The sequence below is a fragment of the Flavobacterium azizsancarii genome, from assembly GCF_027980145.1.
GTDB lineage: Bacteria > Bacteroidota > Bacteroidia > Flavobacteriales > Flavobacteriaceae > Flavobacterium > Flavobacterium azizsancarii.
Genome location: NZ_JAMZNK010000007.1, coordinates 1 through 57,671, shown reverse-complemented (window position 1 = coordinate 57,671; position 57,671 = coordinate 1). Strand labels below are relative to the sequence as shown.

Below are 57,671 nucleotides of genomic sequence, written 5' to 3'. Positions count from 1 at the left end.
TAAAAAACAAAGCCACTGCAACGTATATTGAAAGTGCTCCGTTTTCATAATTATTCTTGAAATAATTAATATTAAAATCGATCACAGTATTTTTCTGGAAAAATTGAATTATATCAATATGGAAAATTAAAGAGATCAATAAAAAGATTATTGACACTGCCATTAGCGCTATAAAAGGTAAAATCCAGTTTCTATAATCTCTGGAAACATGAAAAATAATCGATATAAAAACCAATATTAAGAAAAGAATACACCAAAATTGAAATAAAGAAGCTATTAAAATCCAAAAAGAAGCATCGAATATTTTTTCTTTTGAAGCTTTTAGGGATTGTAACGAAATTAATCTTCGAAGTGCCAAAAGCACAAAAAAGTTCGCATATACTACATTCGCATTATTAAAAATCGTGGGGAAAAATAATATGAACAATAAGTAAAAAAATATCGTGTAACCGTTGTCCTTACTGAGTCCGTTTTTTTTTACAATGAAATTAATCAGGAAAAATGAAGCCAAAATAAAGAGTAACAAACTTACTTTTTGGAACGCCAAAAAATAAGAACTCACCCATGATGGATCTTTAATTTGAAAAATAAAAAAGAAAACCAGTATCAAAATTACGACCAATGAATAATTTAATGGCGTAGATTTTTTAAAAACACTTGTTATCATAAGGATATTTTATACTTTTGTGATTGTAAATATAATACTTGTTTAAAAAGGAAAACCAACAAGTTGAAAAAAGATTCTTTATTGAATTTTGTCTTCAATGCGTTAAAAACAATAAATAACATATAATTTTATAAATTATGACAGCTTTTTTTGAAGGAATACAATACTTATTCGTTAACATTTTATTTGCTCCACTTGACTTTTTACGTCGCCTAGAACTTGTTACTTGGTTTGGTGCTAATACTATTAACTGGATTTTTATGATCATCTGCGCAAGCGCAATTGTTTACTGGATTAAACAATTACGCCTTTTTGATGCCGCCGGAACAGAAAATCAAGATACTACAGCTCACTCTTTTTTAAAGTAAGTCGAAGCCAATATCTTTTCTAAAATACATCTTATCAAAATTTAGTTTATCTATATTTTGGTAAGATTTTTTTATGGCCTCTTGAAAATCATCTCCATAAGATGTTACAGTCAATACACGTCCTCCATTACTAACGACATTATTGCCATCTAATTTTGTTCCTGCGTGAAAAACTATAGAATCTGTAATATTTTCTAAACCTGTAATTACTTTTCCTTTTTCAAAATCTTCAGGATATCCTCCGGAAACCACCATAATTGTAGTCGCACTTCTTGGATCAACTTCTAATTCGAAAGTATCTAACTTTTGATCTGCCACAGCTTGAAACAATTCAACCAAATCAGATTTTAATCTTGGTACTACAACTTCAGTTTCAGGATCACCCATTCTTACGTTGTATTCAATAACAATTGGTTCGTTTTTCACATTGATCAAACCAATGAACACAAAACCTTTATATTCGATTCCGTCTTTCTGGAATCCTTCGATTGTTGGTTTTACGATACGTGTTTCGATTTTTTCCATCAAAACAGCATCAACATAAGGAACTGGAGAAACTGCTCCCATTCCGCCTGTATTTAATCCTGTATCACCTTCGCCAATTCGTTTGTAATCTTTTGCCGTTGGAAGAATTTTATAGCTTTTTCCGTCAGTCAAAACAAAACAGCTTAATTCGATTCCGTCCAGAAATTCTTCGATTACCACTTTAGAACTTGCTGCTCCAAATTTTTCATGAACAAGCATGTTTCTTAATTCCGTTTTAGCCTCTTCAAGATCCTGAATAATCAAAACTCCTTTTCCAGCCGCTAATCCGTCTGCTTTTAAAACATATGGAGGTTGTAACGTTTCAAGAAATTCACATCCTTTTTCTACTGTTTCGGCGGTAAAACTGTCATAAGCTGCTGTTGGAATATTGTGTTTCATTAGAAACTCCTTTGCAAACTCTTTACTTCCTTCAAGTTGAGCGCCTAATTTTGATGGTCCGATAACCGGAATATGCTGTAAACTTTCGTCATTTTTAAAAAAATCATAAATCCCTTTTACCAAAGGATCTTCTGGCCCTACGACCACCATTTTTACATTTTCCTGAATTACAAATGCTTTTACAGCATCAAAATCAGTTGGAGACATTGCAACATTTGTAGCAATTGCAGCCGTTCCCGCATTTCCTGGTGCAACAAAAAGTTTTTCGCAAAGCGGACTCTGAATCATTTTCCACGCAAAAGCATGTTCTCTTCCGCCTGATCCCAATAGTAAAATTGTCATGTGTAGTTATATTTAGTTGTGGTGCAAAAATAATTGCTTTTGTACGTAAAAAATAATTAAATCTTAAAAAGTTGTTCATTCTTATCTGTTAGTAATTTGATACTATTTTTTTTGATGAAAATTAGTTCGCAAATGATTTCTATTTTTTATAAGCCGTAAATTAAAACAGTTTAAATGCTGCTTTTAAATATAAATAAAATCTTACATTTTCTTTTTAATTAAAAACTTATGGAGGATCATTCTTTACTTTCTGAAGAAACTATTTCTAATAAAATATATTATATACGCAACCAAAAAGTGATGCTTGCTTTTGATTTAGCTATGCTTTATTGCGTTGAAACTAAGAGAATAAATGAGCAAGTAAAGAGAAATTTAACTCGGTTCCCGGAAGATTTCATGTTTCAACTTACTGAAAATGAGTTTAAAAATTTGAAGTCGCAAATTGCGACTTCAAGTTGGGGCGGAAGCAGAACATTACCTTTTGCTTTCACAGAACACGGAGTTTTGATGCTTTCCAACGTTTTAAAAAGCGACAAAGCAATTCAAACCAATATACAAATCATGCGCATTTTCACCAAAGTGAGACAAATGCTCTTGGATACAACAGAAATTAAAGTTAACATTCTTCAAATTCAAAAGAAATTAGAAAATGACGATAAAAATATTGAATTGTTTTTTTCTTATTTGGATGAATTGACTGAGAAAAAAGAAAATGAAAGTGAACGGGTGAAAATTGGATACAAGAAATAAGTCGCTCTTTGAGTAACTCATTATAATCGGATAGGAGCCTAGGGATTAATTCCCTAGGCGACCTTCCACACCACCCGGCATACGGATCCGTACCAAGGCGGTTCTTAATTTACGATACATTTTAAGATAGATACCTAACCTAAAGTACTTCCGTGAGGTTGTTTTCAGTTATCCCAATAAAGGTCTGCACTCCCTGGTAGCTGTCGGATTCCGTCCTATCCTTTCCAAGGTAGTTATCAAATTACTTGATATTTTCTGCATTCGTGCCTTCATAGGTAACATTCATTTACTACTCACTTAATTAAGTTCAGTCCTTCGGTACTCATTTACAGTACCTACTATGACCTCTGCTGACTTCTTATAGCAATTGTTATCCATAAGTGCTTTTCTTAAAAAAAAAACTCCTCCTATGTCTATAAGACCTCCCCAGGTAAGAACGACAACTTTCCTCTCATATACCTGCTATATTTACCATGATGTTTCCGTACAGTTTTGGACTTCAGTTTGTGTTGCAACCTTATCCAACATCTTTGGCCTTTTATATAGTTTCTGTTCGTCAGGTCAAGAGTTTGCCTACTGCTTCCTTCAGATTCCACCTCGCGATGGACACCCTTGCATTCAGCTAACACTTCCCACTGTAAAGGCGTGTTCGGGACTTACACCCTAGAGTTATCGCCCATGCTGGGCACACAACAAAAAAACCTCGTTTAAAATAAATTAAACGAGGTTTTATTTTGAATAAAAAATATTATTTTTTTGATTCTTCGATAGAAACTTTTCTAAACTCTTTTAAAAGTTTTTCAATTTCTAAAGTAGATTTACGAGCTCTTGCTCCAGCAGCTTTAACACCTTTTTCTGTCAAAGATTCAGCTTCTGCTTTAAATGTTTCAATTTCGGCGTGGATTTTTTCTAATAGATCTTTCATGCTTATAAGTATTAAATTAAGGCGCAAAAATAAAAGTTTGTATGATAGATACAACATATTTCACGTTAAAATTATCATCGTTTTTCAGACTTTAATTTAACATTAAATTTACTCCACTTTTTTCTCTTTCGCCCAGAAGAACCAATGCCCTACTAATCAATTACTTATTAACAAAATTACAAAACAATATGCTTTAGCAAGCTCTAAAGGGCGACTGAAAAAAAGTTTATTTTTTTCTCTAAATCACAAAAAATGGTCTTAATTTTTAACCTTTGAACGCTAAAAGGGCAGAATTAAATTGAGAATATGGGTAACAATCACTCTACTAACTGCTGATTTACGTAAACATTTTTAAAATTGACACCGTTTATTATGCTTTTATCAATATCTGTTTTAACAGATTCAATTTTTAAATTTTCAAATGTAAAATTTGATAAACGAACATTTGGATCATTTTCTACACCATAAAAAGTATCACATTTAAGGTCGATATTTTTTAAGGTAATATGATCTCCGTAAGATAATGGAACATCCGGACGGCCTTTTAAATCAAAAAATTGTTTCCAGGCAAAAACAGCAAGACATGTTTTTGCTTCTCCTTTTATATCTTCTACTCTGATATACTCATATCGCTGTGGCGTATCCGGTCTCATTTTTAGCCATAACAATCTTGAAGCTCCATTAATTTTACAATTACGCATAATCACATTCCTGTTATGAATCGACTCACTTCCGTTTGTTAAGGCTGAATGACAAAATCCGAAAGTACAATCTTCGATAATAATATTGGAATTGGGTCCATTGTTTTTATCCTGATCTGCATAAGGTCCTTTTCCTCCTTTTAATGCAATTGCATCATCATTTACAGACATAAAACATCCTTTTACTAAAAAATTGGTACAAATATCAATATCTATTGCGTCTGTACTTGGTGCTTTTACACCAATATCTGGCGAAAAGATATAAAGATCGAGCAGTTTTACATTGTTACATTTATAAAAATGATTGGTCCAGAAACCTGAATTAATCAGCTTTACATCCTGAAGCTGTACATTATTCGAATTCCAGACAAAAATTAATCTTGGTCTTGATACTTCGAGATTGGTACATTTTGGATTTTCTTTACGACGTTCCCAAAAGGCTTCCCAATATTTTTTCCCGTTTCCGTTAATGGTTCCTTTTCCTGAAATCGAAAAATTATCAACTCCGTAAGCGTTGACCAAAGCCGGAAAATAATCCAGATTCTGACCTTCCATTCTGGATGGCATAATTGGAAAATCAGCAATATTATCAGAACCTTTTAATACGGCGCCTTCAGATACATGCAAAGTAGTTTTTGGTTTAAAAAACAAAGCACCGCTAAGGTAAACGCCTTTGGGAATCACAATAACTCCTCCGCCGTTTGCAGCAGCTTTATCAATTACTTTCTGAATGGCAATGGTTTGAATTTTAGTACTGTCCTTCCCTACTCCAAAATCTGTAATGGTGTATTTTTTACCTAAATCTTTTAATTGAATTTTAGAGTAATCCTTAAACCAATTTGTAATTGCGGTTCCATCAGGAAATTTATCATTTGCATAATTCTGTGAGAATGATACTTGCGTGAAAGCAATGAAGCAGAGTAAAATTTTAAAAATATTTTTCATTGTGATTTGTTTTAGTGTATGTTATCTTTTTTTATCATATTGTTGGTTATTTACCTTTGTTAAAGTTTAAAGCTTCGCCAAAGGTTTGCGTAATCTTATCATCCTGATGAAGAAAAAAAACTCTTTTTACGGAATCACTACTTCTGAATAATTTACATTTTTTATATTATTTTAAAAATAAACCCTGAAGCAGTTTCATATTTCCCACCTTGTGAAGCGCTAAACATATAAGTTGCTTTTCCGTTTTGAAACAATAATTGCGGACGCTCTAATCTACCATATCTATTTAAATGTTTTGGTGCTTCGGGTTGATCGATGTATTTATTTATGGGCTGATAGGCAATTTGAGGATCGCTCCAATTTTTTCCGTCATCAGAATCCATATACAAACCGTAATCGATACCAAAAACGCCCATATCTCTTGCTAGCATTTTGAATTTCTTATTTTCGTACCATACAAAAGCATCCTCACATTGTTTATTATCTCCAAGTTTCGAAAAATCAATTACCGGATTGTATTCGTATTTTTCATAAGGTCCATGAAGTGATTTCGATATTGCCAATCCATATTTTCTATTGCCTTTTACAGGAAATTTTGGATGTTCGTAATTTTCTGTGTCCAATGATTTATAATACAGCCAGTATTCACCGTTTGGATGTTTCAAAAAAGACGGATTTGTTGTTAAAAGATCATCCCAGCAACCTTCTTTCCCAGGCAATAACAAAGGTTGATCTGGTCTTTTCCAAGGTCCGTAAAGAGAATCGGCGGTCGCTAAGCCGATAAGTTTCGTATTCATTTTTCCGTTAGAATTTCCCATAAAAAAAAGGGCATATTTTCCCTCTACGAAATGAATACTGGGATTATGGCAAGTCGTTGCGTCCCAAAAACCCTCACCTCTGGGTACTAAAACTGTACCTACATATTCGTAAGGTCCTTCAGGAGTATTGGCAACAGCATGAGCAATCTCTGAACTGTTGATCCAACCGCTCATACCTTTTGCCTTTGGCCATCTTGAAAAAAACACATGAATCTTACCATCAGGCCCTTCTATGGGGCTGTTGCACCAAACGTAATAATCTTCAAATTCTAAAGCGCGTCCGACTGGTCGAAGTCGTTTCTGGAAATCAGACAGCTTTGGATTATTCATAAAATTTCCGGCTTCTACTGAAAATGGAAGGCACAAACCAACTACAGCCAGGGAATTTCCGATGATAAATTGTCTTCTATTCATTTTGGTTTTATTCAATTATAATTTAGTGAACTTATTACGATTTTTAAACACCGAGAAAATATAAATGCCCATTAAAATAATCGCAACTTACTTTTTCTCTGTTTTTATTTCCCAATTATCTGTTCTAAAAGGCGAAGCAGGCAAGTTTTCGTTATTAAATAAATTAGGCTCGGGAATTGCTTTCCAGGCGAAACGAACCGCAACAGGTTCTTTTACTTTTGAGGAAGAAACTACTATCGTTTTTCCTTCTATTTTCGCGTCAGCCGGATAAAAAACCTGGTCGTTTCCTGCTACTTCAAATTCTTTTAGAGTTTCTTCCTTTTTCTTCAGACCAGACTCGGCGTAATCAAAAAACAATTGTGCCTTTTGTTTTTTAATTTTCATACGATTAAAAATCGGTCCTGAATACACCAGATTATTTTCTCCATAGGTTTTAGCACGCGCAATTAAAGAGAGTCTGTATCCCACGGTCTGTTTGTCTATTGGGTGAATATTGTTTGCGTCTCCAACATCTGTTGTAACAACCATTGCGCTATTTGGGATTATTTTTAAGGATATTAATTGCGCTTCCCGTATTTCTGCATTCTGTCCTTTATGAGGCGTAATCTGAACATAATAAAACGGAAAATCTCCTTGATTCCATTCTGCTCTCCAGCTTTTTACCATGGCAGGAAATAAAGTTCTGTATAAATACGCTTTTCCAGAATTGCTTTCGCCCTGATACCAGATCGTTCCTTTTATAGTATAATTTACTATGGGGTGAAGCATGGCATTGTACAAAACATAAGAGGTTTTGTTGGGTTCTTTTTTAGGCTTTTTGAATTGATCCTTTGGCGCATTTTCTGCACTTGCAATTCGTTCATTTATTAAATTCAAATAATACGTTTCGAGCTTTTCCTGATATACTTTTTCGCTTTTTGCATCTTCCTGAAGAATGGGCAAAAAGGTAACTTCTTTTTCTAAAACACTTTGAGCCGTCCATGCTTCGGCTTTTGTACCTCCCCATGAAGTTGAAATTAAGCCTATTGGTACTTTTAATTTTTGATATAAATCTCTGCCAAAGAAATAGGCTACGGCAGAGAATGTTGTGATACTTTCTGGCGAACATTCTTTCCAGCTTCCTTTAAGGTCATCAAGTGGTGTTGGCGAGGCATTCAGTGCAACGGTAAATAATCTTATAGACGGATATGTTGCGTTTTTAATTTCTTCCTGATAGTTTTTAACTCCGGTTTTCCAGGTTTTATCTTCTCTTCCAACAGGAAAAAACATATTGGACTGACCCGAACAAAGCCATACTTCGCCAATTAAAACATTTTTTAGCACAATGGTGTTAGCTGCATTGATTGTGATATCATATGGTTTTTGGCTGCCTGCAGGAGTGTCTACTGCAATTTTCCAATTTCCATCAGCATCAGCAATCGTTTCTATCGGAAGATTATTCCATCCTAAACGAATCGATATTTTCTCGTTTGCAGATGCCCACCCCCATAAATTTACTTTGGCTTTTTGCTGTAAAACCATATTATCCCCTACCAGAGCTGGAAGTTTAACTTGTGCTGATAGTGATGAAATTGCGCTTAGAACAAATAAAAATAAAAGAAATCTTTTTAAATAAATCATTGCTATATTTTTAAATACTAAAACTTTAAATTTAAATAATTAAACATAAAAAGCATCCTGTGCTTCTCTGTTTGATCTAATCTTGTTAATGAAAAGAAGCTGCCTTTAAAAGACAGCTTCTTTCAAAAAAAAACTTGAGTAATATCAATTAATCGTAACCTGGATTCTGATCGTAAAGTCCTGGAACTGCTAAGATTTCAGACAACGGAATTGGATATAACAATGAATTATTTTCAATTGTTCTGATTTTCCCTTCAGTATCTTCTGCCGCTTTCCAGGCGTTCATAATTGCCACTGCTTTACCGGATCTGATCAGATCAAACCATCTGGTTCCTTCTGAGAAGAATTCTTTTCTTCTTTCTGTAAAGAGTTGATCCAGAGTAATATTTACAGCATCTGCCGGAACACCCGCTCTTGTTCTTACCTGATTTACAATTGCATCAACATCAGCCTGGGATCCGCCTCCGCCGTGAAGTGTACATTCGGCCATTAACATTAAAACATCTGTATAACGCGTTACCATGAAATCTACACCCCAGTCTTCACGCCCGTTTCCGTATCTTGCAGGATCAATGTACTTTTTGAAAACAGGAAGTGTATAACTCCCTTTATATGTACCTGTTTCGACTGTATAACTCGTTGCTATGCCAAATATTTTTCTTTTATCAGTGGCTGCGAACAAATTTAAAAAACCAGCCGAAATTTGCTTGGACTCTAAAGCTCCTTGTGCTGATAAATTTACTGATGCAAAATAAGGCTCGTAACCCAACTCTACCATAAAATTCCCTCCAACTGCAAGGGGAAGACTTTGTGTATATGGAATCGTTAATACATTCTCCAGATTAGCATTTCCTTCTACTTTAAAAATAGCCTCGTAATCTTCGCCAACCTTATATAATCCGCTGTTTTTAATATCGCTTAATTGTTGGTAGGCTTTATCCCATTCGTTTAAACCAAGTGTAGCACCGTCAATTCCGTTGGTTGGGCTGGAACGTGTCATGTATACAAGACCCAATAATGATTTTGCTCCATATTTTGTAACTCTTCCAAAATTGGCTGCATCATACGCCGGAAGTAAATCAGGAATGGCCAGTTCAAGATCTGAGATGATTAGTTTATAAACATCTGCAACCGGGGTTCTTTTTATCTTAGCTGCTTCTGTTGCTGTCATTGTTCTTTCCATCAAAGGAACTTTCCCAAACCATCTAATGAGATCAAAATAACAAAACGCTCTTAAAAAACGAGCTTCAGCAGTCATGGCAGCTTTATCAGCTGGATTTGTAAAAATCTGATCTCCTTTTTCGGTTATTTTCTCCAATAACTGATTGGCTTTGTTGATCGCATTATAATTACTTATATAGGCTTCTTTTACATAAGCATTAGAACTTATAGAAGTGTAAAAGCTATTAATACCTTCCCAATCTCTTGAAGCTAGTGTGGTTGCCAGCAAATTATCAGATCTTACTTCGCTTAAATTCAAAACTCTGTTGGCATAACCATAAGTTCCCATTCCGTGAAAAGCTACTGAATAAGTGGCATTTCTGGCCTGAACAAAATCACCGGGAGTAGCATAAAAATTCTCAATTGTTCCCTGAGATAACGGTAATTGATTTAATTCATCATTGCAGGATGTAAAGGCAAAGAATACCAAAGCACTTGCAGCTAAATAAATATATTTTTTCATTTTATTTTAATTAAAATTAATGTTAAGTCCTATTACTAAAGATTTTGCCAAAGGCGCTCCTCCATAATCTACCGGCACAGAAAAATCACTGTTTGAACTTGCCGATGTATTGACGGCTTCCGGATTAAAACCAACTTTATACTTGTTCCAGTAGAACCAATTTTCTCCTGTTACATACAATCTCATATTATCAATCCTACTCAATCCTTTAATTGCTTGCTTTAAGTTATATCCAATTGTAATGTTTCTTATACTCACGTAATCTGATTTATACAACCAATCTGAATTGGCCTGATAGCCAAAAGAAGTTCTCCAGTTTCCTCTTACTGAAGGATCTACATTTAGTGAATTCTCTACAGATCCCATTCCGGTTCTGTCAATAGCACGTCCTGTTAATCCGTAAACTGTTCCTCCGTTTTGTCCCTGAACCAAAATATTCAGATCAATATCTTTATACTTGAAAGTATTGGTGATTCCCCAGGTATATTTAGGCGTTGGATTTCCTAAATCTACACGGTCATCTGAATTGATTTTTTTATCGCCATTCTGGTCAATGTATCTTGGATCTCCTAAAACCAATTTATTACCTCCAATTGTGGTTCCTCCTGTATCAATATCAGCCTGGGTAACTACACCGTTTTGTTTGAGTCCGAAGATGGTGTACATTGGTTTTCCAACTTCTAATTTTATAAAAGGAACTCCTCCGTCGTAAGCATTACTAATTTCAATTTTAGATTGATCTGGACCCAAGGCCAAAACTTTATTTTCGTTGTGGCTGATATTGGCTGATGTTCTCCATTCAAAACTTGGAGTCTTTACATTTAAAGAGCTCAATTCAAATTCCCACCCTTGGTTTTGTACCTCACCTACATTGGTCAGATAACTTGTAAATCCGGTAGCCCCCACAATAGGCACTCTTAAAAGTAATTCGCTGTTCGTTTTTCTATAAACCTCAAATGTTCCTGAGAGTCTGTTTTTAATCACACCAAAATCCAATCCTAAATCAACACTTCGTGATTCTTCCCAGTGCAAGGAAGGATTTGGTATTGATCCTGCTCCCTGTCCTATTGCTGCTGCACCACCAATCGAATAATTGTAAGTTGCCAGGGTTGCAAAAGAAGCATAACTGCCAATATTGTTACTTCCGTTAATACCTGTACTCGCCCTAAGTTTTAAATCGCTAAGCCAGTCTACATTTTGCATAAACTCTTCTTGCTTTATTCTCCATCCCAGGGAAAGAGAAGGAAAAACTCCCCATTGTCTGTCTGATCCAAATTTTGAAGAACCATCACGTCTAACACTTGCAGATACTATGTATTTTTCTTTGTAGTTGTATTGCAATCTTGCAAAATAAGAAAGTAGTGTACTTTTTTCAGCATTAGTAGAACCTAATGATCCTGTTGGCAATGTTTCAACAGTCGAGCTGTTATAAAGTGCTCCGGAAGACAACGTTGACCTCATAATTTCATAGGAACTAAAGGATTGTCCTAAAAGCAAATTAATATTATGGTTTCCTATTGATTTATCGTAATTTAAAGTGTTTTCATTTACTAAATTTTGTCTTCTATAGGTGTTATACCCTCCTCTGATACTAGCCTGAACATCATTTGGGGTATAACTTTCGGTTGTATTATCTGAGTTATCAAAGTTTAGTGTACTCTTCCAGGTAAATCCTTTAGCAAACCCATAAGTGGCATAAGTCGAAATCAAAGTTCTGTACATCGAGTTTTTTCCCGTTTTTGCTAGTGCATTGAGCATATTGGTTGTGCTGCTTCCCCACATATATCTGGTGGTATATTTTTCTCCTGCCGCGTTAGAGGCACTTTCAAAAACTGGTGTAGCGGTAAGTGCTTTAAAAAGTGTATTGTCTTTTCCTTCTACTCCCGGATCATTCTTTATAGAATAAGATGGCGCAATATTGATTCCCATTTTAAAGCTTTCTGATAATTTTACATCAACATTTGCTCTGGCAGAAAACAGGGTATAATCAGTCCCAATAATGTATCCTGTATTTTTCTGATAATTGGCAGAAACATAGTAATTGACAACATCTGTAGCTCCTGAAGCTGATAATTGATAATTATTGAATTCTCCTGTACGGAAAACTTTATCCTGCCAGTCGATATAATCCAAGCCCGGATGTCCAGGAATATCCCATCTGTCATCGTACAAATACGTATAATATCTGCTATTGGCCGTGTTAAGTGGCGCTGTTGGATTTTTTGCATTATAAGCCGCAATTCGCTCTTGAGTATTCTGGCTTGCCGAAGCGCCCGCTATCCCTGATCCTACCCATTGTGAATCAATCATGGTTTTAGCCCTGTCGATCCACCCTTGAGAAGATAACATATCGACTCTGTTGGCTTCCTTGTTTACACCACCATAAGTATTAAAAGTAAATTTTGGTTTTCCCTTTTTTCCTTTTTTTGTTGTAATTAAAACTACTCCGTTTGATGCTCTGGATCCGTAGATAGACGCTGCCGCCGCATCTTTTAAGACTTCTATAGATTCTACATCATTTGGGTTCATATTATCAAGTGGACTACCGCTGGAGAATCCGCCATTACTGTTTGAACCTTCTGTATAAATAGGGAATCCATCTACTACGTATAAAGGCTCATTTCCGGCAGTAATAGATCCTGCTCCCCTTATTTCGATACTAAAGGGCTGGCCCGGTAAACCTGAAGTTTGTTTTACACGAACACCGGCAACCTGCCCAATTAATCCCTGGTCAATTCTTGAGATTGGTCTTTCTGTAAAATTTTCTGTTTTAATTCCTGAAATAGCTCCTGTCGTTAGTTTTTTCTTTTGAGTTCCGTATCCAATTACAACAACTTCATTCAGGTTTGAACTCTCTGCATCTAAAGAAATACTATAAGTGTTTGTGGCACCTATTTTTACTTCTTTTTTAATAAATCCTATGAAAGAAAAAATTAAAGTTTCTCCCTCAGAAGCCTTGATACTAAATTTTCCGTCAAAATCAGTACTCGTTCCGCGATTTGTTCCTTTAACAATGACATTGACTCCCGGTATTGAGAGTTTAGACGGATCAGTTACTGTTCCTGTAACTGTTTTTTCTTGCGCATAACCCGATGCATGTAGTAATGCAAAGAAGGCCATAATCAGCAAAAGATTCAGCTTGTTTTTCATAAAAGTTAAAATTTGGTTAGTTTAATAGTTATTCCAAATTTATCCAGAAGTAGTTCCCGCAGTATCCTGTAGTATCCTGTTATATTTCAGCAGATTATATTTATTTTTATGTTTATTTTAACACGAAAACAGTTCAACTGCCTGATTTACAATCTTTAATTAATTGCGAAATACAAAAATATCATATCCAAAATTTTATTAAAATATTTTTCAGTATTTCTTATTTATTTAAAACAATAAATAAGAATTCACAAAGGAATACCCGTATTTTATAAATAATTAATTTTTTAATATAATTAATAAAAACAGGATGCTACAGGATAGCATTTTGATACACTACAGCTACTTTTACTTTGTTGCAACAAATAAAAACTAACAATGTTTCCGTTTTTTTTATCTGTACAATTATATTAACTAAACCTTTGAATAAATAATGAAACCAACCAGATTAAACCTCTTTATTACATTATTGTTTTGCTGCGTGTTTAGTTCTTTTGCGCAGCAAACCGTTTCTCCATGGCCGGAATTGGAAAGCATCAATAAGCCCTGGACTCGTTGGTGGTGGATGGGAAGCGCGGTTGACAAACCTAACCTGAAGAAAAGCCTGATCGATTTTGATAAGGCGGGAATTGGCGGTGTGGAGATAACGCCCATATATGGCGTAAAAGGCGAAGAGAATAATTTTATAGATTATCTGTCTCCAAAATGGATGGAAATGCTGGATTATACAATTCATGTTGCGGACAGTCTTCACATGCAGGTCGATATGGTTTTAGGAACAGGATGGCCATACGGAGGTTCTCAGGTGACTTTGCCTTATGCAGCAACCAAATTAATTGTACAAAAATATGTACTTAAGAAAAATGAAACTTTCAATAAAAACATTACAATTGACAGCAGTAAAGAAAAAATACCGGCGCAGCTTTTGTATGTTGTAGCGTACGGAAGCGATGGCAAATATATTGACCTAACAGATCAGCTAAAAAAGAACAAAACTAATTCGAAAGATAAAGGACTTGAAGGTACTCCTGTTGCCTTACCCAATCTGTCAGAACCCGATAAACTGAACTGGAAAGCTACTAAAACAGATTACACAATATACGCCGTATTTAGCGGTAAAACCGGACAACAGGTAAAAAGAGCTGCTCCGGGAGGAAAAGGATATACTTTAGATCATTATTCAAAGGAAGCTTTCAATGCTTATGTGGTTCCGTTCAATACCGTTTTTAAAGGACGTGAAGGAAAAATTCGTGCTATTTTTAATGATAGTTTTGAAGTATACGGAACTGATTTTACGCCTAATTTTTTTGAAGAATTTAAAACATTAAGGGGCTATGATTTAAAAAAGCAATTGCCTGTTTTACTCAATGAAACAGACAATGAGATTGGCAACCGCATAAGAAGTGATTACAGGCAAACTATTGGGGATTTATTACTGCATAAATTTGATGAGTCATGGACAAAGTGGGCGCATTCTAAAAACTTTAAGACTAAACTTCAGGCGCATGGCTCTCCTGGAAATCTAATCGATTTATATGCATCTGCAGATATTCCGGAGTGTGAAACTTTTGGTTCAATGCCATTTGATATTCCGGGTTTCAGACGAGAGAAACAAGATATTCGAGAAGGCGATGCTGATCCTGTAATGCTCAAATTCTCATCCTCTGCCGCTCATATCGCGGGAAAAAATCTGGTTTCATCGGAGACTTTTACCTGGCTTAGGGAACATTTTAAAACCGCTTTATCGCAATGTAAACCAGAAGTCGAAGATTTGATGCTCAATGGTGTAAATCATGTTTTTCTGCATGGTTCTACTTACTCGCCAACGCGCGCGGCATGGCCGGGATGGCAATTTTATGCTTCTGTAAATTTTAATGCAAATAATAGTATTTGGGAAGATGCCCCTGCTCTTTTTTCATACATAGCCAACTGTCAGTCGTTATTGCAACAAGGAAAATCTGATAATGAAATCTTGCTTTACTGGCCCATTTTTGATACCTGGGATAAATATCAAAAAGGAGATTTATTCTTTCAGTTCAAAATACATTCTTTATCTGAGTGGTTGTACGAGACTTCCTTTTACGACACTACTAAAAGTTTAATCAAAAAAGGATATGGTGTTGATTTTATATCTGACAATTTTATATCGGAGGCCAAAGTCATAAACGGAAAAATCATTTTACCCGGAGGAAGTTTTAAATCGCTCATTGTTCCTTCCTGCAAAAAGATGCCACTTGGAACTTTGCAAAAGCTAATCGAACTCAAAAAAGCAGGTGCTTCGATTGTTTTTGAGGGTTTGCCGGAATCGGTTCCGGGATTTAATGATTATAAAAAACAAGAAGAACAGCTACAGAATCTCTTGTCAGCAAATAAAGAACAGTTAAAACCAACTTCAGATCTCTTTAAAACCTTAGAAAATGCTCAGATATATCCCGAAGCACTTGTTGATACGGGGCTAAAATATATCAGAAGAACGATCGATGGTGAGAAGATTTATTACCTAGTGAACCATACTCCAAAAACAATCGATACTTTTATTCCACTTCAGATTGGCAATAAAGAAGTTGTTATTTTCGATCCGTTGACCAGGGCATACGGGAATGCTATTGTCAATAAAAAAGCTAATACTACAGAGGTTAAACTCAAAATTGAACCGGGGCAATCTTATTTTCTAAAAACAGAAAATACAATATCTCAAAAAAAATGGATTTATTACGAGTCAACCGGCAATGCAATTACTTTAAAAGGAAACTGGAAAATAACTTTTGACAAAGGCGGACCACAATTACCGGCAAGCACTACGGTATCCTATTTAGAATCCTGGACAAAATTGAGTCCTGAGGCAGAAGCTTTTTCGGGAACAGCTACTTATACTTTAGATTTTGAGAATCCAAATCACAAAGCAGCCTTTTGGAACCTGAATCTGGGAGATGTTCGTGAGAGTGCAAAAGTCTGGATAAATGACCAATATATTGGTACTGCCTGGTCTGTTCCTTATCAATTGAATCTTAAAAAATTGAAAACAGGAAAAAACACTTTAAAAGTTCAGGTGACTAATCTTTCTGCTAACAGGATCAGGGATATGGAACGAAAAGGTCAGGAATGGAAAATTTTCTACGAAATAAATATGGTTGATAAAGATTATAAAAAATTTGATGCCACAAAATGGAATCCTACTCCTTCGGGATTGTTAGGTCCTGTTACCATTACGCCATTAAAAGAACAAAACTAATTATTAAATAACGAGTATTAAAATGAGTAAATTACTTTTATTTTTCGCTATATGCCTTTCTTATACTAACATAACAAATGCACAAGAGCCTTTTGACAAAAAATTGGTCCTGAAACAAATGGTGCTTGCCAATGATTATTTTATGCAAAAATGGCCTGAGACGGGCAAAACAATCATCACAAATAAAGAGCGTCCGAGCAATATCTGGACTCGTGGTGTTTATTATGAAGGACTCATGTCATTGCACGAAATTTTTCCTAAAGAAGCTTATTATAATTATGCATATGGGTGGTCAGAATTTCATAAATGGGGTTTTAATGGCGGCAATACGACCCGGAATGCCGACAATTATTGCGCGGCCCAAACCTATATCGATTTATACAATTTAGAACCGGACCCTAAAAAGTTAAAAAATACAAAAGCGAATATCAATATGCTTTTAAGTACGCCTCAGCTCGATGATTGGTCCTGGATTGATGCTATACAAATGGGTATGCCTGTTTTTGCAAAATTGGGCGTTCTGGAAAAAGACAATCGCTATTTCGAGAAAATGTATGAAATGTATCTGTACTCGAGAAATAAACATGGGGATCACGGGCTTTTTAATCCTAAAGATGGCCTTTGGTGGCGTGATGCTGATTTTGATCCTCCGTATAAAGAACCAAATGGAGAAGATTGCTACTGGAGCCGGGGCAATGGCTGGGTAATTGCCGCACTGGCAAAAGTGCTTACTATTATTCCGGAGAATGCGCCACACAGGGCGCAATATGTAAAAGATTTAAAAGCGATGGCAGCAGCTTTGCTTCCCATTCAAAGAGCCGATGGTTTTTGGAATGTGAGTCTACATGATCCTACAAATTACGGAGAGAAAGAAACTTCAGGAACGGCTTTATTTGTTTACGGAATGGCCTATGGAATAAACAGTGGAATTTTGAAAAAAGAAACTTATTTGCCTGTAATACAAAAGGCGTGGAATGCAATGACTACGGAGAGTCTGCATACAAATGGTTTTTTAGGTTATTTGCAATCCACAGGAAAAGAACCGAAAGATGGTCAGCCTTTATCGTATGATAAAATTCCTGACTTTGAAGATTATGGATTAGGCTGCTTTTTACTGGCAGGTTCAGAAATCTATAAGATGAAATAGTTATAGATTAAGCTATATTTTATTATGGTGAAGAAAAAAAATTAGAATATGGCAGTGGGGTCATATTCTAATTTAACGAATTATACTTTAATGACAGGCGTTACATTGTTTTGAAGAAAAACAACTAATTCATCTATTTTTCTGTTTTTATATTTATTTGAAATTGAAACGATATATCCATTTTTGTCCTTAAAATAGAGAAAGAAAAAGTCTTTTGTTAAAATTGCCTTTTCTATATAGCACCATTTATAAGTAAAGGCTCCAAGAGGGGAATCAATACAGATAAAAGAACTGGTAAATCTGAATTTATACCTATTTACAAAGCCTTCAAATTCTAGCAATTTGTTGACAAAATAAAATATCAAGCTGCAAGCTGCATTTACAATCAAATACTGAAAAAATAAAAAACACGCAACAACAAAAAAAGTCCTAATAATCCAGTGGGTTAAATCGTTGTCTGAATTAAAAAAATCAAAAAAAACACCTCCTAGCAATAAAGCGCTCAAAACAAACAGAATTCTCTTATGGTATAAACCTTTAAAATACATCTTATTAAGCTTTCGTATTTCTGATAAGTTCAATTCAAACTCTAAGAAAAAATTAGTGTTAGTCATACAATTAGCATTGTGGTATTTTGAAACATTCGCTTTAAGAATTCGCTCTTATTTTACTAAATAAAAACGCCTAGAAAACATCAATCAAAATTACTCCTATCACCCAATATCCATATGCACATTAAGCCATTAAAACAGTAGAATAAGACTTAAATCCGTAGTAAAACCTTAAGGTTGAAAGCTGCATTTTACTACGGATTATTTTCAAGCCAGTAGCTGAGCTCTTTTTTAATGGGTTATAAAATAAATACGGCTGGGTTTATTGTTCTTAAAGGAAGGCTCGTATTTTATATACCCATATTGGCTAAGCTCGCGAATGTGTTTGTGATAGGTCCCGGAGGCAGATATCTTCGCCAGTGGCATAATTTGATAGCTAAAAGCCCTAATTGGATTGGCAAACCCTTGCAAGATGCTATAGCGTAAAAGCGCTGAGAATATTCCTAAATGAGTACTACTGATACGGTAATCTTTCTCTATTGCTGAGAAAAAAAAAGAAAACGATTTTAAAATTGTCTCCTTATCAAAGAGAATTGGAGCGTTTTTGTCTTCTATTACTGGTTTGCTTGGGTAATTCATTTTGATTGTTCTCATGATGCTCAATTTTTTTTTTAGTCTCACCGACCTGTTCATAAACAACCTCGATTTGTTTGACATCCTTATAATTTCGATTGTCCATTTTTTTCATGTTATCATCATAAATACCTATGGTCTTGAATTGCGGGTTAGCCTCTATAAATAATTTAATGTGTTTGTCTTCTTTTAAAAAAGTAACCTCTTGCAGGTTCCCTCTTTGAAGTGAGCGGATAAGATCCTTCTGAAAAGTCTCGTTTTCGAGTTCCTTTATAGGATATTTACCTAGGGTTTCAAGAAGATCATAACCATAATTTTGATGGTATTGCTTTAATTTAAAACCATTCTCATCCCCTTGTTTGAAGTCTATCAAGACCCAGGCATTATAAGACGCACCTTCTTTATTTGTAAGGTCTTTATTGACTGCTCTTCCCATTAAAAGGTTGTAGGATTCTTTCATGGTAATATTACTTCCCTTACCCATATAAAAGGTATGTTCCAAGGCATCTGTAATATTCTCTTTTTGAAGTTCAACCCTATAGGAATTAAAAAAATACATATCGCTATCCTTTGCCTTGTTAAAAGTAAGAGTAGCTCTGGCCACACGATCCTCATGATAGGTTTCATGATATAATATGAAGGAGGGCTCTTGTTGTTTCATTTTCTCTTTTAACTCTATTTGCAAAGCTTCTCCAAATCCGGTGTATTTAAGCTGATCGCTTAAGTACTCAAAATTTTTCTCGTTCATGATATTAGATTTTAAAATTAGTATGTGATTATAAATTTTATAATATTTCCAAATTCATCAGATCAGTGTTTTTGATATTTAATTCAAGATGTCTGCCTGCGTTTTTCTCGGTTAGCTCCACGCTGAGGAGTTTTCTCTCTGCAATAGTGAACTTGGGTATTGCAAAAACTAAAGTTATTTCTGAATGATCTTTGATTGTAGAGAGCACAGAAGAGCAAAAAACCGGCACTATTTCCAGTTCCTGCACAGCGGTTCGTTTTGATTTATTTTGATCTCTGATAAAAAAGCGCAACTGGTCCAGATCATAATTGATTCTTGAATTGTTTGCAAGCCGCACTCTGAAGTACATCATATCATGGTGTATGAATATACCGTTTACCCTAAGGTCTACAGAAAACTTATTTGAATGGAGTCCAGACACTTTTTTTATTTTGGATAAAGCCAGCTCGGCGTAATGCCTTATCTGTTTCTGGTTTTCATTCTCTGAAGAAAAAAGCGCCTCTGTATTAAAATTCGAAACAAGTTCAGCCTTTAAGTGCAAAGTGGGGCACAGCTGATCAAAATTTAAAATAAAACCGTAGACTTTACCATCTGCGGTAACAACAGTCAGGTTAGTCTGGGCAAAATTCTGCCTGCCTGCTTTTAAAAATAGAATATTCTCTACTCCTTTTGCCTTTTGAACCAGAATCTCAGCACTTCCTTTGTCTACACTTTTAATGGCGTAGGGAAATACAATACTTGTAGTCTTAGAATAACTCAAATTGATATTATTCACCTCACTATTAAAATCTTGTTGAGCAGATACTGAAATTGCAACTATAGAAATCCCAATACTCAACCATAATTTACTATTTTTCATCTTCGAATATTTAAGTGTTATTTGGCATTTTTTTCTTTCTGATCATAAAGCAGAACCTGATAGCCTGCTTTTAGAACCACCTTAATTAGTTTTACCTTTTTACTCATCAGACTCCTAGCAGCCTGAACACCAAGCGTTGCCGCTTGTCCTGTCCACGAATCATTCAATCCCTCAATGCCCAGACCCTGCAGGGATCTGTCTGCGGACGCTTTTGCAACATTCCTATTTATGGCTCCGGGAATAAAAATTCCATCAATTCCATCCATATCATAAACAGAGAGTTCCACAGGAAATATCGAGGTATTAAATTTTATTGTCTTTATCTTAACCTCGAGTCTCTCCCCTTTTAAAGAAGCAATTCCAAAAACAAAACTATTTCTGGGAATAAGGATTCCATTAATAAAAACATCTGTGGTTAATCTGAGTTTTACTACCGAACCATTTACAACAGACTGCGTCTGATGCACCACCGCCTCGAGTGTGTTTTGCGCCTGGTTATCTAAAGGGTCCTGGTCTAAAGAGTAAAAAGAATTAGAATTTGGGATCCCTGGTCCACTTGTGTTTGTTTGCACGAGTGAGTAAACTGGCTCTTCTTGTGTTTTTTTACTCACTGCAAACACTTTCCCTTTTTGGCTTTTTGAAATCTGTCTTAGTTTTTCCTGCACACGCTCAGGGTGCTGAATGTCCAGAATATTCTCCAGCATTGCTCCTAGTTGGCGCAGTTCGGGATCTGGCTCAGAGGGCGCATTTATAGAAGATATCATCTCTTGCACCCCTTTTATCTGCTCTAAGGCATCTCGTGAAGAATTACTGTATTCAAATTCTCTCATATCCTTCTGATTGTCTATTTTTTTTACCGGCGCTTGAATTACTTTTTGAAGCGCTTCTAATTTTTGATACATCCTTTGTTCGCTCTCCCCTTTAAGAGAACCTGTATTTAAAGCCGTTCTTGTTTTTGGAAAAATTCTCGGATCAGTTTCTAATTCCCCTGAAACTGACCCGGGATCCTCAGAGAATACTGGCCTTGAATAATTGGGATCTTTTTTAATCTGTTCCTCAAGCTTTAAAGAGTCAATTGTAGCCTTCTCATAATAACTCATCTTATCCAGCTCAGCGTCTTGCTTAAATCTCGCATTAGGAAGCGTTACATTAAATCCTCTTTTTTGCTCTGTGGCAATCTCACTTGCGCTGCCTTTTCCCCCACCTAATATCCAGAATATCATCGTTAGAAATGGAAGTGTTATAATTGGCAACACCAGTAGCATTTTGCGGTGTTTAGATTCTTTGGAACTAATTGTTTTGTTTTCCATGGATTTATTTTTTAAAATTCTTTTTTTTTATATTTCTCAGCACCTAGAAAATGTCTTAATGGCCCGCTCTTTTCTCATGCAGGCTCTCAAAGCTTTTTTCTTGTTCCCTGGATTTTTTAATACTGTCCAGATAAATACTAAACCGCACTGCGTTTTCAAATTCAGTTTTAGATAACACGGGTTGATTACTTGTACACAGTGAAGCTTTTATCTCAGTTAAATGATCAGGAGCAATTCTCGCCCTTCGCCCCTTAGGCTCTTTATTCCACAAAGCATCATATACAGTATAAAGACTTATACCTGCGTAAACCAGGACAAAGAGAATCAGATAAAATACAAGGACCTTTTTTGATAAATTCAAAGTTAATGCGCTCATTTTTTTTGCCCATTTATCCCTTACCAGCAGATAATACCTCGGACTTATTGGGATCTGCTTGTTTTTAAATAAAGCGCGCATCATTTTCTGTTTTCCACTCCTAAATCCTTATTTTCAATAGTATTCCATCTTTCAATTAAAAACCCATGCGGGTTATTATCACTTCTTGATACATTTCTAAGGGTGCCCTCAGTGATCAGGTTTCTATTTAAAATACTGGTAGTTCTTATAATATTTTGCTTTGCATAACATTTAAAATCATAGGGATATTGATTGGTATCAATAGTGATGCTGTCAATTGAAATTCTCTGGCTGATATTCCCCGATATAATACCCGAGTAATACCCATTCTCTTTTAAATTATCATACACCCTTTTGGCCGTATCATCGGCCAGATAAAGCGCTTTGGTTATATTGGTTTTAATTACTTTATCATCAGGGTCCAGGGTAAAGAAAAACCCATGAAAAGTTTTTACATGATCCCTGGCCTCCACAGGTACATTATCTTTTCTATCCGAGGAGTACGCCTCCAGCGCTTTGCCATTTACCAAAATATAAACCTTGTCCTGCATAAGGGTAATTGATGTAAAACTTTTATAAAGCGTATAACAGCAGATAATGGTGCTGACCAGAATCACCAGCATGGTAAAACTCCTTACATGGCCAAAGGCTGTGTCTATATTTCTCATTTTGCTAAACATATTGGCTCTTTATTTAAATTATTTTAAATTTCCCTTGAGCATCTCGCCCATATAACTTTGCTTATCCTGAAAATAGTCAGAGGTACCCGAAGAGCTGGCCATGCTCTGAGACATTTTCCCCGAAGGATTTCCCATGGCATCCATTATCATTCCAGCTCCAGCGGCTGTTCTTGTTATCACCGAAGAGCTCGAGTTTGTAAAGATGCTCGTCACCCTTTGTCCCAGTGCATCTCCCCCGGCTGCATGCACAATATAGTTGGCCACAGAGGGTACTGTAAAATACCCCACTATACCGATGATCATAAAAATTAAATATCCCATATCGGTCCGGCTAAAAAAGGTATCTCCTGATGTGTTGATTTGCACTACGTCTAGTTTTAGCATCTGCTCCTGGATTTTACCGATGATACTTCCAAAAATATTGGCAACAGGCAGCCATAAATAAACATTGAGATACCGCGCGAGCCATACCGTGAGGGTATGCTGGAATCCATCAAAAACAGAGATTCCAAAAACCAAAGGTCCCAGTATGGAAAGCACAACCAATTGAAAGGTTCTCAGCGTATCGATACAAAGTGAAGAGGCCTCAAAGAGAATTCTCAGCACCTCGCTCACCCATTCTTTTACAGAATTTCTAAAACTATACGAGGCTTTCTCCATTGCAAATTTCACATCATTGCCGATACTGGAAAGTATATTCTCTTTTTCCAGATCAGAATCACCATGAGTATACTTATACCACTCTTTTCGATCACCAGCCCCTGTAACCCCTACATACATTTTCCAAGGGTCACTTTCTTTTACCGCTTTTTCTTTCTCTTTCAAAAGAACTTCAATTGCTTTGTTGGATCCTTGCACCATAGCCCCTGTGGCCATAACAGTGGGTTTCATAACTCCATTAATTAAATAAAGTACAGAAGGGAAAATCATGATGCAAAAACCAATTACAAAGGGCCGGAAAAGCGGGTAAAAATCAATAGGCTCCGCGTTGGCAATATGGCGCCAAACTCGAAGGGCTATATACCAAAGGGTTGCAAATCCGGCTATACCCTGCCCTACTGCAATAAGATTGCTGCAAAGGGGCATCATCTCATCATAGAGTTGTTCCAGTACCCCGTGAAGACTTTGAATCTCCCCTGCAGCCCCTTGCCCCATAGTTGAAATAGGTGCAAAGAGCAATACCACTGCAGCGCCCATTGTTTTATCTAGATTTAGCATATGTACAAGAATTAATTTTTAATTTGATAATTGTAACGCGCTATCCTTACATCATTTTGCTCCTTTACACGCTGCAATAAAAGGACCCCAGAAGAGGCGTTAAAATCCCGGAGAAATAGCACTTTTTGCTGCATATCCAAATATATTTTATCAATGGCCTCTAATCTTTCATCATCGGACATTCGCAGTGTCTCAGGCGTCAAAATCATCGTGAGCTCATCGAGATTTCTAAGACTTTCCCTGGTGAGATTAAAATATACTTTTTCAAAATAATTAATTTCCTCACGGGTAAAACTCCCGCTTTTATTAAAACGATTAACAGCCGTTTTACTCTCCTTTATAAGCAGTATCTGATAGTTTATAATATCCCCCACCCTCTTATAACTCTTAACTAGGGGACTTACCTGCAAAAGGGCATCAAGGAAAGTTTTATGAAGCGAAAAATTTCCCTTCGATAAGTCTTTAACCACTTTATAGCCACCATTTAAAATATCATAGCCTTTTTTCATATCACTTAAAATCTTTTTGAACTGTGAGAGTTTCTCAATATTTAAAACCAGCTGCTGGATTTCCTCGGACTGCCCGTAAGTTTTAAAAGGCGCGCATACGAGCCAGAACATTACAAAAATGAATACTACCTTTTTCATGATTCTATTTTTTTACAAGCCAAGTAAAATCCGGCTTTGGTTCCTATCATTTTTCTCTCTAGATCTTGAAAGGGACATAAGGGAGATCTCTTGTGTGAAATTCTCGCAGAACAAATAATCCTCCAGCATCGTTTTATAAAGCCCTTGGATCCGCTCTATTCGTCTACTATCTCTCATTTCAAGTTTATTATCAGTTGAAATAACCAAAACCTCCTGCAGGGTATCATTGCAGTTGTCTATTAAATGTCCAAAAGTTTTCTCTATGTAATCCAGCTCATCTCCATGAAACAAATCATCCTTAGCAATATTCTCAAGAGTCTTTTTATGAATCTTTATAATTTTAAGCTGCAGGGAAATAATACTGGCCACTTTTAGATAGTGTCCCACTTTTGGATTCACTTTTTTAAGAGAGCTAAAATAATCTTCATGAAAATTGAGTTCCCCTTTCTTTACATCCCCTATAAAATTAAGCCCGTTTTTAGCTACAGTATATCCTTTTTTAGCATAACCAATGTAAGTCTGTAGTGCGGCTATTTGCAGTAGTAACGTCTTTCTTTGCTTGGCCTGGCCCTGAATATCGTGTAAAAAAAATACCATAATGCAGAGTACTAATAAGATCTTTTTCATTTTTTTTATACTTTATGTTTACTTATGGAATTCCGTAAAATTGTTTGACTTTTTGCGCGTCACTACTAGTTTTGGCCCTTTGAAGGCTCATAAGAACATTCTGTTTATTAAAGAGCATCAGATCATCATAATTCTCGTCTATCTGATCGGCAGCCTGGTTTATGATCTCAAGTCTTTTCAGATCGCTCATCTGGGTTGTAAAAGATTCGAGAATAAAGAATACCTGGTCGATATTTTTCATGCTCTCCTCTAGAATCCCCTGGTAAACCTTTTGCATGTATTGCAGTTCTGAGGAGCTAAAATGACTATCCTGTCTCAATAAATTCCAGGCTCTTTCATACTGGTTAATCAGTCTGGTTTGTTTGCTGGTAATTTCTTTTATGCGCTGATAGTAGGTAATAATGGATTTTACTTTCTGAAGTTCCTCGTAGTACCCCTTGTAGAGATCCTGTTGTTTTTTGGTCCAATTTGAAATCTCATCAAGTTTTAATTTGGAGAGTGTATTCTCAAGCTGTTTCTGCGCGTTTTGAAGCCATATGGTTTTATTCTGTAATCTCTGGATACCAAGATCAATAGCCTTAATTACTTTTTTGGTAACCGCCTTAACAATCTCAAGTATCGGAATAGCGGCATTACTCTCTAAGGGTCTTGCTGCTGTAGTGATAAAAAACAAGCACAGTGTGCAAATGATCAATTTTATTCTGCTTTTCATTTTCTGTTTTCATTTAAGTTTCGTTTCTCATATCAAATGCCAGAGCGGCAATGCCTTTTTTGATATCGCCACCATATTTTTGGGCGTACGCGTTTACTTTAACTTTCTCGCTTTCTTCTGTTGTATAGGCCAGGTACTCCTCGAGTGATACTTCGGTTCTGTACACCTTTGAAAGCATACCTCCTAGTGATATAAAAACCTCTTTGTACTTCTTATCAGGATCATTGGACTTGTTTACAGAGAGCACCAGCGCCTTTTCTTTTTCAGTGAGCCCGAGGAGTTCCTGAATCTGATCAAATTTATTTTGATACTTACTTTGATCCAGAAGAATCTTGCAGTCACTGTTATTGATAATGGCCTGTTTGACCACCGGTGAGGAGATAATATCTTCCACTTCCTGGGTCACCACAATTGCTTCTCCAAAGAATTTTCTTACAGTTTTAAATAAATACTTAATATATTCGGCCATCCCTTCCCGGGCTATGGCTTTCCAGGCCTCTTCGATCAGGATCATTTTACGAACTCCTTTAAGCTTTCTCATTTTGCTGATAAAAACTTCCATGATTATGATGGTGACCACCGGGAAAAGAATGGGGTGATCTTTTATATTATCGAGTTCAAAAACAATAAACCGCTCTTTTAAAAGATCTAAGTTCTCACTTGCATTCAAAAGGTAATCAAACTCGCCATCTTTATAATAAGGCCGAAGCACGTAGAGAAAATTATTGACATCAAAGTCTTTCTCCTTTACGTTATCTCCTTCAAGTATAGGGACAAAATCCTCTTTTAAAAATTCGTAAAAGGTGTTGAAACAAGGAAAAATATCCGGATTAGTTTCTAGTTTCTCATAATACAATTGCAGAGAATTCGAAAGGGCCACATACTCGCTTCTATTAAATGTCTCATCGTCTTTTTTCCAAAGCGCCAGTAACAGCGTTTTAATACTTTCCTTTTTCTCGGTATCCAGACTATCGCCCTCTCCTATATAAAAAGGATTGAATCTTATGGGGTTCTTCTCATCATAGGTAAAGTAATAACCTCCTACCATCTCGCACAATCCTTTATAACTGTGCCCTACATCCACAAGGACAATATGTGTACCTTGCTCGTAATAACTCCTTACCATGTGGTTGGTAAAAAAAGACTTGCCACTTCCCGAGGGGCCTAGTATAAATTTATTACGATTGGTACATATTCCCGTTCTCACAGGCTCATCGCTGATATCCACATGAACAGGTTTGCCTGTGAGCCTGTCCCCGAGTCTGATTCCCATTGGACTCAGAGAAGACTTGTATCCAGTTTCCATGTTTAAAAAACATACCGCCTGTTCGGTGAAGGTATCAAAAGTGTCATTCATTGGAAAGTCAGCTGCGTTTCCTGGTATGCCTGCCCAATAAATTTGTGGCGCCCCAACGGTTTCCTGCTTCGCGGCCGCGTCCATTTGTGCAAGGGCTGAAGACACCTTGTTTTTGATCTCTTTTAATTCTTGCACATCTGAGCTCCAGGCCAGGACATTAAAATGCGCCTTAACTGGTACTCTTTGCTGGGACATGGCCTCGTTTAAAAAATCGTTTGTGGCATCTCTAGCTATTAAATTACCCCTGCTGTAAGCCGATAAGGATTGCAGGCGCAGTCTCTTGCTTTCTAGTTTTTGAATAGTTTTCTGCCCGTCCTCAATAAAGATATACTGATTGTAGATGTGATTACACGATAATAATTGTCCGAGTGTTGAGGCAAAGCCTACACTGAATTTTGTCCTATCAGTTGAGTAACGGTCATAATTTATCCTGGATCCACAGAGTCCCGGTAAATCGGCCGAGTCCCCCAAAGTAAACAATTGACAATGTTTATCGCCAACTTGTAGTCCTTGGCTGAATTTAATATCCTTGTAGACAAATGAAGTTTCACTCTCTGATAAAAAACAATATTTCTCTATAAGTCCAATGCTGCGGCTTTGGCTTTTAAGCTCGTGGTTTTCTAAACGCGTAAGCTTTACAAATCCACTGTCTTCCATGATTCTTTTAAACTGACCGGTACTGTCTATAAAATCCTGAAGCAGCTCCATTTTTAGCGTTTGCTCAGGAGCCAGCGAACTTCTAATTAAATTAGAGAATAAGGAACTTGAGTTTTTTCTTCCTTGAGGTTTCTTGGTAATCATAATATAACAGGAATGATCCAAAAAGGGTCTTTCATTAAAAAACCGCTCACTGCTTCTTTTTAGAAAACTGCTGTCATCGCTTGTAAAATCTGCCTTATAGTGTTTCTCTAAAAACCAGTCCTGTTTGTGCAATACACAAAACTTTGGAAGTATTTTAATGGCTTTGATCCAGGATTGATGAAACGTCTCATACTCCTGGTCTGAGAGGGTAAAAATCTCTGGAAGGTCTGCTTTAAAAACCACCGTTATATCTCCTTGTTTAGACAAGATACAATCGTGCTGAACATCCATAATCGGTAAAACATCATCTATCACTTTTTGCATCACACTTTGATTTACTTACATTAACGCTCTTTGACTATCACTATTTAAAAATTCTTCTGCTATAGACTTTTATATTCTTTGGAATCTGTTTTTTGGCTATGGCTTTCATCATCCCATACTGTCCATACTTATGGCTCATTTTGTAAATTTTGAAAACCATTACACTTCCCGCGCCCCCAATAAAGACCACACAAAGAATAGAAGGAATTCCAATAAAAAACAGGATTGCAAAAACAATCATAAGTCCCACAACACCACCGCCCAAATACCAGATGTATTGGGCTTTGAGTCCTTTAAATTCTATGGATTGATTAATCCCTTTATTGATTTGATATACACTGCTACTCATTTTTCATTATGTTTATTAGTTTTAAACACCAAAGAAGGATTTTATCACAGTGGCCACGACAACTAAAAACACACAGCTCCCAAACCAAGCTGCGGCTACTTTTCCGGTATCGGGATCACCGGCATTCCACTTTTGGTACACTTTCACCGCGCCAATAAGCCCCAGTAAAGCCCCTACCGCGTACATGAGTTCTGTACCTGCATCAAAATAACTTCTGACTTTTTGATTGGCCTCATTAATACCGGCGACACCATCCTGGGCGTAGCCTTTGAAATGAATAAAAACAACTAGCATTAGCACCTGAATTGATACTTTTTTTGCCTTTGAAAAACACTTTAAATCTCCTTTACATTTTTTCATCACACATCGTTTTAAAGTTTTGATTTCTTATGAATAATAAGCGGAGAAATACTCGACGTTGCAACTCTATTTCCTTGTCACATAAAGCCCTACCACGCCAGAGAGAACAGGGATTATTCCTCCACTATAATATTAAATAGTCTCTTCCCACAAGGCATCAGCCTGAGAAACAGTTAAAAGTAGTTGTGGGTATCTCTGGCAACCCGCGACAATTAAAGTATTCACCTTCTCGCGTAGCGCAGAGATTTTAACAAAGGGATATTCCTTTAACAGCAATTTTAGATAGTTCTGAAACTCTTCCAAAGAGAAGTTTCTCTCTGCGCTCTCAGCAATGGCGCCCTTTATCCGGTCAGATAGTTCCTTCGCATCAGCCAGGGTATCAAAAGGCTCACTGCAAGATGAAAATTCTAGATTCTCAACATTGCTGTCTTTTGGAAAATTAACGGCGGGCATTTCGTTTCTATTGCTTTTAAAGCTTGTGAGATTTAGGGTTTTCTCACCGTTTAGGATTTCTTTTAGCTCAGGATAGTAAAATCTAAATCCTAAAACCAAATACCAGATAAATAAAAGTACACTAACGGCAATTATATAATTGCTCCATGAGATATTTGTAAACATAGCTTTTTCATTTAATCGTTCAACATCTTTCTTTCTCTCTATGTAAATCATAATAAAAGAGTTATGATTTATTCAACAAGTCAAAGAAACAAATACAATACAACTACTACAAGTACAACTTTTTTGTACCCTTTTGTACCCTTTGCAAATAGGCAGAAAATCAAGAAAGATGGCAAAAAAAAACCTTCACTAGGAGGGCTTTTTCTTTGGATATAGCTTTAGTTTAAATTCAAGCAATCTCAAAATCCCGGACATTCACAAAAGCCCATCCATTTTGAGTCAGTAAAAAATAAGCTTTGCGCTCTTTTTGTGTGATTAAAGGATTGTGCATTAAGGAGACGGAACATGTTATTATGCCAAATTGTTATAGCTAACGATTGCTTTTTTACCATCAGAGTCTATTTTTATATCTGGAATCTTATCAAACTCTTCGGTACCAGTTTTCACTTTTTGATTTTTATATTTCCTGTCCTTTTCCGGTGTTGTTAAAAGATAAGTTCTCGCAGCTTTTTTTTTAAATTATCAGTGGCTCTCCCCTGACTTTAAATTCCTCGATAATGGCTCTCTTTCTTAATCAATTCAACTGCTTTTTCAGTATCCAAATTATTGCTTTTGAGCCTATAAGGATAAGGCAAGCCACAAATAAAATGTGATTCAGTTTTTTCATAAATTAAATTTTAAATACATTAATAATAGTTAGAACTCTCTAATATGTTTAATCATTCTCTCGAGAGTCTGAATCGCAATCTGCTTGTCTTTTTCTTCCGCACTATAAGATTTGCTTCTCATTGAATTATAGGACAAATTTTTCTTAAGTGCAGTGGAAAGATGCGGCACAATGGTTCTGAATACTTCATTCAGGGATTTTGCTTTTAGAATTCTTGCCTCATCTCCTGCGCGTAAAATAAGGCCCATTTGATCTGTAGAAAGCGCACACTGAACTTTGTTATTTCCTATCTGCATATTTTGATCTTCTTTATGGATACTTTGGGAGCCTGCATCTAATACTAGTTTTCGCTCCAAATATGTAATTTCTTGCCTGAACCAGTTATCCAGAACATATCTTATATTTTCCCTAGTAGGATCAAAGCTTATTTTTTCATTGAACAATAACTGGCTAAATTCTTTATAGCAAAGAAGTAGCTGATTTGTTTTGTCAACTAAAGATTCCTGTAAATCAAGTTGACTTTGTATGCGGCGTGTAAAATGACCAATATAAGGGTGATAATTAAAATTCATCTCCATTAACAACTGATCAATTCCTGAATAAAAAGTAGATTGATCTTTGGCAGCCGCCAAAACCTCTAAATACTTTAAAAGTTCTTTTTGATACAATATTTCTCTATAAGTGATTTTATGTTGCGGTTTCTCTGCAATTGAACTCGAGATAGCATTAAATACCATTTCAGTGAGGTGACCATCTAAAGCACCTTCTTCTTCTTTATTTTTGAGCGTTTCGAGCCTTAAAAATATTTCTTTTCTGGAAATTACCAGGTATTGAACAGGGACACGTTCATCAAGACTTAGGTAATTGAAATAACGGCTTTGAACAAAAGACAACAAATCATAAAGACAATTAATCACTAACTCCATGATACCTGCTAAAACTCCGGTAAAAACAATATCCTTTTTTTGATATCCAATTACCTTATCCAGCAAATAAACTAAAGAGGAGTGGTACTTTCGAACTAGTAATCGGATTTGCCTCTTTTTCTGTAAAGAAAATATCTCGTTTTTTAGTTGAACTTGAATCAGGTGCAATTCTTTTGAAAGATTGTTACCTATAAAGGCTAAATCACTCTGTGACAGATCGATGACATTTGTTTTCTTTGAATCTAAGGTGTGCAATATCAATGAGTCTATCCATTCTAGGGGATATACAGTAATCATGATAGTATTTTGTTTAGTGAACATTATGCAATGAAGCCTAAAGTTTTTTAAATTTTCCCATTGCATTATTGCGATACTGAGAAGCTGACATAGAAGTATTTCTTTTAAAAAAGTTGTCGAATTTCGAGAGACTACTGAACTCAAAATCCTCTGCTATTAGTTTTATTGATGATTGTGAATTTTCTAGCACATTTTTAATCTCGTTAATGATCGCCTGATCCATGAGGCTTTTTACAGTTTTACCTGTTACCTGCTTTACTACATTATTCAGGTAGCCCCTTGTTACAGATAAAGCGCCCGCGTAAAACTTTACGCTGTGCTGTTTTTTGCAGTGAATGGTCAGTATGGTAAGAAATTGAATCGTGAGACTCTCGGGTCTCTTAATATTAATTGGAGCTTCTTTAATAAACCTTTTAAAAATAAACTTCAGCTCATACAAAAACAGGTTAAAAGCAATACGTCGTAATTCAGAATCCTCGCTACTTTTGTTAGTATCTTTATTTACGAAATAAATCAGTTTGTAAATTAGTGACAATACCTGAAAGTCTTTATCCTCAAGGGGGATTGTGGGTAAAGATTCTCCAAGTAAAAAAGCAAAGGAGTCCACAAGTTCTTTTTTCAGGCAATTTTCAAATGCAAAATCTGATGTAAAGCAAATCAAAAAAAATTGTGGTTTCCCTTTTACTTCTAGAATTGTACAATAAGAATTTTTAGGTAAAACCATCAGATCATGCGCTTTCAGATCACTAATAAGTTCTTGTATCCTAATTTTAAACTCCCCTGATTTTATAAGGATAACACAATAATTGCGAATTAAAAATGACTCATCCTGGGCAGTCTTAATTATATATTTCTTGATGATGCTTATACCAAGACCTTCTATTGGAAGATCCATCAGTTCTATATTGATAAGGTCTTTTAACATATTGTAGTAATTTCAAAAAAAGAATTAAAAAATATGAAACCTGGATTTCAAACTCTTATATATTATCCTTAAAAAAACTTTTCATCAATATAAAAGATAGAAAGTAGAGATTCAGAAGACATGTTACAAACAATAGATAAGCCAGCTCACGTGCATCAATAGTTTTTTTGCCGCCTGTAGTGAGGTAACCAACTATTTCATCATAGCTGAACAGTTCCATGATGAAATAAAGGCTCACAAGGTTAAAAATCACCAGCAGGGTATAAAGAATGATTCGTGGTTTCATTAAAAAAAACATTTATTACTATTTTAAAAGAAGAATCATTTAAATGTAGCCAGGAATAATAGTATCGAAATAACAGCAACCTGGTTCTCGGTAAAAAAGGGTTTGGCGTTTTTGTTAGCCCCTGATTTATCCCAGTCACGATCCTTACGTTGAGTTTCCGAATAAAGTGAATAACGGGATATGGATGTGACTGTTAAAATCGTTTCACTGTCATCCTGATTCAAAGAGTTGCTTGTTATCACTGTATCCTCGTAATCAGTTATGTAATTATAAGTAATGGAGAATTCGAGCTGTCGCTTCTCAATTAAAACTTGTAGAAAGTTAACCAGACTTGTTTTTGCCGAATTGCTGAGTGTACTATTTTGCACTATCATAATCATGCTATTGTCCGGATCGTCCATAATGGACTGTACAATTTCATCTGTAAAGAATATTACACTTCTATTGTTAAAAGAGCCATTTTTAAACTGCGATGCCAAAAAACTGATTTGATCAGTAATCTGCGCAATAGAATTCGGATATTGATTTGCCCCCCAGTAGCTTGTTAGCGCATCGTAGTACTTTTCTCCTTTGAAGTCAAAAGGATTAGCGCTATTGCCCGGATTTGGTAAATTTCTCCCGGATTTGGTTATTGCGCTTTCTTCCAATTCTAATGGATTAAAATCTGAGTCGGCAGAGCACGAAATTAAAAGACATAATAAGGAACCGCATAATGATAAATTTTTCATGATTAAGATTATTTGATGTGAATGAGAATTCCTTCTCAGTTCATTTCATCCGGATTAGCGGAACTCTTATTAGGCTCTATGCCAGATAATTTCGCTTTTGAATTCATGACAAAACTATTGCTTGGAAACATCTCCCGCAACATGACTAGTTTGGATTTATCGAATTTAAAGTATGGATTTATAATAAATCCATACTACTTTAAATTATACAAAACACTAAAAACCAAATGTTTACATTATATTTGAATTAAATTACTGCAAAATTAGTGTGAAGACTATTTTAAAGTGATACTGATGCACTTTACAGCCTAATATAGTCCCCAAACTATCACATTATGAATCAAAATCAAACATTTGCAATCTTCTTATTTCTTTTTCACTTAGTCTCGGCCCAACAAAAAGAGTATAAAATACCTGACTCTTTAAAAAATAAAAGTTACGATTACCTAGATGATAAAGCTTATGGACTAAAAGATAGTTCAAAGGCCGCAATTTATTTATATGCCTTTTTACAAAAAGCAAAGAATGAAAAAAATTGGAAAGAAATAGCTAATGGCTATAGCAATTTATCGAATCAGTCTTCTGATAAATTAAGCATAATATATGCCGATAGCACCATATATGCGGCAAAAAAGACAAATGATAATATGCTAATCGGTTCTGCTTATTTATCAAAAGGTATAGCGTACTATTCACTAAAACATCATAATTACGCATTGGACAATTATATTATTGCCCACGGTTACTTAGCTAAAACAACCGACAAGTATCTTATCTATAAACTAATGTATAATATTGCGCTAGTCAAATACTACTTAGGTTATTATGATGAGGCCATTTCACTATTAAAAGATTGTGTCTCTTATTTCAAGAATAAAAATCCCAGAGCTTATTTGAATTCTTTACATTTCTTAGGGGTTTGTTATAACAAAATTGGAAATTATGGACTCTGCAGTGAAACCAATATCTTAGGAATAGCAGAATGCAAAAAACTGGGCATACCTGAAATGGAAGTTTACTATATCCATTCTCAAGGAATAAATGATTACTTTAAGCAAAACTACGCCTCAGCTATCAGAAATATTGAGGCCTCGATTAGGGAATTAAAAGAAAAAAAAGACTTTGGGAATGAATCTGTTGGTTATTTCTATATTGGTAAAAGTTATTGGAAGACAGAAAAATATGAAACTGCTCTACCCTATTTTAAAAAAGTAGATCAGCTTTTCAACACTAAAGGTTATCTACGACCTGACCTCAGGGAAGTCTATGAAATTCTGATTAACTATTATAAAGCCAAAGATAATCCAGAAATTCATCTATACTATATAGATCAACTACTCAAAGCTGATAGGATGCTAAATGAAACTTTCAAATATTTAGTTGGCAAAATAAACAAAGAATACTACACGCAGGAATTACTAATTGACAAAGAAAATTTAAAACGAGAACTCTTTATAAAAAATTATAAGTACTCTGTTCTCATTGGTTTTACTTCAATTATTTTTTCAGGTTTTATAATTGTAACTCATCGAAATTTGAAAAATAAAAAGATCTACAAAAAACGATTTGAAGAGCTGATGTTGGAGATTAACAATTCGAAGGATAAAAGTAAGACCAAAGAAAAAAAAGAGAAACCCGCAATGCTGGGCATTAACACTGAAACAGTTGCAATTATATTAAAACTGTTAGAGAAATTTGAAAATGAAAAGAAATATCTCGATAGGGATTGGAAACTCACTACTTTGTCCGCTTTTTTTAATCACAATCCAACATATCTTTCTGCTATAATTTATCATTATAAAGAGAAACGCTTTAATCAATACATAAATGATCTTAAAACAGAGTATATAATATCTTTACTGTATAGCAATAAATTGATTCGTAAATATAACAATAAGGCACTAGCAGAGGAAGTTGGTTTTAGCAGTACAGAAAGATTTGCAAAAGCCTTCAAAAATAAAACTGGAATTTCCGCAGCTTATTTTATTGAGCAAATTAAAAAAGAAAATACTACTTTAAATTAATTTTTATTATTTTGTACAGAAAAATAGAAGAGCTACCCGTTTTGTTTACAACGGAAATCTATTTTGGAATTCTTTGTTCTTTTGAAATTATTGCAATTTTGGACTACATAGACGTTTTGCGTTGCGCAAAATGACAAGGCTATCTAATTCTCTTTTCTCCTACTTTGGAATAATGACAATATTAAACCAATTCCAACTACTAAATCTACAATATTCCAGATCGTTCTACCTAGCGTTACTTTGATAAATGGTTGAAATAAAATTGCTAATCCAATATAAACAAACGTCTCGTTCTTGTTGATTTGCTCATTGGCAGAATAAGCAAAATATGCAAAACCAATCATCGAAACAAATCTAACAAATTGATAATAGCCATACGGCATATTGGGTATTCCGGAGCAAACTGAACAGTTCACATTCCGGAGTAAAGCATATCGACAAGGCATATAAAAAGTAATAATGCTGAACCAATTTTTATAACTGAGTTATTCATTTTCCAAATTATCAAATTTGATATATTCAAATTGTGGTAACTCTAGTGATTTAAGATAGTTACTTACCAATTTATCGAGCTTACTTTCTGTCTCAATATCTTCTTATATTCAGACATTTTCGTATTGCTTTAAAAAACTTCACCTCTGAATATTCAACAACTTCATCCGCATTAATGGTATTATAGCGAAATCGATTATACTTAATTCTTCATGCTCTGACAAATTAGAATTGTGGAGTACATTAAAATAATATTGAATAAATTCTGTATCACGTTCGTTAATCTTTGCTAAGAGAATATTGATTTCTTTACTAAAATCAAAATCCTTAAATAATGGAGATTGCCGGCACATTCTTTTATAACCTCTACTTCCCTATTGTCGATGTTTTCATCGGAAGCCACAACAAAAAGCAGTTTTTAAAAGTAATTTATCAAAGGGGGATTCTTTCCATTTTTTCTATTTTGTAAAACCTATTATTGTGCGTTCACTTGTTTTACTATTACTAGAAGTATTATCACCTTCCATTTTTTTTCTAAGTTCTTCGTATTTATTTAATTCCGAAATTGAAACTGATGGTTTTGTGTTTTTTATCACACTTTCAAGTATTTCCATAGTAATTCGTCCTTTCATTTTTAATGCTTTTCTGGACGCATCATTTACTAAGAGTTCAATATCAGCAGCAACATAATTTTCTGTGCTTTTTGTTAATCTCACATAATCGATTCCAAAATCAATAGGTCTAGATTTTAGATACATTTCAAACATAGCTTTTCTTGCTTCAAAATCAGGTGGAGATAAATAAATTTTTTTATCTAATCTACCCGCTCTTAAAATAGCCGGATCAATCATATGTGGATAATTAGTAGCACCAATTATGAATATTCCTTTTTCACCTGTTCTATCCATTTGGGCTAACATTTCATTTACAGCACTTTTTGCCATTTCGTGAACTTCGCTATCTCTATTCGGAAGCAATTCATTCATTTCATCAATGAAAATAATCGTTGGTGCATTTTCTTCTGCCTCTTCAAACATTTTTGCAATGTTTTCTTGAGTAGCATTGACATATCGACTTTTTAATGATGAAGGTTTTATTAACATAAAATTAAAACCTACTTCTTCCGCAAAATGTTTTGCAAAAAATGTTTTACCACAACCCGGTGGACCAAATAATAACATCCCATTAGGAATAGTGACACCGTATTTTTCATACTCTTCGGGATTACGTAACGCATCAATGACATCAACTTGAAGCTGGTTTTTCAAATCTTGCATTCCTGCAATGGCACTAAACCCTTTTCCTCTGGCTACTGAACTGTACTCTGTTTTCTTTTTTCTAGGTTCATTGCCCGATTTTTGAATTTGTATTGTATCGATATCATGTACTTCTATTTCTCCTTTTAGAGCTTTAATAAATTCATCAGCAGAGCTAAATCTAATCTCTGTATCCGTATGTAGTGCTTTTTTAATAATATTAGTTATATTTTCATCAAAATCAAAAATAGTATCAACAACATTTGGAAATTCGATTTTTTTCTTCCTTTCTTCAACGATTTTATCTTCCAATTCAGACTGTTTACCTTTAAATTTAGAAATATCAACAACCCAAGCTAATGAACTGTAAATCAACTGATATAAAACCATACCTACCGAGAATAAATCAGATTGAGGAGAATAAATATTATGAAAACATTCAGTGGCAAGAAAATTAGGATTTAATCCTTCTTTATTAAAAACCTTTGATGATTGATGAAACTCTCTAGCGTAACCAAAATCAATGATTTTTGTTTTTGGATTGCCTTGTGCTAAATCTAACATTACATTTTGCAATGTAATTTCGTTGTGAATTATTGGGTTAGCTTGTTGATGCAAGTATTTTAAACCTTCAAGTATTTCAATAACAAGCTTTTTTATGTCATAAAGAGACTTATATCTATCACGACTAATTTTTTCTAATAATGTTTCACCTGCTATAAAATTTAGAACCAAATAGGCATATTTTTTATTTTCAATGACAATTTCACCACTGTCTTTGTAAGTAACCAAATTTTGGTGTTGAATTGATTTTACTAATTCTATTTCAAGAATATTATTATTTACATCAAAAGCAGATTTATGTAATTGAGAATAATTAAACAGCTTTAAGAAGTAAAGTTTTCCATCATTTCCTTTAACTCTATAAGTTTCTGCATAGAAGCCCTGTTTTACGAATAGTAAAACTTTGTAATCATCATTTATAGAAAAGTTTTTCGACAGCATCTAGTTTCGTTAATTTCTAATTATCTAGTTAATTTACCTGTTACTTTTTCAGCATCATCTCTATCCATAACATCCAATATTTGAATTAATATCGGTCTTAAGCTAGAAACATTGCCACTATTAATAGATTGAATAGCTTGGTTTAATAAGGTTCGAGCTTTATTACTGTCTTTCCAATTTGTACTTGAAAAATTAGAATTAATGTTATTAATCAATGAAATATCCATTTGAGGTCCAGCTAAAATATCTCTAATATTAAAATCCAAACGATCAATTTCTTCGATTAACTCTTTGGCGTGAATTACACTTTTCTCTTTTATGATTTGTTCAATTTTTACTCTGAACTCTTCCATATGTGTATCGATAGCTTCCATTTTTAACCCTCCTTCATCTCCATTACTTTTTATTCTATTTAGCAATTCATCTAGGTCATAAAAGTTATCTTTTAATTCTTTCTCTACTTTAAGCCATTCAGTTTCACTGTCCAATTTATCTAAAGCTCTTAGTTCTTTTAATAAATTGTCTTGAACTTCCAGTTTACCACTGTCACCACCACCTTTGTGTTCTAATTGCTCAGCAATACCATTGATATTCCCAATAATTTTTCCCACCTCTTTTGAATTGTTTTCCTCTTGTAATCTTTTAGCTATTTTTTTCGCTTTGATGATTTCATTTTCTAACCATTCTTTACTAACAGACTTACCTTGTATTATTTCAACAGTTTGTTGTTCAGTATGATTTAAATAAGGAAAGAAAATAGATGCTGTCATTTGTTCTGAACGATCTACTTTTAGAGTTATTTCAACATCACTACCAGCAGGTAATAATGAAGGTAAATCTTCGCCATTAATTTTTATTTCATTAATGTGGGTACTATGAATAGCGGTTGTACCTTCTGCATAATAATCTCCTTGATAAAAAGGTATAATAATTTCGTCAGAAGCCATTCCTGGACGAATATCTTTTTGTGTTTTAAGTCCTTTAGTAACTCCAGTTGCCGGTAATGTCTGGTTTTTTTCTAATCCTTTTAAAGCTGTTAATATATCCTTTCCTTGAATACGGTCAGTGATTTCAAGGGCAATATGATAGGGCAATGTTGCTTGTCCCGGGTTAATTCCTTGTAAAATATTGAATGAATTAGGCTGACATTCTAATTTGTTCCCTTGTTCATCATATAATATAACTTCAAAAGTGTTTGATGCACCCATATTTAACTGGATATCAACTAAAGTCGCTTTTCCACTAATTTGTTTTTTTCCACTTGACCAAGCTTTGTCACCACGCACCACATCTGCAAATACTTTATCTGGAATAGTGCCTTCGGTCTTTTCATTAAGGATTTTGATATTTACCATTTCTTCCTCCTCAACTGTTGTTGCCTCATGTTTAATTTCTAATTGTAACTTTGTTGTGTCCCTGCTTTGTTCCATTACTTCTTCTGAAACAGAAATAGTTGAGGCAAACAATGCAGCACCTGTTGCTACAGAGGTCATTGGGTCTATACTTGTATTAATTTTATCAGTGATTTGCTCTTTTAACATTTTTCTCAAAATTGGAGAATATGTTGGACCACCAACCAATAATAAGGTTGCTAATTGAGGCCCTTTTAAATTATTTCTTTTTAATAAATCTTTACATATATCGATTGACTTTTGAAAGATTGGAGCAAAAGTATTTTCCATTATAAACTGATTTATGTCAATATCAATATATGGTTCTTCTCCATTTTCATCTTCAAAAGGTAAATCTCCTAAATCCGTCAATATATTATGGTTATCCTTAAAAGACATTTGAATTTTACACTCTTCTGCATAAAATTTAACAGCATCTCTTAATATTTCTTTTTTGTCTACATCATTAATAATGTCATTAATTGCAAAAGTTTTTTCCATATAAGGCAAGATGATTTGATCAACAATAGCCTCATCTAAATTTTTCCCTCCTAACCAGTTATCCCCTTCAGTATCGATAACTTTCATAATACCATCTTCAACTTTTATTAAGGCAGCATCGAAAGTTCCACCGCCAAAATCATAAACCAACCACATTCCATCTTTGTAGTCACTATTTAAACCATAAGCCATAGAAGCTGCAATTGGCTCTTGTAACAATTCTATATGTTCAAAACCTGCTAATTTACCTGCTCTTACAGTAGCATCTTTTTGAACCATAGTAAATTTTGCAGGAACTGTTATCACAATCGATTTTACAGCTTCGTCTGTAATAAATGATTTTAATTTCATTAACACTTCTGCTGATAAATCTTCGGAAGAAAATTCTTTACCCATGTTTGAGCTTAAGAACTTTGAGTCATTCCCAATTGTTCTTTTGAATTCTATATAAGTATTGGATTTTTCTTTTCTAAAATGCTTTAAAGCATTGGTTCTATCTGTTTTTAGCTTACCTAAAGCAGATTGACCTATTAAAATATCTTTCTTGATATTGTAAGTTATACAAGATGGCATTGTATCCATCATCATATCTGATTTTTTAATGGTAGGCTTACCATTTTCAATTCTTGCGATTGCTGAATTCGTTGTACCTAAATCGATACCATAATCAATTTTTGTTCTCATATTTTATTTTATTATCCTACTGAAACTTCAACTTGAGCTGATTGTATCATCACTCCTTTAAAGTTTACTTGAGGTTTGATTATTTTAGTAATTATTTCTTCTCCATCTTTTAATTTTTCGTCTGGAACAGAATTTGCCACAATCATTTTCATTCTTGAGTCGAATGGTTTGTTTAATATCTCTGGTATATCATAACCATTAGCAGCAAAATTATCTTCAATACGTTTTACTGATGCTGATAGTTGTTTTAAACCTTTAATATTGATATCCATATTGGATAGATTTTTATTTAGACGCACAATTTCATCTGCTACTTTTAAAGCAAGAGAATGGTCTATTTCTTCCAATTTATTAGCAGGTAATCTAGCTCTTTCCTCTTGCACTAATTTCAATTGTGTTTCTAGTACTTCTGTCAATTTAGTGTCCAATTTCACTCCTTCTTCTTCGAGTGTTTTCTTAGTTTTACTAATTTGTGCTTCAACATCTGTTTTATCAGTACTTTGACGTTTACTCACTAACCAATACAGTAATCCTGAAACTATGATAGCACCTAAGATTCCAATAATGGACCACAAAGAATTTTTACTTAATGAATTATCAACCTTTGTGAATTTTTGATTAGTTGCTGTTTCTGAATTGGTTAATTTCCCATTTAAATCTGAATTGGTCTTTTGAATATCAGAAGCATTGGATTGAGCTTTTTGGTCAAGAGCTTCAAGCTTTTGATTTACTGTAGCAACTTTAGAATTTATTGAACTGATTTCAATTTTTAGATCATTGTTTTCAGATTGAAGAGAATGTATTTTTTCTTTTAATGGTTGGATTTCTTTTTGGAAATCTACAGCTTTAGTTTCTTGAGCAAAAGCGCCAAAATAATTAAAAAAGATTAGTGCTATTATAACTTGTTTTTTCATTGCTAAAAGATTTATATTATTTATTAAAAAAAGATGATTGGTTTATCGGAGAAGATGATGCATTACCATTTGCAACGCTATAAAGAGTAACGGTTGCATTTGTATGTCCTCTTGAACTATCTTCAAAATACTCCTCTCCATCAAATTCTGAAAAATTCACATCCGATTCAAAATTCCCATTGGTACCACAACTATTTTCTAAATTCGGATTCCAATCGTTACCGTAAAACACTCTTATTTTATAATAATCCTGAGGAATGTTTGACATTTTAAAATTTGAATTTTTCTGAACGTATTCATTTCTAATTGTTCTGCCTTTTGAGGTGCTATAAAGACATACAATTGCATCTGAATTTCCTCCATTTTTAATAGTTAATATTGCGTTTCCCTCATAAAACCCAGGTCCAAAGCATCTATCTAAAGGGGAAGAGCCATTTTGTAACTGGTTACCAATAAAAGGGCTCCTATTTTGCTCTGCAGGCATAGCTACTGCGGAAGCTGTATCCACTATGGCAGCAGTAGTATCTGCATATGGATAAGCGAAAGCTGAATCAACTACTGCTGCCGCTGAATCAACTACTGTGGCCGCTGAATCAAATGCTAGATTATAATTTGTATCACCACTATAATCATTTTGTGATCCATTACTAATACACATAATTACTATTATAAAAAAAAATATAATAAATATCCACCCGCCCCAATTGATATTTCCTGAATTAGATTTTGGAGCAGTATATGTAGAACTACTTTTTGGTGATGTTAACGGTCGTGGAGTAGTGTTTAGGGAAGATGTACTATAACTTGGCGTACTAACATTTAATTGACTACAAAGATTTTTTAAAGCATTTTTATTCTGATTAAATCGTCCTGTTTTATAATCATACTCCATATCTAAAGTGCCAATTAAATTGGTCACTTCCCATCCAGTTCTCAAAGCAGTCTTTATTTTATTTAAAGTTCCGAATCTGTCTACAGCAATTTTATAATCGAAATTATCTTGAGCATTGTTTACTTCTTCAATGATATAACTTTGTGCCTGACTAGCAACGCGTGTTGAAAGTTTTAAATACATTTCATCAGAGGCACCTAAAATATTTTTTATGTTATTTAAAAGGGGGATACTTAAATTAATTAATATTCTTGCATTTCCAATAGTTTCTGCATTTCTTTCAAACCTATCGAATATTTCAATTAATGCTGTTAAATCATCGCTTATTCTATTGTGTTTATCTCTTTCCGGTTTTTCATCAATCCATTCTTGGAGATTTTCTGTATTTTCTTGACATCTTTGAATTGCTATACTGCCAACAGCAAGTTTTTTTGCTTTCTTAAACAAATCCATTGCTTTAGCGCTCGGATCTGTACTTGTATCTCTGTGCTTTTTAAAAAAAACAATTCCACATTGTAATATTTCATCGGAGAGTTTATCAGAGGCAGAAATAAATTGGATATTGCTTTTTCCTAAAATATTTTGAATTGTTTTTATTTTTCCATTCTCATTTTCAAATAGACTTAATCCTAAATCATACCCTTTACTTGGATCATTTTTCCTTTTTACTTTTGTCTCTTCAATTTTGGTTTTAATACGGTCAATCGGCTTAGAAACGAAATCATTTAAATAATTTTGCTTTGCAGTAAAAGAAATTTTTGAAATACATTCAAGGTACCAATCTCCTAAAGTTATATCCACTTTTTCAATTTGTGAATAGACTTGTGTTAAGAACTGGATTTGCAAAGTATCAATGGATAATTTATAGGTTTCATCCGAAGAAAGTTTAATAAAATCATTTATGAAATCACTTTCTAAAAACTTTAATTTTAAAATAATCCCTTTTTCAAGATTCTTTTTAGAAATTGTTTTTTTCTTAAATGCACCATTCAAGTATAAAGTGGAAAGATTTTGAAAAGCTGATGCGTTTCTTTTTGTAACGTCCTCTGATGTTGCCAATTTCACCCAAGCATTTATTGCCTCTTTAGAGTCCTCCTTTGAGGCTTTCAAGGAATCAAACATTGGTTCATCGGTTACAGAATTCCCATTATAAAACCAAAACAATGAAGCGTTAACACGATCACTATTCAAGTTTAGTTTTGAAATAGCATCTTCTACATTACCACTACTTCTATTCAAATCGCCAATAATTGGAAAGCTAAAATCTTCAGGAACCTGTTGTCCTGCCTCAATATACATTTTGAGTTTTTTAGTTTTACTGTGCTCTTCCCTTGTTGAAGTTCCAACTAATATTCCTATTATCCTGTATGGGTTACTTTTAATTATGTCCATTTCTAAATCATTGTGTAAAACTCTGTTGAACTATTGCCTTTTTTTTTATATAATTTATGTACATCCTCTTCCTTGTCAGCGGCTATATTTATGACATTATAGTAATCATTTCCAATTGACATAGATGCAATAAAGATTTGATTTTTTTTGATTTTAAAGAATTGACTACTATGATCGTCACTAGAAGCTACTCTGAAATTAAATTGTTTAGTGATTCTAAAAAGATAAGATTGGCTCAGAATTACATTTGAAAATAGAACAAAAAAGATTAAAAGCAGTATTCTTTCCATAGTAAAAATATTTAACCTTCTTTCTATATTTGAAGTGATTTATTAAGCTCAATATTAACACTTTTATAAAGAAATTTCATCAAATTGAATAAAAAAAAAATCAAATAAAATGAAATTTTTAATTTGCTGTAAAATTATATATATTTAAAAATGATCCTTTACGGTTTTCCGCATTCTGTTACATTATTTAATAATTATATGAAACTTTTTTAAAACGACAGAAATAGCCTTTCCATACTTCTTATTGATTGAGAAATTTTTCGGATAGAAAGAGACAAATACTATTAACATCCAATGCCATTTGTTGATTTTGTCAAAACAGTTAAGGCGCACATTTACAATTAGCTTTTTTTTAAATCCATTTTACTTCAAAATATTCTAACTATATTCGAATTTTCAAATTAAATGTTATGATTCAAACGGGTTTTAAAATAAATGGAATAGGTCTTTTTTTTAAAGATTATTTAAGTTTTATAATCTTAATTCCTGCTTTTATTGGAGGTATTTGGCAATTGATTGAATTAATGAGTATTTCTCAGCCTTATATCAGTTTTTTTTCAATTTCTCAAATAGTCCCAGATGGAATACTAATTCTGATATTTTTATTATTGGCACTTGCTAGTATAATGTTTCCTTTATTTCTCGATTCCATCCTACCCAAAAAAAACTAGGGATAACATAGAGATTGTACTTTCAGATATAGAAATAGAGCATAAAAGGAAGAAAGACACTCGGAATTGGCTTTTAAGTTTTTTTACAGTTTATATTTTAGGATTTGCGTATTTCAAGTTTTTTTTTCAATTTATTGATTCAACAGGTAATTTGCATTTTGATGCTTTAGTAGCAATAGTAGTATGTTTATTTTGCAATATTTGCTTGATTAAATGTTATAATTTGGCATCTGTCACAAAAAAAGAAGATTTTAAATTTTTCAATGCTTTATTACTAATCTTATATATAATGTTGGGCTATTTCTTTTGCCATAGAATACACAACACATTTTTACTCACAAATAATTTAGATAATATTGAAAATATCCAAGTTGTTTTAAAAGAAAAGTATCCTCACTCAAAAAACGAAATATTATATTTTAATGACAAATATATTTTTATTGATGTTACCGATACATTAAAATTAGATCCGAAGACAAAAAAGGCAACAGAAAAGATTCATATAATGGAACTAGAAAACCTATTTAACGATTAAGAAATTCCATTCAAAATTTTTATTTTTCGCTGAAATTTATAATTTACACGTATTTTTTAGGCCTATTCTTTTAAACTTCAAAAAGCTGCATATAGGTATTTACAGTATTGCGAGAAATACCTAATGTACTTCCTATTTTACAATTGCTATAACAGTCCAAATGTAAAGTGATGATTTGTTTTAAGTCCATAGGATCAAGTTTATTAGCCATATCGTATTGTTTTAGATAACAACAAGATAGTAGCTAATTTTGATCTTTCAAAGTGGCACAAATCGAACCGAAATGGTGGCACTAATCAAACCGAAATAGTGGCACAAATTGACCGAAATGGCTGGCACGGTCTAACCGAAATGAGTGGCACAAATCGAACCGAGATATCCACTATTCAAATCTTAATTCTAAATCTATTCTTATCACCAATAATCGGTAATAAATTTTCACTGTATTTGTTACAGCTATAATTTTACATAACCCGTTTTATTTTTTTTGCATGCTAAAATTTTATTAGAAATAAATATTTTCCGTACATTTTTAATGATCTATCTTCGTTAAGGACTTCTCTGTGTGGAAAAAACGACCATTTGAATACTAAAACAATAGCAGAAATTCAGTTGTGAAATTACAGATAATTGATTTTAAAAGTTTATAAATGTGTTTTTCTGAATGTTTGATTTTTACTTAATTTTTAAAAATTTATTTGGCAATGAGAGCTGGCGCTGTTTTGTTTCATCATCACCGTTTTTAATATTTTATTTTTCATTTCTGACATTTTTTTTATTCGTCTAAAGAGCCGCAGTATGCTATGTTTTGTTTCATGAGCATAAAAAGGTTAGTGTTTAGCACCTGCAAGGCTTTGCTAAAAAATACAACCCGAATGGGTGGAGATTTTTTTAGCAAAGCTGAAAGACTTGGCCTTGGAGGGACGTAAGAACACGAAGTTACCTTTGCTCTTGAAATCGAACCAAAAGCATACAGTGTCTTTGATAAAAAGTAAAAGAGGAAGCAATTGAGATACTGTAGAAGAAAAAGTAGTAAAGAAGTAAAAAACAACCAGATTCTGGTGATGAATTCCTAAAGGTGGCATCACAAGTTTATCTACCAAAACATATCTATAAAAAAATTAGAATAAATTGCGAAGTGGCAACGCTATAGGGCCAGAGAGATTAAGAAAACCAGCAGTCAAATAGCGTAAAATATGCCGGCATGAAATCAGCTCAACCCTTGACGGGTCTGCAGTATTTGTGTAATTTTGCCCTATGACTCACGAAGAAATAAAACGCTATTTTGAAAGCACACCACCACCTTTGGAAGTAAACTGGAAACCTTGGGCTAAGATCAGTGATACACAACTATTCTTGCGCAGCTGTTATACAGGTATCTATAATTATAACGGTCCCCTTGAAATGTGTCCTGCTTGGTGACACTTAAAGGATTTTTATATTTTAATGAAACGCTCTTCACAGGAAAAAAGCAGCGAGAATCAGTCTGAATAAATTAAGGGCAATAGTTCTCTAATAATGCCAGTAGTTACTTGTGATACAGAAAAAAACAAGTAAAGATGCGGCAACTATTTTTATGACTTCAAGCCAAAAAATTTGCTTACCGAAATAATCCGCAATAAAATTAATTTTATCTTGCATTGTACAATCCTTATCTAAATTGAATATTGCATATGGAATTCTCCAGTTATGAATTAACCAAATGCTTATAATAGTACCTATAAAATGGTTTTAATTTTTCCTTGTAAATTGTCCGAAACAGAAGTAATTTTGTCAATCATATTTTTTTTTCAAACATACATTTATTTATTCTTACTTTAGATTCTTAAAAAGCAGCTAGCCCTGATATTTTCTCTAGATATTCACTTTTTAAATAAAATAATTAAACTGAAGATTATATTGTCAGTTAATTTGGATAGAACGGCTAAAAAAAAACACAATAAACTAACAATCAACACATTACATTGAGACATATTTATTCTTTATAAGTTTTTTACAATGGATGAATTCATCCATTGTAAAATTATTAACTTGCAGTACTAAATTTTTCATATGAATACTTTAAAATTTTCAGGTCATGATACGTTTCACTGTAGACAACAGTGGTTATCAAAAGGCATAAAACTAATTGATACTGAGGGATATACAGTCTTAAATAGGCCTGAAATTGCAATTTCAAAATTAGGTGTAGGTAAAAACATGGTTCAATCTATTCAACATTGGCTAAAGGCGTTTGGATTGATAAATGAGAAACATGAAGTTTTAGAAATATCAAATAAACTATTTTTAAACAATAATAATGCATTTGATCCTTATTTAGAAGATGAAGGTACCTTATGGTTATTACAATATAAGTTATGTAAATCTAATTATGCTAGTATTTTTAATTTGATTTTCTCGGAATATTTTAACGACAAAGTAAGTTTAGATTTTTCTGAAAGACAAATCATACAGTTTATAGAAAAAAAACTTCGTGATAACAATGAAAGAGAAGTAAGTAATAATACATTAATTTCTGATTTTAAAGTTTTTGTAAAATCTTATGCCACTCCAACAAAGTCGTTAAAAACTATTGAAGATGATTTTAATTCTCCTTTACTAGAATTAAATTTGATTTCACAATTGACCTCCAAAAATGGAAACGGTGAAACTGCTTATAAAATAAACAAAGAAGTACGGAACAATATACCAATTGCAATTTTTGGTTATTGTCTTTTAGATTATTTAGATGATCGAAAAGATATTAGCTATGATGAAATAAGGAATTCAATTGGGTCATATTTCTGTCTTTCAAATGATGGTTTGGATAATTTACTTGAGCAACTATGCTCAAAACACCCAGAATTCATACATAAAAATGATGCCGGAATAAGACAAATTCAAATAAAAGGCATAACAAAAGATTATCAGACAAATTTATTAGAATCGTATTATGGAATACAATAACATATCCACTAACATATTAAGAGATGAGTCGAAAGACTTAAAGTATATTGTTACCCCGAATGCGATTCAAATTTATGATCGCATTCTAAGTAGCGAAACAAAAAGTAATAAATCTTTTACATTAATAGGGAATTATGGAACAGGAAAATCAACATTTCTTTGGGCATTTGAAAAAAACTTACTACAAGAAAAAATTTATTTTAGAAATAATGTAAATTCCAATATACACTCTTATGATTTTATTAAATTAATAGGAGATAATTCTTCATTAACGGTTTCTCTATTAAAAACATTAAATATCGAAGAAGGCTCCGCAGATGAAATAATTGAAGAACTAGAAAAAAGAAGAGTTAATTCCGCAAAAAACAGTAAAGGATTAGTAATAATTATTGATGAATTTGGTAAATTTCTTGAATTTATTGGAAAGAATAACCATGTCAATGATCTTTATCTATTGCAACAAATTTCCGAATGGGCTAACAATGATAATAAAAACGTATACTTTATCATCTCTCTCCATCAAAGTTTTATTTCTTACTCAGCATCACTTGCCTTATCTGAAAAACAAGAATGGGAAAAAATTAAAGGCCGTTTCGTCGAATTATTATTCAATGAACCTGTCGAACAATTACTGTTTTTCGCATCAAACAAACTTCAATCCTTTAAGATACCTAAAAAGAATGAAGGTAGCTTTAATCTTTTAAATAAAGCAATCAAAAACACTAATCTTGTTAGTTTTGATGAAATAAACTCAACTGAACTTGCAAAATCATTATATCCACTAGACTGGTTGTCAGCAAACATTTTAGTTAACTCTTTGCAACGCTATGGACAAAACGAAAGATCATTGTTTACATTTTTAAATGATAAAAATAAATTTTCAATCAGTTCATTTGAAGGGAAATTTTACTCTATTTCGAATGTGTTTGATTATTTAGTTAATACATTAGGTAGTGAAATTTATAGCTCAAACAATCCTCACCGATTGCAATGGCAGACTTGTTTTAGAGCACTCGAACGAGCGGAATTAATTCAACACATAAATTATAATTTAATAGCTGAAGTGATCAAAACTATTTGTCTAGCAAATATTTTCACTAAGGCAGGTAGTTTATTGGACAAAGAATTCATATCAAAATACATTCATCATACAAGCGAATTTGATAGTACCGATATTGAAAAGGGCATTGAAAAACTTGACAAATCTGGGATAATTAGATTTTATAATCATAGTAATAAAATAAATTTTTTAGAAGGAACAGATCTTGATATTGAGCAAGAATTGGTAGATGCCTCGAAGGAAATAAACCATGATTTCTCGATCAATGACGCTATTTCAGATTTGATGGATTTTCCAGTCATTTTAGTTAAAAAGAACTCTTACCAAAAAGGTACTCCTCGTTTCTTTGAATACCGAATCTTAACGAACTTAAATTCTATTACTAAAGCTGAAGGAGCTTTAGATGGATATATTAACCTAATTTTTGATGTAAACCTGAAGGAAAAAGACATCAAAGAATCATCAAAAAATTCAGGTAGCAATCTTTTTGTTATATATAAAAATTCAAAGCAAATACATAACGAAATTTTCACTATCAATAAATTAAATTTTCTAATTGCCAAACATAAGGAAGATATCAATGCCGGTAAATTATTAGCAAAAGAACTTGAATTTCATAAGCAGCAATTGCAAAAATTGGTATTAGATAATTTATTTGTTTCTAATGATCAAAATGTTTGGTTTTATAATGGTGGGATAGAAAATATAAGATCAAAAAAAGCTTTGAATGAAACACTTTCAAAAATATGTGATTTAGAATTCACAAAAGCACCACATTACAAAAATGAACTAGTAAATAAAGAATTTCTAAGCCCTCAGATAAGTTCAGCAAGAAAGTCTTTCATACGACATCTTTTAAACAATGAAAGTGAAGAAAATCTTGGGTTTCCAAACGATAAATACCCTCCAGAAAAATCAATTTATATTACTTTAGTAAAAGAGACAGGAATACATTCGTTTAATAGTGAATTAAGATACTTTACTTTTTCGCCACCTACTGATCCTACCTTTATCCATTTATGGGAAGAATGTAATACGTTTATTAAATCTGCTAACTCATCTAGACGAAACTTAGCTGAATTGTACGAAATCTTAAGTAAAGCTCCTTTTAAATTAAAAAAAGGATTTACCGAATTTTGGGTACCCCTATTTTTAATAGTAAATAAAGAAGATTTTGCGTTATTTCATGAGAGCAATGGCTTCATTCCATACCTAACGGAAGATGTTTTAGATTTAGTTCACAAATCTCCTAGCAATTATTCTATAAAAAGTTACGATGTTTCTGGACTAAAAGTTAATCTTTTGGAGAGCTATAAAGAATTAGTACAGGTTGGAGATATTGAATTAGGTACAAAAAGTACCTTTCTTTCTATTTTCGGAAATTTCTTGCGCTTTCATAGAGGCTTGAATGAATATACATTAAACACTAAGAGACTTTCTCCAAAGGCAATAAGCTTAAGAGAAGCAATCAAAAACGCCAAAGATCCAGAAGAAGCATTATTTAATCATTTTCCAAATGCATTAGGTTTTCATTCCATTTCCGTTAGTGATGATGAAGAAATCTTAAAATCATATACGTACCATATTCAAGATGCAATAAGAGAAATTCGTTCAGCTTTTAATTCTTTATTAGATAGAATTGAAGAAAAAATAATTCATTCTTTCTATTGCGAAAGTATTGATTTCAAAAGTTATAAAATGGAAATTCAAAGTAGATTAGCTAGTATAAATCAGGGCTTATTAGGATCTGAACAATCTATTTTTTACAAACGACTAATTTCCCCCTTAGATGATAGGTCTTCCTGGTTAAAATCGGTTGCAGATGCTGCATTAGGAAAATCAATTGACGGAATGATTGATGAAGAAGACATTCTCTTGGTTACAAATTTAGAAGAATTTCTACTGGGATTAATTAAAGCTTCTGAACTCCATGAATTCAAATCAAGTGAAAACAAAAAGATGGTTTCAATTCAAATGATCGGAACTTCAGGTAGAATTCTTGATGATAAAATTATATTTTCAAATGAATATAGTAAAGAATCCGAAGCTATAAGAATCGAATTACAAGAAAAATTAATTACATTAGATATTCATAAACGCAAGCAATTACTTATGGAATTATTATCTACTGAGCTTAATCAAGATTTAGTATTATGAGTGAGATAAAACATGTATTAGGAATTTCCGGAGGAAAAGACAGTGCTGCCTTAGCAATTTATATGAGTCGAAAACATCCCGATATAAGTGTAGAATATTACACTTGTGATACGGGCAAGGAATTGAATGAAACATACGACCTAATAAACAAATTGAATTCAGTATTAGGTAAAAACATACGACTCTATAAATCTATTGATGAACTAAACTCACCTGAAAGAAATCCATTTGATCATTTTTTAGCTATGTATGGAGGTTATTTACCGTCTGCTACAGCAAGATGGTGCACCGGAAAAATGAAACTTGAACCTTTTGAGAATGAAATCGGCACTACTCCAACCATTTCTTATGTTGGAATTCGTGGTGATGAAAATAGAGAAGGTTATATCTCCAAAAAAGAAAACATTCAATCCATTTTTCCTTTTAGAAAAAATATTTGGAGTGAAGATGTAATTAAAAAGTTTCTAGCTAATTCAAATATTGATTTTGTAAAAAGTAATTACGAATTATTGGCACCGAAAGAAAAGTTAGAAATGATTTTACAATATGTGGTGCAACCCATTTCTTTGCGTTTTACACAAAAACAAAAAGTAAATGCACTACTTGATACAGATGTAAAATTATTCAATAAAGTAGTTTTTGAGTTTTTAAAAACTACAGATTATCCCGTTGGAAAGCTTGATAGTTTTTCGTTAATTGAAAATGATGAAGTTTTAGGTATAGATGATATTTTTAAAATATTAGATGATTCTGGAGTAGGAATACCGGCATATTATTTACCGCTTGAATATGAAGTTGAAATAAATGGAGAGTTGAAAAAAGGAACTTACTCAAGAAGCCGCTCTGGATGTTTCTTTTGTTTCTTTCAACAAAAAATAGAATGGGTTTGGTTGTTGGAACAACACCCAACACTTTATGAAAAAGCTATTGAATACGAAAAAGAAGGTTACACATGGACTATTGAGCCTTTGCAAGAATTAAAGAAACCAGATCGTGTAAATGCTATTAAAAAAGAGCACTATTTACGAATGCATAAAAACAAAACTAACGCAAAAACGACTACAAGTTGGCAAGATGAAATCTTGGAAGCTGAAGGAGAAGGTTGTGCTAGTTGTTTTATATAGGATGAAAGAAATATTTGAATATTACTTAAACAAGTGTAATCAAGCCATGATTCATGAAGATAAACTATCTTTTGAGTTTGGTAATTATTTTATAGAGTATACTTTTACTTTCAACAATATCGATAATGAGGATGAATTATTAGAAGATGATTATTTCTCATATAATAGAATAAATAATATCCAAGAAATTGATAGATTGTTGACTTTTGATATTGAATTCCAAACATACAATATAATAGGATATGAATATTTAGGTTGGCGCGAAGACTCAGAAGAAGGAAGGTCAATTACATATGAAATGTTTTGTTTTATAGAAAGATTAAAAAAATTTAATGATAGTATATTAAATTATGATGTCACTACTGAATTTGGTGACCCAATGTGTCATGATGAAGGAAATTATCAATTCAAAATCGAAATTAATGATAATTATTTTTTGAACAATGAATTTGCAAAATCAATAATAGATATAATTAAAACACTTGAAATATCTATTCCAGATTTTTACACAGTCTTTTTTAGAAAAAAAATTAATATAAATGATAATAAGATAGTTTCAGTATTATCAACAAATACGAAGGTTAGAAGATTAGGTTATTTTAAAATAATGTCAAATTTCTTCAATGAAAACAAAAAATTCCCGGCATCCATTATCAATAAAAAATTTGAAGATTATTGTTCAGAATATAAAAATGAACTTGAAGACAATTCATTCAAAAAGGGTTTAATAATTAAAACTAAAAGTGGAGTTTCTGCAAAACCCTATATAGATACGGCTCTAGATATTAATTTATTAAGCAAAGTGAATAATGTTTTCAATGTTGGGAAATCATTCAAAGTCTATCAAAATTTAAAGAATAAATATTCTAACTCAAATAATATTTTTGAACTTACAGATTTTGATAAAGTATATTTTTTAGAATGTATTTTAAAAAACGACTTTTTTTACTTTAGTAACCTCTTAGAACTGTTTTTTTTAAATAGAAAAACTACATATTTAATTTTAGTAAAAAAATATCAAGCTCAATTAATATTAAGACTAGAAGATTACAAAAGACAAAATATATATGACAATAGAAAAGTTTTAAAAAATATTGATGTTATATTAAAGAGAATAAACAATTGGGAAAAAGCAGAAGTTTATTTAGAACACATAATAATGCCAAGAATAAATTGGATGTTAGATTTTGACCTTTTAACAAGCATCAACAATGAGTTTATTTTAACAGAAAAAGGATTGAAATTGTTTAAACATTTATGTGTTTGGAATGATATTAATACAGATAAAATAATTTCATCAGATTCTTTCATTGATAGATTTATGATACATACCTTTGATGATTGCTATAAATGCAATCATGGTGAAAATTTAATTGATAGAAAAATAATTATAGAAAAAATATATTATTACATCGATAGTAGTTTTGATTTATTTAAAACATTGGCGCCAAATCGTGTTACAGCTTCACAAGCAGCAAATTATACAAAATATAAATTATACTTGGATGATAATATTAAAGTTGGTTATCAATTTATTTTAGGTGAATTGTCAGAAAAAGAACAAGATAAATTTGTCTTTAAATATCAAGAGCAATACCAAGATGGCTATATACAAAGAAAAAAATAAATAGAAAATGGGAAAATTTGAATCAGATTTTAAATTAAAAACTAATCCTTTTAGAATGACTCCGGCTACAAATCCAGACGAAATTATTTGGGCTGGTTTTAATCAAATAAAAGAAAAATTTGAAAAAAGAATTGAACGAAGTGTCAGAATTCCAAACTCAACTTTAGTTTTAAATTGGGGTGAATATGGAAGTGGAAAAACTCATGCTGCAAGATTCTTTAATAAAAAAGCTGAATTACAAAAAATTTCGGATAAAGCAGGAAAATGTATTCCTTACTCCATGATAATTCCTCTCCCAAAAGGAAAAGAACCAGTTTTTAGTATTTATACAACAGTAATTGACAAATTAGATATACTAGAAATTAGACAGAAATTTCAAGGAATTGATATTAATAGTTATATTGAAAATTTTGGCTCAAACCTTCACATTCAAAATGTACTAAAAGCAATTTTTAATCATGATATAGACCATCTACAGCTTAAAAAATATCTCTATGGTAACATTTCTCCAGCAGAATTAAAAAATTTCATCAGTATAGGAATTCTTAGACAACTGAAAGAAGATACTGATTATACATTGGTATTATCTGGTCTTTTTTCTTGCTTGACATTTGAGAAAACAACTTACTCATGTGTAGTAATTTGGATAGATGAATTTGAAGACATTGCGGTTTTAAGCAGCTCAAATATTGATAAAACCAATAATTTTTTAAGAGAGATATTAGACAACACTCCAAACAATTTATTGGTGTTTCTAAACCTTACACAATCAGCTTTATTTTCAGTAGAAGATTTAGGCCAATATGTATACGAAAGTGTGCGATCAAGAATAAAAGAACGTATTAGTTTTGATTTGCCCTCAAGAGAGACATTTAAAAATTATTTACGCGAATTAATTAACCATTTTAGAGAAGGAACTGATGCTAATCCTTATTTCCCATTTGATGAAAATGTAGTTGATGATATTATAAGTGAAAAAGGAAATATTTCATTAAGACAATTTAATGAATCCCTATCTCTTTTGTTAGAACTATGTGATATGGATGATAAACATCCTATTACATTAGATGTTTATAAAGATTATAAATCCGAAGTAATCTGGGATAAAAATTAAATTTATGAGTAATATAACTTGTATTCTTGACGCATGCTCCGTTATAAACCTCATTCACATTGATGAAGATGATTTTCTACAAAAAAAATTAGAAAAATTAGACATAAGAATTAATGAATTAGTATTTAAAGAAATTAGATCAAACGTTTATAATAAATTGAATTTAATTGATAAACGAATATCAGCAGACTCTTCGATTACTAAAGATTTAATTAAAAATATCGAAATTCAATTAACTTATTTCAGAAGTAAAATTAAACTCAATGAGGATGTATTCAAAGATTTAGGAGATGATTACTTTGAAAGAATTGGCGAAATAACTGGTTATATAAAAGCAAATGGTGAATTGCATTCAACTGCTTTGGCACTTTATTTAAGTCGAACTGAATCAAAAAAAATATTTTTCTATACAGATGATTATCCTGCAAAAAATGAGTTTTCGAGTTTTTTTGAATTTCAGCAAATAGGTCAAATAAAAGACTCGGTAGATTTATTAGTTTTATTATTTTGGATTGATGAAAATTTTTCAAAAGCTCAATTATTAAATTTTATAAGTAAATTGTTCTCTGAATACGCAATAGAAGTCAGTTTTTTAGAAAAAGAGTTAAAAAGTTATTTAGAGAATAATGTTGATGCAAAGTTTGCAAAAACTAACCCAGGTGTACGAGAAAATTTAAAAGAATTAATTTCAAAATTATCAAATCACAATTTTTCAAAAATTTCAGAAAACAAAGAATTCTTTGAACAAAAAAAACAAAAGTGCAAAATCATTAATGACATTATTAAAAAATATAACAAAGTATTTGAATTGCAAAACACTTCAATAGATATTTTAGTTAAAATAAGAAATTTAGAAGGTGATTTAAAAACAAACAAAGTTTATAAAATATTAGACCTTTGCTAAGGTTTGATAAAATATAAATAAGCATTTCCCACTTTTTTAAATTCTATTTTCCTTTCTAAACGCAAGTGCATTAATTTACAATCACTTATTTTTAAAAGGGATTTAATTTCTTTAGAGGTTAACCATTTAACAGAATTTTTCAATTTAATTATTTTGTAATTCTAGTAATTAAATATTCTTCAATTTTATCAACTTTAAAAAACGCTATTAAAATATCCTCTATTAATAATTTTGAAATTTTAGATCCAAGTTCAAACAGATTTCTAAAATCATTTATTTCTTCACTAATTTCAATTGCAATATATCCTTTATTTACAAAAGCTTTTAAAGGCATTCCTAGTTTATTATTGGTGGTTTTAAACTCATTTTTATAGGTACTCCAAGTTTCTTGAAATTCACTATTTAAAATTAAAATATCAGTCAAAATCTTACCACTTTTATTATAGATTTTTAATAAAGAAATTAGCAAAATTATCTGATGAGGAGCAAGACTTCCTCTAGCCTTATCTCTTTTTAAATTATCAATAAACTCTTTAATTCCATTATTGCTTCAAATTAATTAGATTCATTTTAAAATAAGAAATGGACCAACCTATATAAAATTGGTCCATAAATACTAATACTTGGGTATTTCGGTCGGACCGTGCCACCCATTTCGGTTGAAATGGTGCCACTTTGAAAGAGATTACAATAATACAAAAAAGTTTATTCAGTTTAAAAATTTGCTTTTCTCATAGACTCGCCTTGCAGATTTATTCTATGAGAAGAATTTACAATACGATCTAGGACTGCGTCAGCAATTGTCGAGTTCCCAATTATATCATGCCATGCAGATACAGGTATTTGAGAAGACAGTATTATTGATGCTTGATTGTACCTTTGGTCAACAATGTCCAATAATGCTTCCCGGGATTGGTTATCGAATGGTTGTAAGCCAAAGTCATCCAGAATAAGTAGATCTGATTTTAGTATCTTTTTCATTTCC

The 57,671-nt window shown here is 33.0% G+C and carries 45 protein-coding genes (1 of these 45 running past the window's edge); 13 read left to right on the top strand and 32 right to left on the bottom strand.

Annotation, left to right across the window (positions count from 1 at the left end):
• Positions 1 to 667 carry the 5' portion of a DUF6427 family protein gene (locus NJT12_RS06380; protein ID WP_271335053.1) on the bottom strand. 263 nt of this gene lie to the left of the window's left edge, so the window shows 667 of its 930 coding nt (coding positions 1-667); it begins with the start codon at positions 665 to 667; the stop codon falls past the left edge of the window.
• A 137-nt stretch (positions 668 to 804) separates the two neighbouring features.
• Here NJT12_RS06380 and NJT12_RS06375 point away from each other — a divergent pair, with 137 nt between their 5' ends.
• Positions 805 to 1,035: a DUF6341 family protein gene (locus tag NJT12_RS06375; RefSeq protein ID WP_271335052.1), complete on the top strand. Its 231-nt coding sequence runs from the start codon at positions 805 to 807 to the stop codon at positions 1,033 to 1,035.
• Here the strand turns inward: NJT12_RS06375 and purD are convergent.
• Positions 1,027 to 2,301: a phosphoribosylamine--glycine ligase gene (purD, locus tag NJT12_RS06370; protein ID WP_271335051.1), complete on the bottom strand. Its 1,275-nt coding sequence runs from the start codon at positions 2,299 to 2,301 to the stop codon at positions 1,027 to 1,029. The two genes, NJT12_RS06375 and purD, sit on opposite strands and share 9 nt — an antisense overlap.
• Positions 2,302 to 2,529: 228 nt before the next feature.
• Between purD and NJT12_RS06365 the strand changes: the two genes are divergently transcribed.
• On the top strand, positions 2,530 to 3,051 hold the full coding sequence (locus tag NJT12_RS06365) for an ORF6N domain-containing protein (RefSeq protein WP_271335050.1): 522 nt from the start codon (positions 2,530 to 2,532) through the stop codon (positions 3,049 to 3,051).
• Positions 3,052 to 3,799: 748 nt separating this feature from the next.
• Here the strand turns inward: NJT12_RS06365 and NJT12_RS06360 are convergent.
• The 6 genes from NJT12_RS06360 to NJT12_RS06335 all read right to left on the bottom strand — a co-directional run bounded on the left by NJT12_RS06360 (position 3,800) and on the right by NJT12_RS06335 (position 13,308).
• A complete protein-coding gene (locus NJT12_RS06360) occupies positions 3,800 to 3,976 on the bottom strand; it encodes a histone H1 (protein WP_271335049.1) in 177 nt (58 codons plus the stop codon).
• A gap of 317 nt (positions 3,977 to 4,293) precedes the next feature.
• The gene (locus tag NJT12_RS06355) at positions 4,294 to 5,622 is read right to left on the bottom strand and encodes a rhamnogalacturonidase (protein WP_271335048.1); all 1,329 of its coding nucleotides are present in this window, start codon (positions 5,620 to 5,622) and stop codon (positions 4,294 to 4,296) included.
• Positions 5,623 to 5,783: 161 nt separating this feature from the next.
• Positions 5,784 to 6,854, bottom strand: a complete 1,071-nt coding sequence (locus NJT12_RS06350) for a glycoside hydrolase family protein (RefSeq protein WP_271335047.1) — start codon at positions 6,852 to 6,854, stop codon at positions 5,784 to 5,786.
• Between the two features lie 87 nt (positions 6,855 to 6,941).
• Complete coding sequence (locus NJT12_RS06345; protein ID WP_271335046.1) at positions 6,942 to 8,474, bottom strand: sialate O-acetylesterase; 1,533 nt, start codon at positions 8,472 to 8,474, stop codon at positions 6,942 to 6,944.
• 148 nt (positions 8,475 to 8,622) lie between these two features.
• A complete protein-coding gene (locus NJT12_RS06340) occupies positions 8,623 to 10,158 on the bottom strand; it encodes a RagB/SusD family nutrient uptake outer membrane protein (RefSeq protein WP_271335045.1) in 1,536 nt (511 codons plus the stop codon).
• 6 nt (positions 10,159 to 10,164) lie between these two features.
• A complete protein-coding gene (locus tag NJT12_RS06335; RefSeq protein WP_271335044.1) occupies positions 10,165 to 13,308 on the bottom strand; it encodes a SusC/RagA family TonB-linked outer membrane protein in 3,144 nt (1,047 codons plus the stop codon).
• A 433-nt stretch (positions 13,309 to 13,741) separates the two neighbouring features.
• On the opposite strand from NJT12_RS06335, the gene NJT12_RS06330 reads away from it, so the two are divergent.
• Together NJT12_RS06330 and NJT12_RS06325 are read left to right on the top strand one after the other, a co-directional pair.
• The gene (locus NJT12_RS06330; RefSeq protein WP_271335043.1) at positions 13,742 to 16,540 is read left to right on the top strand and encodes a glycosyl hydrolase; all 2,799 of its coding nucleotides are present in this window, start codon (positions 13,742 to 13,744) and stop codon (positions 16,538 to 16,540) included.
• A 22-nt stretch (positions 16,541 to 16,562) separates the two neighbouring features.
• Positions 16,563 to 17,687 (top strand): glycoside hydrolase family 88/105 protein, encoded by a 1,125-nt coding sequence (locus NJT12_RS06325; RefSeq protein ID WP_271335042.1) that lies wholly within the window; start codon positions 16,563 to 16,565, stop codon positions 17,685 to 17,687.
• Positions 17,688 to 18,821: 1,134 nt separating this feature from the next.
• Here NJT12_RS06325 and NJT12_RS06315 read toward each other — a convergent pair.
• From NJT12_RS06315 to NJT12_RS06240, 16 genes are all read right to left on the bottom strand, one after another.
• The gene (locus NJT12_RS06315) at positions 18,822 to 19,619 is read right to left on the bottom strand and encodes a hypothetical protein (RefSeq protein ID WP_271335041.1); all 798 of its coding nucleotides are present in this window, start codon (positions 19,617 to 19,619) and stop codon (positions 18,822 to 18,824) included.
• Between the two features lie 37 nt (positions 19,620 to 19,656).
• Entirely contained in the window at positions 19,657 to 20,478 is an 822-nt protein-coding gene (gene traN, locus NJT12_RS06310; RefSeq protein WP_271335040.1) for a conjugative transposon protein TraN, read from the bottom strand.
• Between the two features lie 17 nt (positions 20,479 to 20,495).
• Positions 20,496 to 21,788: a conjugative transposon protein TraM gene (traM, locus tag NJT12_RS06305; protein ID WP_271335039.1), complete on the bottom strand. Its 1,293-nt coding sequence runs from the start codon at positions 21,786 to 21,788 to the stop codon at positions 20,496 to 20,498.
• A gap of 55 nt (positions 21,789 to 21,843) precedes the next feature.
• On the bottom strand, positions 21,844 to 22,164 hold the full coding sequence (locus NJT12_RS06300; RefSeq protein ID WP_271335038.1) for a hypothetical protein: 321 nt from the start codon (positions 22,162 to 22,164) through the stop codon (positions 21,844 to 21,846).
• Positions 22,165 to 22,244: 80 nt separating this feature from the next.
• Positions 22,245 to 22,853, bottom strand: a complete 609-nt coding sequence (gene traK, locus NJT12_RS06295) for a conjugative transposon protein TraK (protein WP_271335037.1) — start codon at positions 22,851 to 22,853, stop codon at positions 22,245 to 22,247.
• 30 nt (positions 22,854 to 22,883) lie between these two features.
• The gene (gene traJ, locus NJT12_RS06290; RefSeq protein ID WP_271335036.1) at positions 22,884 to 24,083 is read right to left on the bottom strand and encodes a conjugative transposon protein TraJ; all 1,200 of its coding nucleotides are present in this window, start codon (positions 24,081 to 24,083) and stop codon (positions 22,884 to 22,886) included.
• An 11-nt stretch (positions 24,084 to 24,094) separates the two neighbouring features.
• Positions 24,095 to 24,730, bottom strand: coding sequence for a TerB family tellurite resistance protein (locus NJT12_RS06285; protein ID WP_271335035.1), 636 nt, complete (start codon positions 24,728 to 24,730; stop codon positions 24,095 to 24,097).
• Positions 24,731 to 24,742: 12 nt separating this feature from the next.
• On the bottom strand, positions 24,743 to 25,357 hold the full coding sequence (locus tag NJT12_RS06280) for a hypothetical protein (RefSeq protein WP_271335034.1): 615 nt from the start codon (positions 25,355 to 25,357) through the stop codon (positions 24,743 to 24,745).
• Positions 25,358 to 25,379: 22 nt separating this feature from the next.
• A complete protein-coding gene (locus tag NJT12_RS06275; RefSeq protein ID WP_271335033.1) occupies positions 25,380 to 26,069 on the bottom strand; it encodes a conjugal transfer protein TraI in 690 nt (229 codons plus the stop codon).
• A 13-nt stretch (positions 26,070 to 26,082) separates the two neighbouring features.
• Positions 26,083 to 28,551 (bottom strand): TraG family conjugative transposon ATPase, encoded by a 2,469-nt coding sequence (locus NJT12_RS06270; protein WP_271335032.1) that lies wholly within the window; start codon positions 28,549 to 28,551, stop codon positions 26,083 to 26,085.
• A gap of 40 nt (positions 28,552 to 28,591) precedes the next feature.
• Positions 28,592 to 28,900, bottom strand: a complete 309-nt coding sequence (locus NJT12_RS06265) for a DUF4133 domain-containing protein (RefSeq protein WP_271335031.1) — start codon at positions 28,898 to 28,900, stop codon at positions 28,592 to 28,594.
• Positions 28,901 to 28,921: 21 nt separating this feature from the next.
• Entirely contained in the window at positions 28,922 to 29,194 is a 273-nt protein-coding gene (locus NJT12_RS06260; RefSeq protein ID WP_394364331.1) for a DUF4134 domain-containing protein, read from the bottom strand.
• Positions 29,195 to 29,392: 198 nt separating this feature from the next.
• Positions 29,393 to 29,929 (bottom strand): hypothetical protein, encoded by a 537-nt coding sequence (locus tag NJT12_RS06255; RefSeq protein ID WP_271335029.1) that lies wholly within the window; start codon positions 29,927 to 29,929, stop codon positions 29,393 to 29,395.
• A 645-nt stretch (positions 29,930 to 30,574) separates the two neighbouring features.
• Entirely contained in the window at positions 30,575 to 31,768 is a 1,194-nt protein-coding gene (locus tag NJT12_RS06250; RefSeq protein WP_271335028.1) for a hypothetical protein, read from the bottom strand.
• 37 nt (positions 31,769 to 31,805) lie between these two features.
• Positions 31,806 to 32,693, bottom strand: a complete 888-nt coding sequence (locus tag NJT12_RS06245; protein WP_271335027.1) for a helix-turn-helix domain-containing protein — start codon at positions 32,691 to 32,693, stop codon at positions 31,806 to 31,808.
• A 321-nt stretch (positions 32,694 to 33,014) separates the two neighbouring features.
• The gene (locus tag NJT12_RS06240; RefSeq protein ID WP_271335026.1) at positions 33,015 to 33,707 is read right to left on the bottom strand and encodes a hypothetical protein; all 693 of its coding nucleotides are present in this window, start codon (positions 33,705 to 33,707) and stop codon (positions 33,015 to 33,017) included.
• Between the two features lie 335 nt (positions 33,708 to 34,042).
• Between NJT12_RS06240 and NJT12_RS06235 the strand changes: the two genes are divergently transcribed.
• Positions 34,043 to 35,731 carry a helix-turn-helix transcriptional regulator gene (locus NJT12_RS06235; protein ID WP_271335025.1) on the top strand — a complete coding sequence of 563 codons (1,689 nt, stop codon included), beginning with the start codon at positions 34,043 to 34,045 and terminating at the stop codon, positions 35,729 to 35,731.
• Between the two features lie 143 nt (positions 35,732 to 35,874).
• Here the strand turns inward: NJT12_RS06235 and NJT12_RS06230 are convergent, their stop codons facing one another.
• The 6 genes from NJT12_RS06230 to NJT12_RS06205 form a co-directional block, all read right to left on the bottom strand.
• Positions 35,875 to 36,147: a DUF6804 family protein gene (locus NJT12_RS06230; RefSeq protein ID WP_271335024.1), complete on the bottom strand. Its 273-nt coding sequence runs from the start codon at positions 36,145 to 36,147 to the stop codon at positions 35,875 to 35,877.
• Positions 36,148 to 36,681: 534 nt separating this feature from the next.
• Positions 36,682 to 38,484 carry an AAA family ATPase gene (locus NJT12_RS06225; protein ID WP_271335023.1) on the bottom strand — a complete coding sequence of 601 codons (1,803 nt, stop codon included), beginning with the start codon at positions 38,482 to 38,484 and terminating at the stop codon, positions 36,682 to 36,684.
• 20 nt (positions 38,485 to 38,504) lie between these two features.
• A complete protein-coding gene (locus NJT12_RS06220; RefSeq protein WP_271335022.1) occupies positions 38,505 to 41,060 on the bottom strand; it encodes an Hsp70 family protein in 2,556 nt (851 codons plus the stop codon).
• Positions 41,061 to 41,071: 11 nt separating this feature from the next.
• The gene (locus NJT12_RS06215) at positions 41,072 to 41,974 is read right to left on the bottom strand and encodes a hypothetical protein (RefSeq protein ID WP_271335021.1); all 903 of its coding nucleotides are present in this window, start codon (positions 41,972 to 41,974) and stop codon (positions 41,072 to 41,074) included.
• A gap of 16 nt (positions 41,975 to 41,990) precedes the next feature.
• The gene (locus NJT12_RS06210; protein WP_271335020.1) at positions 41,991 to 44,258 is read right to left on the bottom strand and encodes a hypothetical protein; all 2,268 of its coding nucleotides are present in this window, start codon (positions 44,256 to 44,258) and stop codon (positions 41,991 to 41,993) included.
• Between the two features lie 2 nt (positions 44,259 to 44,260).
• Positions 44,261 to 44,548, bottom strand: a complete 288-nt coding sequence (locus NJT12_RS06205; RefSeq protein WP_271335019.1) for a hypothetical protein — start codon at positions 44,546 to 44,548, stop codon at positions 44,261 to 44,263.
• A gap of 894 nt (positions 44,549 to 45,442) precedes the next feature.
• Here NJT12_RS06205 and NJT12_RS06200 point away from each other — a divergent pair.
• From NJT12_RS06200 to NJT12_RS06170, 8 genes are all read left to right on the top strand, one after another.
• Positions 45,443 to 45,754 (top strand): hypothetical protein, encoded by a 312-nt coding sequence (locus NJT12_RS06200; RefSeq protein ID WP_271335018.1) that lies wholly within the window; start codon positions 45,443 to 45,445, stop codon positions 45,752 to 45,754.
• 1,257 nt (positions 45,755 to 47,011) lie between these two features.
• Complete coding sequence (locus NJT12_RS25120; protein WP_414655383.1) at positions 47,012 to 47,176, top strand: DUF6965 family protein; 165 nt, start codon at positions 47,012 to 47,014, stop codon at positions 47,174 to 47,176.
• Positions 47,177 to 47,806: 630 nt separating this feature from the next.
• A complete protein-coding gene (locus tag NJT12_RS06195; protein ID WP_271335017.1) occupies positions 47,807 to 48,700 on the top strand; it encodes a DUF4007 family protein in 894 nt (297 codons plus the stop codon).
• Positions 48,687 to 51,917, top strand: coding sequence for a P-loop NTPase family protein (locus NJT12_RS06190; RefSeq protein WP_271335016.1), 3,231 nt, complete (start codon positions 48,687 to 48,689; stop codon positions 51,915 to 51,917). The genes NJT12_RS06195 and NJT12_RS06190 overlap by 14 nt, the downstream gene beginning before the upstream one ends.
• On the top strand, positions 51,914 to 53,041 hold the full coding sequence (locus tag NJT12_RS06185; protein WP_271335015.1) for a phosphoadenosine phosphosulfate reductase family protein: 1,128 nt from the start codon (positions 51,914 to 51,916) through the stop codon (positions 53,039 to 53,041). The genes NJT12_RS06190 and NJT12_RS06185 overlap by 4 nt, the downstream gene beginning before the upstream one ends.
• Positions 52,992 to 54,668, top strand: coding sequence for a hypothetical protein (locus NJT12_RS06180; RefSeq protein WP_271335014.1), 1,677 nt, complete (start codon positions 52,992 to 52,994; stop codon positions 54,666 to 54,668). The genes NJT12_RS06185 and NJT12_RS06180 overlap by 50 nt, the downstream gene beginning before the upstream one ends.
• Positions 54,669 to 54,675: 7 nt before the next feature.
• A complete protein-coding gene (locus tag NJT12_RS06175) occupies positions 54,676 to 55,782 on the top strand; it encodes a hypothetical protein (RefSeq protein WP_271335013.1) in 1,107 nt (368 codons plus the stop codon).
• A 4-nt stretch (positions 55,783 to 55,786) separates the two neighbouring features.
• The gene (locus tag NJT12_RS06170; RefSeq protein WP_271335012.1) at positions 55,787 to 56,686 is read left to right on the top strand and encodes a hypothetical protein; all 900 of its coding nucleotides are present in this window, start codon (positions 55,787 to 55,789) and stop codon (positions 56,684 to 56,686) included.
• A gap of 148 nt (positions 56,687 to 56,834) precedes the next feature.
• On the opposite strand, the gene NJT12_RS06165 is transcribed toward NJT12_RS06170, so the two are convergent.
• Positions 56,835 to 57,110, bottom strand: coding sequence for a hypothetical protein (locus NJT12_RS06165; protein ID WP_271335011.1), 276 nt, complete (start codon positions 57,108 to 57,110; stop codon positions 56,835 to 56,837).
• A 290-nt stretch (positions 57,111 to 57,400) separates the two neighbouring features.
• The coding region (locus NJT12_RS06160; protein WP_271335010.1) for an ATP-binding protein at positions 57,401 to 57,671 on the bottom strand (271 nt) is incomplete at its 5' end.

Bases quoted from the DNA above. Each gene is read 5' to 3' on its own strand.
- NJT12_RS06375 (WP_271335052.1), top strand. From the start codon at position 805: ATGACAGCTTTTTTTGAAGGAATACAATACTTATTCGTTAACATTTTA.
- purD (WP_271335051.1), bottom strand. From the start codon at position 2,301: ATGACAATTTTACTATTGGGATCAGGCGGAAGAGAACATGCTTTTGCG.
- NJT12_RS06365 (WP_271335050.1), top strand. From the start codon at position 2,530: ATGGAGGATCATTCTTTACTTTCTGAAGAAACTATTTCTAATAAAATA.
- NJT12_RS06360 (WP_271335049.1), bottom strand. From the start codon at position 3,976: ATGAAAGATCTATTAGAAAAAATCCACGCCGAAATTGAAACATTTAAA.
- NJT12_RS06355 (WP_271335048.1), bottom strand. From the start codon at position 5,622: ATGAAAAATATTTTTAAAATTTTACTCTGCTTCATTGCTTTCACGCAA.
- NJT12_RS06350 (WP_271335047.1), bottom strand. From the start codon at position 6,854: ATGAATAGAAGACAATTTATCATCGGAAATTCCCTGGCTGTAGTTGGT.
- NJT12_RS06345 (WP_271335046.1), bottom strand. From the start codon at position 8,474: ATGATTTATTTAAAAAGATTTCTTTTATTTTTATTTGTTCTAAGCGCA.
- NJT12_RS06340 (WP_271335045.1), bottom strand. From the start codon at position 10,158: ATGAAAAAATATATTTATTTAGCTGCAAGTGCTTTGGTATTCTTTGCC.
- NJT12_RS06335 (WP_271335044.1), bottom strand. From the start codon at position 13,308: ATGAAAAACAAGCTGAATCTTTTGCTGATTATGGCCTTCTTTGCATTA.
- NJT12_RS06330 (WP_271335043.1), top strand. From the start codon at position 13,742: ATGAAACCAACCAGATTAAACCTCTTTATTACATTATTGTTTTGCTGC.
- NJT12_RS06325 (WP_271335042.1), top strand. From the start codon at position 16,563: ATGAGTAAATTACTTTTATTTTTCGCTATATGCCTTTCTTATACTAAC.
- NJT12_RS06315 (WP_271335041.1), bottom strand. From the start codon at position 19,619: ATGAACGAGAAAAATTTTGAGTACTTAAGCGATCAGCTTAAATACACC.
- traN (WP_271335040.1), bottom strand. From the start codon at position 20,478: ATGAAAAATAGTAAATTATGGTTGAGTATTGGGATTTCTATAGTTGCA.
- traM (WP_271335039.1), bottom strand. From the start codon at position 21,788: ATGGAAAACAAAACAATTAGTTCCAAAGAATCTAAACACCGCAAAATG.
- NJT12_RS06300 (WP_271335038.1), bottom strand. From the start codon at position 22,164: ATGAGCGCATTAACTTTGAATTTATCAAAAAAGGTCCTTGTATTTTAT.
- traK (WP_271335037.1), bottom strand. From the start codon at position 22,853: ATGAGAAATATAGACACAGCCTTTGGCCATGTAAGGAGTTTTACCATG.
- traJ (WP_271335036.1), bottom strand. From the start codon at position 24,083: ATGCTAAATCTAGATAAAACAATGGGCGCTGCAGTGGTATTGCTCTTT.
- NJT12_RS06285 (WP_271335035.1), bottom strand. From the start codon at position 24,730: ATGAAAAAGGTAGTATTCATTTTTGTAATGTTCTGGCTCGTATGCGCG.
- NJT12_RS06280 (WP_271335034.1), bottom strand. From the start codon at position 25,357: ATGAAAAAGATCTTATTAGTACTCTGCATTATGGTATTTTTTTTACAC.
- NJT12_RS06275 (WP_271335033.1), bottom strand. From the start codon at position 26,069: ATGAAAAGCAGAATAAAATTGATCATTTGCACACTGTGCTTGTTTTTT.
- NJT12_RS06270 (WP_271335032.1), bottom strand. From the start codon at position 28,551: ATGCAAAAAGTGATAGATGATGTTTTACCGATTATGGATGTTCAGCAC.
- NJT12_RS06265 (WP_271335031.1), bottom strand. From the start codon at position 28,900: ATGAGTAGCAGTGTATATCAAATCAATAAAGGGATTAATCAATCCATA.
- NJT12_RS06260 (WP_394364331.1), bottom strand. From the start codon at position 29,194: ATGCTAGTTGTTTTTATTCATTTCAAAGGCTACGCCCAGGATGGTGTC.
- NJT12_RS06255 (WP_271335029.1), bottom strand. From the start codon at position 29,929: ATGATTTACATAGAGAGAAAGAAAGATGTTGAACGATTAAATGAAAAA.
- NJT12_RS06250 (WP_271335028.1), bottom strand. From the start codon at position 31,768: ATGATTACTGTATATCCCCTAGAATGGATAGACTCATTGATATTGCAC.
- NJT12_RS06245 (WP_271335027.1), bottom strand. From the start codon at position 32,693: ATGTTAAAAGACCTTATCAATATAGAACTGATGGATCTTCCAATAGAA.
- NJT12_RS06240 (WP_271335026.1), bottom strand. From the start codon at position 33,707: ATGAAAAATTTATCATTATGCGGTTCCTTATTATGTCTTTTAATTTCG.
- NJT12_RS06235 (WP_271335025.1), top strand. From the start codon at position 34,043: ATGAATCAAAATCAAACATTTGCAATCTTCTTATTTCTTTTTCACTTA.
- NJT12_RS06225 (WP_271335023.1), bottom strand. From the start codon at position 38,484: ATGCTGTCGAAAAACTTTTCTATAAATGATGATTACAAAGTTTTACTA.
- NJT12_RS06220 (WP_271335022.1), bottom strand. From the start codon at position 41,060: ATGAGAACAAAAATTGATTATGGTATCGATTTAGGTACAACGAATTCA.
- NJT12_RS06215 (WP_271335021.1), bottom strand. From the start codon at position 41,974: ATGAAAAAACAAGTTATAATAGCACTAATCTTTTTTAATTATTTTGGC.
- NJT12_RS06210 (WP_271335020.1), bottom strand. From the start codon at position 44,258: ATGGACATAATTAAAAGTAACCCATACAGGATAATAGGAATATTAGTT.
- NJT12_RS06205 (WP_271335019.1), bottom strand. From the start codon at position 44,548: ATGGAAAGAATACTGCTTTTAATCTTTTTTGTTCTATTTTCAAATGTA.
- NJT12_RS25120 (WP_414655383.1), top strand. From the start codon at position 47,012: ATGACTCACGAAGAAATAAAACGCTATTTTGAAAGCACACCACCACCT.
- NJT12_RS06195 (WP_271335017.1), top strand. From the start codon at position 47,807: ATGAATACTTTAAAATTTTCAGGTCATGATACGTTTCACTGTAGACAA.
- NJT12_RS06190 (WP_271335016.1), top strand. From the start codon at position 48,687: ATGGAATACAATAACATATCCACTAACATATTAAGAGATGAGTCGAAA.
- NJT12_RS06185 (WP_271335015.1), top strand. From the start codon at position 51,914: ATGAGTGAGATAAAACATGTATTAGGAATTTCCGGAGGAAAAGACAGT.
- NJT12_RS06180 (WP_271335014.1), top strand. From the start codon at position 52,992: ATGAAATCTTGGAAGCTGAAGGAGAAGGTTGTGCTAGTTGTTTTATAT.
- NJT12_RS06175 (WP_271335013.1), top strand. From the start codon at position 54,676: ATGGGAAAATTTGAATCAGATTTTAAATTAAAAACTAATCCTTTTAGA.
- NJT12_RS06170 (WP_271335012.1), top strand. From the start codon at position 55,787: ATGAGTAATATAACTTGTATTCTTGACGCATGCTCCGTTATAAACCTC.